This is a genomic window from Pseudomonas sp. PA-7-1E, assembly GCF_021605325.1.
Taxonomy (GTDB): Bacteria; Pseudomonadota; Gammaproteobacteria; order Pseudomonadales; family Pseudomonadaceae; genus Aquipseudomonas; species Aquipseudomonas fluorescens_BV.
Genome location: NZ_WKFA01000001.1, coordinates 57033 through 113228, shown reverse-complemented (window position 1 = coordinate 113228; position 56196 = coordinate 57033). Strand labels below are relative to the sequence as shown.

Sequence of the window (56196 nt, the reverse complement as noted above, 5' to 3'; positions counted from 1 at the left end):
GGTGGCGCCGAAGCTCTGCACAACGGCTTCGTGATAGCCAGCCTTGACCAGCTCGCTGCGCACCAGGGTAACGTCGGCCGGCTTCTCGTAGGTCAGCTCGATGAGCGTACCGCCGGTGAAGTCCAGGCCGTAGTTCAGGCCCTTATGGAACCAGCTGAACAACGCCAGAACGGTAAGGAGCACGGTGACGCCGAACGCAACGTTGCGAACGCCCATGAAGTTGATTGTACGTAACATGGCAGCCCCTTAAATCCACAACTTCTTGAAGTCACGCCCGCCAAAGATCAGGTTGACCATTGCGCGGGTCACCATGATGGCCGTGAACATCGAGGTAAAGATCCCGAGGGACATGGTCACCGCAAAGCCTTTCACCGGGCCCGTGCCCATGGCGAAGAGAATCCCGCCGACCAACAAGGTGGTCAGGTTGGAGTCGAGGATCGCGGTAAATGCCCGGCCGAAGCCTTCGTTGATTGCACGCTGTACGGTCATGCCGGCGGCGATCTCTTCACGAATCCGCGAGAAGATCAGCACGTTTGCGTCCACCGCCATACCCATGGTGAGTACGATACCGGCGATACCTGGCAGGGTCAGTGTGGCGCCCAGCAACGACATCAAGGCCAGCAGCATCACCATGTTGCCCGCGAGCGCGACAGTGGCGATCACACCAAAGAAGCGGTAGATGGCGATGATGAACAGCGACACGAACAACATACCCCACAGCGCTGCATCGACACCCTTGGTGATGTTGTCGGCACCCAGGCTCGGGCCGATGGTACGTTCTTCAGCGAAGTACATCGGTGCCGCCAGGCCACCGGCACGCAGCAGCAACGCCAGCTCGGAAGACTCGCCCTGGCCGTTCAGGCCAGTGATACGGAACTGAGCACCCAGCGGCGACTGGATGGTCGCCAGGCTGATGATCTTTTTCTCTTCCTTGAAGGTTTGCACTGGCACGTCTTTCTCGACGCCATTGACCATCTGCTTGGTGTAGGTGGTCACCGGGCGCTGCTCGATGAAGATCACCGCCATGCTGCGACCGACGTTGCTGCGCGTGGCGCGGCTCATCAGTTCGCCACCGTGGCCATCCAGACGGATGTTCACTTCAGGCGTGCCGTGCTCGCCGAAACCGGCCTTGGCGTCGGTCACCTGGTCACCGGTGATGATCAAGCCACGCTCGATCAGCGCTGGAGGGCGGTTGCCTTCGCGGAATTCGAATTCTTCGGAAGTGGCACGCGTAGCGCCTGGGTCTGCCGCGAGACGGAACTCCAGGTTGGCGGTCTTGCCGAGGATACGCTTGGCTTCAGCGGTGTCCTGTACGCCTGGCAGCTCAACCACGATGCGGTTGGCGCCCTGGCGCTGCACGATCGGCTCGGCGACACCCAGCTCGTTGACGCGGTTACGGACCGTGGTCAGGTTCTGCTTGATGGAGTATTCGCGGATTTCAGCGATCTTGGCCGGGCTCATCGCCAGACGCAGCACCGCTTGACCATTGAGGTCGGCCGGTACGATGTCGAAGTCATTGAAGTTCTTGCGGATCAGCGCACGGGCCTGTTCGCGGGATGCTTCGTCAGCAAAGCCCAGCTGGATGGCGCCGTTGAGCTGCGGCAGGCTGCGATAACGCAGCTTCTCTTTGCGCAGCAGGCTCTTCACGTCGCCTTCGTAGACCTTCAGACGTGCGTCCAGGGCCTTGTCCATGTCGACTTCCAGCAGGAAGTGCACACCACCGGACAAGTCCAGACCCAGCTTCATCGGGTGCGCGCCAATGCTGCGCAGCCATTGTGGCGTGGTCTGGGCCAGGTTGAGCGCGACAACGTAGTCGTCACCCATGGCCTTGCGTACGACATCCTTGGCCGGCAATTGGTCTTCTTGCTTGGTCAGGCGCAACAAGCCGCCTTTGGAACCAGCCGCCAAGGTTGCCGCTTTAACCTGGATGCCCGCGTCGTTGAGCGCTTTGCTCGCACGGTCCAGATCAGCCTGATTGACCTGCAGCGAAGTGCTGGCGCCAGAGATCTGGATCGCCGGGTCATCAGGATAGAGATTGGGAGCGGAATAAATAAAACCGATCGCCAGCACCGCCAGGATCAGTACGTATTTCCACAGAGGGTATTTGTTCAGCATCACGCCGCCCGCTTATAACGCGGGGCGCCTTGCGCGCCCCGTCGATTGGTAAAGGTTGTTACTTAGATCGCTTTGAGCGTGCCTTTAGGCAGCGTGGCGGCGATGGCGCCCTTCTGGAACTTCATTTCCACGGTGTCGGAGACTTCCAGTACCACGAAAGCATCGGAAACCTTGGTGATCTTGCCGGCGATACCGCCAGTGGTCACGACTTCGTCGCCTTTTTGCAGGCTGCCCAGCAGGTTTTTCTGCTCTTTGGCGCGCTTGGCCTGTGGACGCCAGATCATCAGGTAGAAAATGACCAGGAAGCCGACCAGGAAAATCCACTCGAAACCACCGCCCATAGGGCCGGCAGCAGCAGGCGCAGCGGCGTCAGCCATGGCGTTAGAGATAAAAAAGCTCATTTAGCACTCCAGTTGCAAATAGTGAATCTTAGGGTCGGAAAACTCAGTCCAAGGGCGGCACAGGGAGGCCACGCTTGGCATAAAAGGCATCGACGAAGGCGGCCAATGTACCCTGTTGAATAGCCTCGCGCAAACCAGCCATCAGGACTTGGTAATGACGCAAATTGTGGATGGTATTCAACATGCTACCCAGCATTTCCCCACACTTGTCCAGATGGTGCAGATAAGCACGGGAGAAGTTCTGGCAGGTGTAGCAGTCACAGGTAGGATCCAGCGGCGAATCATCATGGCGATGGAACGCGTTACGGATCTTCAGCACGCCTGTATCGATGAACAGATGCCCATTGCGGGCATTACGGGTTGGCATCACGCAATCGAACATGTCCACACCGCGGCGCACACCCTCTACGAGATCTTCCGGTTTGCCAACGCCCATAAGGTAACGAGGTTTGTCTGCGGGCATCAGGCCTGGCAGGTAATCGAGCACCTTGATCATTTCGTGCTTGGGCTCGCCCACCGACAGACCGCCGATGGCCAGGCCGTCGAAGCCGATCTTGTCGAGGCCTTCCAGCGAGCGTTTGCGCAGGCTTTCATGCATGCCGCCCTGGACAATACCGAACAGCGCCGCCGTGTTATCGCCATGGGCGTTCTTCGAACGCTGGGCCCAACGCAGCGACAGCTCCATGGAGATACGCGCCACGTCTTCATCGGCCGGGTACGGTGTGCACTCGTCGAAAATCATCACGATGTCCGAGCCCAGGTCACGCTGCACCTGCATCGACTCTTCCGGGCCCATGAACACCTTGGCGCCGTCGACCGGCGAGGCGAAGGTCACGCCCTCTTCCTTGATCTTGCGCATGGCACCCAGGCTGAACACCTGAAAACCACCAGAGTCGGTAAGGATCGGGCCTTGCCACTTCATGAAGTCATGCAGGTCGCCATGCTTCTTGATCACTTCCGTGCCCGGGCGCAGCCACAGGTGGAAGGTATTGCCGAGGATAATCTCGGCACCGGTGGCGACGATGTCGCGGGGCAACATGCCTTTGACGGTGCCGTAGGTGCCGACCGGCATGAAGGCCGGGGTCTCCACAGTGCCGCGCGGGAAGGTCAGGCGGCCGCGACGGGCTTTGCCGTCCGTAGCGAGCAATTCAAACGACATACGACTCATAAGTTGTCCTCAGGGCCGCGCGGCGCCGGGTTACGGGTGATAAACATCGCATCACCGTAGCTGAAAAAACGGTACTCGTTAGCAATGGCGGCCTGGTAGGCAGCCATGGTTTCCGGGTAACCGGCAAATGCCGACACCAGCATCAACAGCGTGGATTCCGGCAAATGGAAGTTGGTGACCAGGCAATCGACCACATGAAAAGGTCGCCCTGGAAAAATGAAGATATCGGTGTCGCCACTGAACGGCTTGAGCACGCCATCACGCGCTGCACTCTCCAGCGAACGCACACTGGTGGTGCCCACGGCAACCACTCGACCGCCACGCGCCTTGCACGCCGCCACCGCATCCACCACGTCCTGGCTGACTTCCAGCCACTCGCTGTGCATATGGTGGTCTTCGATGTTATCCACACGCACCGGCTGAAACGTACCGGCCCCCACGTGCAGGGTCACATAGGCCGTGTCGACGCCCTTGGCGGCAATCGCATCCAGCAATGGCTGGTCGAAATGCAGCCCGGCAGTCGGGGCGGCGACGGCGCCGAGGCGCTGTGAGTACACGGTCTGATAGCGCTCGCGGTCCGCGTCTTCATCGGGGCGGTCTATATAAGGAGGCAACGGCATATGGCCGACGCGCTCCAACAACGGCAACACTTCTTCGGCAAACTTGAGCTCGAACAAGGCATCGTGGCGCGCGACCATCTCGGCTTCGCCACCGCCCTCAATCAAGATGCTCGACCCCGGTTTGGGCGATTTGCTGGAGCGCACATGGGCGAGCACGCGGTGGCTGTCCAGCACCCGCTCCACCAGGATTTCCAGCTTGCCGCCGGATGCTTTCTGGCCAAACAGCCGCGCCGGAATCACCCGGGTATTGTTGAAAACCATCAGATCGCCTGGGCGCAAATGCTCAAGCAAATCAGTGAATTGACGGTGTGCGAGGGCACCGCTGACCCCGTCCAGGGTCAGCAGTCGACTGGCGCGACGCTCGGCCAAAGGGTGGCGAGCGATCAGCGAATCAGGGAGCTCAAAAGTAAAGTCAGCAACGCGCATGATGGGGTTCGTCTAGCAGGGCCGGGAAGTCTAGCGGAAATAGTGAAAATAGACCATGAAACGTGATTGACCAACGGTAATCTCATCTCTATACTTCGCCGCCATTGAGCCCTGATGGCGGAATTGGTAGACGCGGCGGATTCAAAATCCGTTTTCGAAAGGAGTGGGAGTTCGAGTCTCCCTCGGGGCACCATCTTAAAGAAAGACCTTGAAATTCAAGGTCTTTTTTTTCGCCTGCAAAAAAGTGCCAGGCGTGTCAGTGGAGGGAGCGGGACCATGGAGTTGACGCTTGAAGCGGTTGCGTTGTTTGCGTTGAAGCTGGTGCATGAGACTGACGACGGCAGCCCGTTGCTGCGCGATGATCCCGTGATGGAGGGCTATGATCGCGAGGTGTTTGGGTTGTTGGTGCGCCAGGGAAACCTGGCCGAGATCCAAGTGAAGCTCGATGAATGCCTGTCTCTGGCACTCGACACCCTGGGTGGCGCCGATACCGTCATGGGTCGCGAGTTGCAGCGGCTCGCAACGAACGTGCGCGAAGCACCGACCCTGGAAATACTCGACGCCCCGCTCCACGCACTCAAGGATTACCTGAAAGCCATCCTGTGACGTGGACTTACTTGCGCCCTTCCACCGCCATCCGCACCGCCAAGCCCATCAATACCGACCCCATCAGCCAGCGCTGCAGCACCTGCCAACCAGGCCGGGTGACGAAGAACACCGCGATGGAACCCGCCATGCAGGCAATCACCGCGTTGACGCTCACGCTGATAAGAATCTGCAGGGAGCCCAGCGCCAGGGATTGCACCAGCACACTGCCATGACCGTTCGGGTCGATGAACTGGGGCAGCAACGACAAATACATCACCGCCACTTTGGGATTGAGCAGGTTGGTGACCAGCCCCATGGTAACCAACTTGCGCGGGCTGTCCTTGGGCAAGTCGCGCACCTGGAATGGCGAACGCCCACCCGGCTTGACCGCCTGCCAGGCCAGGTACATCAGATACAGCGCCCCGCCGAGCCGCAGCGCGTCGTAGGCAAACGGCACCGCCATCACCAACGCCGTGATACCCAGCGCCGCGCACACCATATACACCACAAACCCCAGCGCCACCCCGCCCAGGGAAATCAACCCGGCCGTGCGCCCCTGGCAGATGGAGCGGGAAATGAGGTAGATCATGTTCGGCCCCGGTGTCAGTACCATGCCGAGTGAAATCAGGCCGTAGGCGAGCAAGCTGGACATATCAGGCATGGATTGGCTCCTGGTTTTTTAAGCTGCCAGCGTGAAATCCTTCGCCGACGCGGTCGTGTTGAGCGTCATGCTAGGGGCTTGCAGGCCCAGGCGTTAGATACAGATCCGCAAGCAAAACGTCATACACCGACGGCACCACTTACCCAGGACAGGCACATGATCGACTTCAACAACAAAGGCTTCTTCAAGCTCAAGCAAAACAACGAATACGCCGAACGCGTAGCGGCCCTGCTGCTGGACGGCGAAGAAGTGGTCGACGCGTACAAGGCCATGCGCGACGGCGTCGTGTTCACCACCAAACGCATCATCGCGGTTAACGTGCAGGGAATTACCGGCAGCAAGAAGGACTTCACCTCATTGCCGTACAAGAACATCGTGGCGTACTCGGTGGAAACGTCCGGGACGTTTGATCTTGATTCGGAGTTGGAGATTTACTTTTCGTCGTTGGGGAAGGTGAAGTTCGAATTCACTGGCAAGACCTCGATCGTGGAAATCTCGCGGCTGATTTCCAAGCACCTGCTGAGTTGATCCACAGGCATAAAAAAGACATTGGCGTTTCAAGGTCTTTTTTATTGTGGTTCAACTGACGTACACCGGGCTCATCCTGCTCACAGCATCATTTCATAAGGTCCCATTGCCTTGCTAGTCTGCACCAAGCCCTGCCGCATCAACATTTCGAGATAGCTTCCCGCCTCCATCGCGGGCTTCTTCAACGCCCTCCTCTGCCTCTGCGCTGCTCCCAACACTGCCGCCTGATCCAAATCCCAGAGATCCGAAATAAAGTCATCCGGATGCATCGGTTCAATGTCATAGGCAGCCAATACATGCGGTGGAAAGTCTTTCAAATTGAAGGTCACGATAACCTCAGCTTTACTTCGAATGGCCGCTGCCAACACATGCCGGTCATCCGGATCTGGTAAATCCAAACTCGAACACAGGTCCTCATATCCGGTCACCAGAGCGTCAGGTATCGCAATGTCCATAAGCGCCGACGTGCAGTCCACCTGAGCCGCCGTAAGATCGGGTCGGTTCTTGAGTACGTTGCGCTTCCACTCATCCTGAATCTGGGCAGTCCATCGCGCTCGATACAAACCAGACAAACCAAGCCACATGAGTAAGTCCCTAAGTGCCGCAGGATATAGAACACAAGCGTCGTATACCGCAGTAAAGGGCGAACACCTCATCCGTCATACCCCATTCCCAACTCCTGGGCCTGTTGAACCAGCGCTTCCATTGCCTCTTGGCTTTGCTCGTCACGCCGTTGCTTGAACGCCATCAAATCCGAAAAGCGGACTCGCCGATGTCGACCCGTTTTTGTAAAAGGGATAGCGCCGTCCTCGAGCATTTTGACCAAATGCGGGCGTGACACATTAAGCAGGTCGGCCGCCTCCTGCGAGGTCAACTCGGCATGAACCGGCACTACCTTGACGGCATTGCCGAGCGCCAATTCGCCCAGAATATCGACCAGCAGGCGCAGTGCGGAGGTTGGGAGTACAAGCCTGTGTGGCTTATCTTCTTTGTCGAAGATGTCGATGCGCTGGGTTTCAAATTTGGTCGACAATAGGGACGCTAATTCACGCTGGCCTTGCACTGCCGCCTCGACTTCTTTTTCCAGCGGAAGGATCGTTTTTGGAAGGTTGTTGATGGTCATGATGCAACTCCGGTCTTGCGCAATTCAGTTGAGGCCAACGCTAAACGAAACAAACGAAAATCGCAATATTCGAAACAATGCGGCGACTCACGTACCAGTCAACTTTTCCCACATCAACTGAAAATTGAGCTGATATCGGTTCCTGACTCCCCCTCATAGGCTCACTCCCTCGCGCAAGGAAGTGAATCGGTCATGTCAGAACGCTTTTATCCACCCACCGAACAAGCGTTACTCAAGCGACGAATCCTCACCCGGCAACCGTCGCGTATGCCGTATTCGCCTACTGTCGATTTTTTCGAGCCATCCCCTGCCCCGCCACCTACACCAGCCAAACCTCCCGGCTGCGTCTTCATCAAGCCATGCCAACTGCCTGACGGTATCGCCCATTACTCGAGCCCCACCGGTTTTGTTCCACTGGAACTGATCAAGGAGTACAGCCATTTAAGTCTGTTGGGCGGGCGCGAAGTGGACGCCCGAGGCGCGGTTGCCTTGCGCAAGATCAGCGGCAGTGCACTGCCAGCCGGCTTAGGGCAGTTGGCATTGCGTACAGCGTTTTTGGAATCGGCGGCCACAGTCAGCGCATCCGTCGCTGGTAGCCTGTTGACAGGGTTGGTAGCGCTGGCTTGGCCGTCGGATCTAAGTGATAGCGCGCTCTACAACGAGGAACAATTGCGTTCGCTGCAACGAGCGCGTTCGCAGATGCGGCTGCATATCGAGCAACGCGACGACGGCACGCTCAAGGGGTATGGGTTTTACACAGGTAACAATGCCGATTGGCAGATGATTGATGTGGTGCAATTTCAAAACCGCAGTGGCCAGTTAGTAGCAGATTTGAATAATGGCGTAGAGCTGATCTGGACGCCCTCCGTTGATCCAAATGACACCTTAGGTATTCCGGCATTGGAGGCTGCGCCGCAAGCACCGGTGATCTGGATCTACCCACCGACGGGAACGGCGGCGCAGATTCTGGTTAACCCTATTTACCCACCGGACTATCGGGATTTTATTCTGGTGTTTCCGGCGGAGTCGGGGGTTCGGCCGCTGTATGTGGTGGTAGGTGCCAAGGCTGGGGATCACAAGTACCACAAAGCGCCTAACACTGAACAAATAACTGGCTTTGAAAAACTGATAAAAGCAAAACCCAAGACTCCCAGACAAGGAGGCGCCGGGCTGAGAGAACGCTGGATTGAGGAAAAAGGTCGGAAGATCTATGAATGGGACTCTCAGCACGGGAAGCTGGAGGTTTATCTAGCAAGTGATGGGAGCCATATAGGTGCGTTCAACCACATAAGCGGCGAGCAGCTAAAAGGGCCGATCAAAAAACGAAACATCAAAAAATATTTGTGAGGACTACATGGGACTAAAAATAAGGTTGGAATGGTTCGACAGAACCACAGAGAGGCTAAGAGGAACGGAAAGTTCAGCGGACTGCGGAGATGACTATTCGGTGATTTCCACGCTCGGGTTGTTGAGCGCAGCGGAAGTCAATAACGGCATGTTTGAATTGCGCAGGGAATGGCTATCAGTGATACAGCCGCGCTTTTCTCATGAAATTGCTCTTTCAGAAAGTGACTACTTCATCGCATTTGATTACGAAGTTTCAAACGAGTAATGACTCAAAGAATTCAGCCTGAGCTATAGCAGATGAAAAAGCAAATGGTGCACAAGTGACCCGTTCCTCCCTCATCAAAATTGACCTTAGCCGCATCCAGAACCACAAAGAACTTCACGCCACGCTGTGCACTTCACTCAACTTTCCCAACTGGTATCGCCAAAACTGGGATGCTTTTTGGGACGCCATCACCGGCTTGGTAGAAATGCCTGATACGCTTGAGTTTTCTGATTGGGATATTTTTTCAGAGCACCTACCCCGCGATGCCAAGATGCTATGGGAGTGCTTGGCTGAACTCGCGACCCTTTTACCCGGACCTTGCGTCGCGGGTTCAGCAAGGCTTTTTTGTAGGAGCGAGCTTGCTCGCGAAAACGTCAACGATCACGCGTGCTTCCTGAATGAATGCGACGCCTGTGAGCTTTTCGCGAGCAAGCTCGCTCCTACAGAGGACAGAGGACGGTGATGCGTGCCAGCCTGGGCATCTCACTTGGGCTGGAATGTCTCCAAATACGCCAGGATATTTTCAATCTTCTCCTGGTCACTGATCCCCCAGAAGATCATCCGCGTGCCACTGACCACCGATTTCGGGTCTTCAATGTAGGCCGCCAGTTTTTCCCGCGTCCACACCACGCCCGAGTTCTTCATCGCATCCGAATACTGATAGTCCTGAGTGGTACCGGCAGGCCGGCCGATGATGCCGTTCAGTTCCGGGCCAAAACCACCCCGCGCCCCCTCACCAATGCTGTGGCAGCCGCCGCAGGTCTTGGTGAAGAGTTTGCCGCCCGCCTCGGCATCGCCCGCAGCGAACGCGGGTGCGGCGATAACGGTCAGGGCGAGGGTCAATAACACATACTTCATTCACGTCTCCCTATCGGCTGTTGCCTTGGATTATGCCTGTTCGACCGGCCTTTCTCCCAGCCGCTGCACCAGACGCACCAGATACCCGTCCGGGTCTTGCACGATGAACTGGCGCTGCCCGGCCTCCACGTCACCGGCTCGGTACCAGGCGTCCTCTACATCGCGGAACAAGGGCCAGCCGATCTGCGCCAAGCGTTGCAGGATGGGTGCTACGGCGGGCACATCGATTTGCAGGTTGATGCCGCGCCCGAATGGGGGCTGCAACGGTGCGGTAAGCCACTGGCCGGCCTCGGGGCCGTATTGTTCGAGCATGATTTGCGCGCCGTTAAGGTCGAGGTAGGCAAAGCCTTCTTCTGCGCGCTGATAGGCAATAGCGAAACCTAACTGTTCGATCCAGAACGCCAGGCTCGCGCCAAGGCGGGTGACGATCAGTTCAGGCACGAGTGGGTTACGGTCGAACATGGCATTCCTTGGATGGCAGGGTGGCGTTCACCTTAACGGATTGTCGTGCCCATGGCTCACAAGCAGCCAAATGACCACCCATCGTTTAAAAAACATCCAATCGAACCTATATACCCAACCCCTACTCCACCTTACTGAACCCCTGATGGTGGAGTAAGGATCATGGCTCAGCCATCGATTTTGGTATTGGAAGACGACGAGATCATTCGGGCGTTGATGGTGGATGTGCTGGAAGACTTTGGTGCGGTGGTGACATCGTTTGCATCGGCAGACGAAGGGATGATTTACCTGGAGCGCGGCGATGACCCGGTGGATTTGATTGTCAGTGATATTCAAATGCCCGGCTTGCTCAATGGTTATGACTTGAGCCGTGTCGTCGCCCACCGGTGGCCTGAAGTACAGGTAGTGCTGACCTCAGGTAATACGAAAATCGCCGCCGAGCTGGGCAGTTCCGTGCGGTTTCTGCCCAAGCCCTGGAGTACCGACCACTTGCTTGAGTGCGTGCAGACAGCATTGACGCACTAGGGCCAGTCCCGGGATTGATAGCAGCGCGATATCATTTCAACCGAACTTGAGGGCTAGTTCTGCGGTCATGTAAGGTGCAGGGAGCGACTTTTCTGATCCGATGGTCAGCCTTTTCGCTTCTGCGTTCAGCTGACGACAATGAGTCGTGTAGAATCGTCGCCCATTTTCACGCGTCATTCATGGCCGACAGGCCCACAGTTCGAGCTCATTGAATGCATTCACAGGCCCATGACGTTAGTGCGCCCTCCTTGTTGGAAACGTTGCGCACGGGCACGGGCCTGCTGCATGTGGCGTTGGAACAGCGCCTGCCGTTTTTTTCCGAGCGCCTGGATGCCCAGTGGTATCGGCGCTTGCTGCAGGCGTACCACGGCTTTTATCAGCCAATGGAAGCGGCGCTGTATGACAGCGGTTTGATTCCCGACGGATATGAGTCTGCGTTGCGTGTGAAAACGCCAACCCTGGTCCATGACCTGCACGCGCTCGGCCTGACTGAGCACGCCATCCATGCCCTGCCTCGCTGTACCCAGCTCCCCGTATTAGACACACCAGCTGCGTGCCTCGGCGCCCTGTATGTGCTGGAAGGCGCCACCCTGGGTGGCCAAGTGCTGCGCCGGGAAATAGCCCTGCGCCTGGATGTGAACGCCGACAACGGCGGTGCCTTTCTCAATGTATACGGCGCCGAGACCGGACGGCGCTGGAAAGATTTCCTCGATTATCTGGGCCGTCAGCCACTGGATACAGATGCCGCCGTGCGCGCGGTGATGGCGGCCCGCTCGACATTCAGCGGCTTTGAGCAATGGCTCGACAGCCAGGAGGTATTGCTATGAAACCCGAAGATTTTGAAGAGCTGCTTGCCAACTGCGCCGACGAACCCATTCGTTTTCCGGGGGCCATCCAGCCCCACGGCGTGCTGCTGACCTTGTCGGAACCTGGCCTGAACATCATTCAGGTAAGTGCCAACGTCGGTACGTTGTTCGGCCACGCCCCCGAGGCGCTGTTGGATCAACCGTTGCACAGATTGATTGGCGAGGAGTACGCCCGGGCCGTGCAAACCATGGCCGAGGACAGCGCATTCCTGGACTCGCCGCCCCTGCTGATAACCTTCAAGGGTGAGCAGTTCGAAGGCCTGTTGCATCGCCATCAGGGCGTGTTAGTGCTGGAATTCGAACCACGGCTCAAGGATTTCAAACCCCGAGCGCACAGTGGCCGCACCAGCGACCTGGGCAAGATGCTGCACCGCCTGCAATCGGCAAAGACCTTGGAGGCGCTCTACGCCATCACCGTCAACGAAATCCAGGCCATGACCGGTTATGACCGGGTGCTCATCTATCGCTTCGAAGAGGAAGGCCATGGTCAGGTGATCGCCGAGGCCTCGGCGCCGTCCATGGAATTGTTCAACGGGCTGTTCTTCCCCGCGTCCGACATCCCCGAGCAGGCTCGCGAACTGTATCGCACCAACTGGCTACGGATCATCCCGAGTGCATCCTACGAACCGGTACCGCTGGTGCCCAAATTGCGCCCGGACACCGGGCAGCCTCTGGACCTGAGCTTCGCCACCCTGCGCAGCGTGTCGCCGATTCACTGCCAGTACATGCAGAACATGGGCGTGTTGTCGTCCATGAGTATTTCACTGATGAAGGGCGACAAACTCTGGGGCCTGATCAGTTGCGGCAACCGTGAGCCGCTGCTGGTGCCCAACGACCTGCGCATGGCCTGCCAGACCATCGGCCAGGTGCTGTCATTGCAGATCAGTGCCATGGAGGCCCTGGAGCTGAGCCGCCAGCGCGACGAGAAAGTCGAAGCGCTGGCGCTGCTGGATCGGGCGATGAAAGCCTCTGCCAATAACGTATTCGACGGCTTGGCCCAGCAAGGCCGACTGCTGATGGACCTGACCCTCTCCGGCGGCGTGGCGATCATCGAAGACAAGCAATTACACCGCTACGGCAACTGCCCGGAACCGGCGCAGATACGCGCGCTGCACAAGTGGTTGCAGGGCGACGGCGCACCGGTATTTTCCAGCCATAACCTGGCCTCGGTTTATCCGCCGGCCGCCGAATACCAGAGCGTGGCCAGCGGCGTGCTCGCCATGAGCTTGCCCAAGCCTGTGGATAACGGGGTGCTGTGGTTTCGCCCGGAAGTCAAAGAGAACATCCACTGGAGTGGCGACCCGCAGAAGCCGCTGAATCTGGAAACCTGCGACGCGGGCATGCGCCTTCGCCCACGCACCTCGTTTGAAATCTGGAAAGTGGAAATGGCTGGTATCTCCACCAAGTGGAGCCATGGCGACCTGTTTGCCGCCAACGATTTGCGCCGCTCGGCCCTGGAGAATGACCTGTCCCGCCAAGTGCTGCGCGAGCAACAAGCGGTGCGTGCGCGGGACGAGCTGGTCGCGGTGGTTTCCCACGACCTGCGCAACCCCATGACCGTCATCTCCATGCTCTGCGGCATGATGCAAAAAGCCTTCAGCTCCGATGGCCCCCACACTTCACGGCGCATTTCTTCCGCCATTGACACCATGCAACAGGCTGCCGGGCGCATGAACGTGTTGCTGGAAGACTTGCTCGACACCTCGAAAATCGAAGCCGGGCGCTATGTGGTCAAGCCGGTGGCGCTGGACGTCAGCCAGATTTTTGAAGAGGCGTATTCGCTGCTGGCGCCCCTGGCCTCGGAAAAGGGCATCGACCTGTCGTTCAATGTCGAGCCTGGCCTGCAAATCAAGGCCGACCCGGAGCGCTTGTTCCAGGTGCTGTCGAACCTGATCGGCAATGCGATCAAGTTCACTCCGCGCCAGGGCAACATCGGCATCAGCGCCATGAGCGCCGGCGAGGAGATTGTATTTTCGGTGCGCGACTCCGGTGAGGGCATTGCGCCGGACGATTTGCCCCATGTGTTCGATCGCTATTGGACCCAAACTGAAAACAACCCCACCGGCAGCGGGCTGGGGCTGTATATCACTCAAGGCATCGTTAAGGCGCATGGCGGCAGGATCGAAGCCGAGAGCAAGCAGGGTCAGGGCAGCGAGTTTCGATTTACCGTGCCGAAGGTGACGATTGAGGCAAACAACTGAGCCATTTGCTGGCAGGGGCAACCATATTGCCCCTGCTGCCCCATAACCGAGAACGGAAAACCAAACATATATTCATACAACATTGCATTTCTTTAACAAAGTTTCAAAATAAAACAACCAAAATCCAACAATAAAACCAACTCACCCATCACAAACAGAAACATAGAACACCTCGCAAAAAACACCGAACCCCACTAACTTACGCCGAGCACTGTTACAGGGAAGAACATGCCATGTAAACCATGCCATTAATAGTGAGGCGTTACCGTGTTCAATTCTATCGGCTTTAATCCCGTCAATACTTACATTTCCCAATCCGCCCCCGACCAAGACACCCAAGCCAGCGAGAAGGTCAACTCACGCTCGAAACGAAGCCTCGATCAAATCGCTCCCGATAATTCGATTAATGACAATGGGGTCACCGCAGACAGAGGCGGCAGACGTAATGGTGGTGGCTTGGACAGTCTCGGCAAAGGCCATGTTCTTTGAGTAAACTTACTTAAGCGCAACTACTAAATAAGTAGCGCCCAGGGCGCTGCTTATTCATTAATAGCCACAACGTATTACTGCCTGACGTTCGTTGACGAAATGCCGACATTTTCAGCGTTATACTGAGTGCTTGTCTTATTAGTGAGCCGATCGCGTCATGCCTGAACTGCAGTCACTTCCCCCCGTACTTGCCGGCCCGTTGCTGCGCCGCCTGGAACCAAAGCGTGTGGTGCTATGGCTGGTGGCGAGCCGGGAACTGAAGCTGGTTATGAGGCTGCAGCACGCTCAGGGATCAACACTGGATATTCACCTTCATGCACATTGTCAAATCGTTCCCGTCGGGCGCCATTCGTTTATCCACTTGATCGATGTGCCCCTGACTGACGCCCTGCCTCTGGATGTAAACATCCACTATGACCTGTTTATTGACGGCTGCGGAATAGCCCAGTGGGCACCCCATCTGCTGTACGCAGGCGCCACGCTGCCCGATTTCGTCGTGCATGGGCGCATCCACCAACTGGTCCACGGCTCCTGCCGCAAGCCTCACCATCGCGCTGATGACGGGTTGCTGTGCATTGATCGTCTGCTGGCGCAAGCTCCCACCGTGGCACAACGCCCCGCCTTGCTGATGATGAGCGGCGACCAGGTCTACGCCGACGACGTCGCGGGGCCCATGCTGCGGGCAATTCATGAATTAATCGCGCGCCTGGGCCTGTTCGACGAATACCTGGAAGGGGCCGTGGTTGACGACAGTGCCGCCCTCTACGGGCATCGCGCCAGCTATTACCATCGCGCCGACCTGCTCCCCGCGCTGGACAGTAACGAGACCTTGCGTGAGCGCTTTTTCGGCGGCGTGAAGAAACCGATTTTCACCAGCAGCACCGCCGATAATCACCTGGTGACCTTTGCCGAAGTGATCGCCATGTACCTGCTGGCCTGGTCGCCCACACCGTGGACACTGATCTCCCCCCAACCGCCGCAACTGAGCGCGCAAGAACAGCAGCGCTATGCCCGCGAACAGATACAGATCGATCAATTTCGCAGTGGCCTTCCAGGGGTCGCCCGGGTATTCGCCCACCTCTCGACCCTGATGATCTTTGATGATCACGACATCACCGATGACTGGAACCTCAGCGCCCAATGGGAAGAAACTGCCTACGGCCATCCATTCTCCAAACGCATCATCGGTAATGCGTTGATGGCCTATCTTTTATGCCAGGGCTGGGGCAACCAGCCCGAGGTGTTTGGCGAACTGGTGAGCCAAACCCAGGCACTTGCCAACCAGGCGCAAGACAACCACCTGGACGCCACACAGCAGGATGAGCTAGTCACCACGCTGCTGAAATTCCAGCAGTGGCACTACGTATTGCCCACCACCCCGGCGCTGGTGGTACTCGACACCCGCACCCGACGCTGGCGCAGCGAGTTCACCCTCAAGCAACCTTCCGGGCTACTGGACTGGGAAGCCTTGAGCGAACTGCAACAAGCGCTACTGGACCACCCGTCAGCCATCATTGTCTCGCCTGCGCCGGTGTTCGGCGTCAAGCTGATCGAGACGGTGCAAAAGGTTTTCAGCTGGTGTGGCTTCCCACTGCTGGTGGACGCCGAGAACTGGATGGCCCACCGCGGCGCTGCCCAAGTGATTTTGAATATCTTCCGCCACTCGCGCACGCCGGGTAACTACGTGATCCTTTCCGGTGATGTGCATTACTCGTTTGTCTACCAAGTGCTGATCCGCCACCGCAACGGCGGCCCCAATATCTGGCAAATCACCAGCAGCGGCATCAAGAACGAGTTCCCGCCGCGCCTGCTGGAATGGTTCGACCGCCTCAACCGCTGGCTCTACTCCCCGCGTTCGCCGCTTAACTGGTTTACCCGCCGCCGCACCATGCAGGTGGTGCCCTATATTCCAGAGCACGCCGAAGCGGGTGAGCGGCTGTGGAACTCGGCGGGCATTGGCCAGGTGTTTTTCAATGAGCAGGGCCAACCGCAAGCCATTTACCAGCACAACGCGGATGGGAAGCCTCGAACAAAGATGATGGCGCCAGAAAAATAGCGTTTCGCCACTCGTCAAAAGCAGCACACCTGCCCTATTCAAAGCGCGCAAGCGCCGATGTACAGTAGCGCCAGCCACGGAGTATCGGCGTCAACCATGACTGGCCTTGGGCGCCAGCCCCCGCAGGAAGCGTGCAGATGGACGATACATCCGGCAAAGAACCGCTACGCCATGAGGTTTCCGACCTTAACGTCGACCTGTTGCACGCCATCATGGAGTTGGTCAGTGATGGCATCTGGGACTGGAATGCCAATACCGGCTTCGTCTACCGCAATCCCGGCTGGTACGAAATGCTTGGCTACTCCCACCACTCCCTGGAAAACAGCGTCTTCACCTGGGAGAACGTGATCCACCCCGAGGATTACCCTCGCGTGATGACGGTGTTCGATGACTACATCAGCCTACGCGCCGCTCATTACCGGGCCGAATACCGTTGTCGCAAAAAAGACGGTACGTACCTCTGGATCGAGGACCGCGGCTACGTCATTGCCCGCAACCCCGACGGTTCAGTGGCGCGCATGGTCGGCGCACACCGCGATATCCATACGCGCAAATGCTCCATCGAACAGTTGCAAAAGCGCAACCAGTCTCTGGAAGCGCTGGTCGCGGAGCGCACGCTTGAGTTGTCGCGCGTCAACCAGCAACTGCAATTACAACTGGACGAAAACCGCTCTTTGGCCGAGCGGGACGCCCTGACGCGCATCGCCAACCGGTACCGCCTGGAAAAAGTGCTGCTGGAGGAATGCGACCGCGCCGAACGCTTCCGCCTGCCCCTGGCACTGGTGGCCATGGATGTCGATGACTTCAAGCCGATCAATGACCAATACGGCCATGGCGTCGGCGACCAGACCCTGATACGGGTAGTGGAACATCTGGAAGCCTGCGTACGCAAAAGCGACTTGCTGGCGCGCTGGGGCGGCGATGAGTTTATGGTGGTGCTGCCCAAAAGCAGCCTGGACGAGGCCAAAGAGTTGGCCGAAAGGATTCGCCATAAAATCAAGGAGGCGGCCCCCTTGGGCGCCTTGAACGTTACCCTGAGCCTGGGCGTGGTGGAGCGGCGCATGGGCGAGTCCCCGGCTGCGCTGATGGCGCGGGCCGATCAAGCCTTGTACCGATCCAAGGCGGCGGGCAAGGATGGGGTGTCGGAATAGTCGCAGCTCCTTCCAAGGTGGAATGACACGGCGACTTTATTTCGTTTGCGGCAAGGCCGGGCGCGCGGCTTAGATAGCGCTGAGCCCACCACTGCCGAGTCCCAGAGCCATGAGTCACGCTAGCATCAGCCAGTCGATTTCCATCGTTCACCCCATCAGCCTCAGTCACGGTAAAAACGCCGAGGTCTGGGACACTGCAGGCAAGCGTTACATCGACTTTGTCGGGGGTATCGGCGTGCTCAACCTGGGCCATTGCCACCCGGCCGTGGTGGCGGCCATTTGCGAGCAAGCGGCCCGGCTCACCCATTACGCGTTCAACGCCGCACCGCATACGCCCTACATCGAGTTGATGCAACGCCTCAGCGCCTTTATCCCGGTGGGTTACCCCGTCAGCGGCATGCTCACCAACAGCGGTGCAGAAGCGGCAGAGAACGCTTTGAAGATCGCCCGTGGTGCCACTGGTCGCACGGCGGTGATCGCCTTCGACGGTGCCTTCCATGGGCGCACCCTGGCGACCCTCAACCTCAATGGCAAGGTCGCGCCCTACAAACAGAAGGTCGGCGTACTGCCCGGCCCTGTGTATCACCTGCCCTACCCCAGTACCGATAACGGCATAACCTGCGCCGACGCGCTGAAGGCCATGGAGCGTCTGTTCAGCGTGGAAATCGACATAAACGATGTTGCCTGCTTCATCATCGAGTCGGTGCAGGGCGAAGGCGGTTTTCTAGCCTTGGACACTGAGTTTGCCCAAGCCTTGCGACGCTTCTGCGACCAGCACAACATCCTGCTGATCATTGATGAAATCCAGTCGGGTTTTGGTCGCACCGGCCAGCGTTTCGCCTTCTCGCGCCTGGGCATCGAGCCGGACCTGCTGCTGCTCGGCAAAAGCATCGCCGGCGGCATGCCGCTGGGGGCAGTGGTCGGGCGCAAGGCGCTGATGGACAACCTGCCCAAAGGCGGCCTGGGCGGCACCTACTCCGGTAACCCCGTCGCCTGCGCGGCGGCGCTGGCGACCCTTGAGGTGATGAGCGACAAAAACCTGCACGCCTGGGGCGTCGCGCAGGAGGCCGCGATTGTGGGTCGCTATGAAGCCTGGCGCGCGCAGCAACTGTCGCCCTACCTGGGCCGCCTCACCGGTGTCGGCGCCATGCGGGGCATTGAACTGGCCCACGCCGACGGCACACCCGCTCCCAAGCAACTGGCGCAACTGCTGGAGCTGGCGCGAGAGGCTGGCTTGCTGCTGATGCCCAGCGGCAAGTCGCGGCACATCGTGCGCTTGCTGGCCCCGCTGACCATTGAACCTGCGGTGTTGGAGGAAGGCCTGGATATCTTCCAGGCGTGCCTCACACAGCTGGACGAATAGCGGGCTGCCTTGACCTGATCCCCTCACCCGCTGAAAATGCCCGACGTTTTTTTGTCTCTCCGCATACTACGCAGTGAAATTTTAATGTCTGATTCCTACACCGAAAAATCCGCCGAAGAATCCGTAGTCGCCCTGTACGCCAAAGCCGAATACGAAAACGCCATCAATCTTTCACAGCATGTGCCAGCCGCCAAGATCATCAGCGAGATGGTGCTGGACGCGTTTCATACCTCCAAGGAAAGCGACCAGATCCGCGAGCTACGCGTTGCCATCCGCCAGGCCCACGATGCCTTCGACGATGACAAAGCCTATGACCTGATGGGCCAGCTCAAACAATTGAAAGACGCCGAAGCCGCAGACAACGCCGCCCTGGAACACCTGAGCAGCCAGTTCTCGATCAGCCGCATCCTGTCCAGCTTCAAGGACGATCCCGAGTTCCAGGAATTGGTCTATGGCCTGGCCCTCAAAGTGCTTAACCAGTCGCACCAGGCCATCAGCAACCCGAGCGCCGGCAAGGGCAAGGCTGCACGCGCCAAGAAAGACACCGAAGTGTTTGTGATCAGCAAGGATGGCATCAGCGTCACCTTGCCGCTGCGCACGCCGCGCTCCAAGCTCAATGTGGACCGCGAAGCGCTGGAGTTCCTGGGTTTCACCTTTGTGGGCGAAGGCAGCGAGGCGGAACTTGCGAGCGAAACCTTCATCGACAACAGCGGCGCCGAGCAACCGGTCACGCGCAAGAGCATCGTGACCGCGCTGCAACAGCAAAGCGCCTTTGACGGCTACGCCATCGCCGCCCAGTAAGTAGCTGACGCAACCAGGCGCGCGCGCAAGGCGCAGCGCCGGTTGCCGTCTACGCCTCTTTATTCCACAACACCGCCGAGCTTTTCATCATCCCCACGGCGATTGCGAACAGCAACAACACACAGCCTGCCAGCAGCCACGGTGACGGCAAGGTTGGCCGGGCCAGCAACATGAACGCCAACGAGGGCGCGATCATCACGCCGATGTTGACGCCCGCCGAGTAGTAGCCAAGGTTGCGGCCCACGCTGTCGCGGCTGGAAATGCTGCTGACGTAGTGGGTGATCGCGGGGAACACAATCATCTCGCCCAGGCTCCACAACACCGTAGCAAGCACCAACAGCGCGCCGACCTGACCAAAGCCCATCAAGAAGAAACCGCAGCCTGCCAGCAACAGGCCAATGATCAGCGAGCGACTGCTCGACAAGTGCGCCATGCGCAGGTTGATCGGCACTTCAAACACAATCACTAGCAACGCATTGATAAAGAAGATGATGCCCACGTAATAGGCCGGCAATTGGGTGTAGTTGATGATGTACGCCGACAGAAAAGTCGGCGGCAATGCGTAAGCCACGTGCACCGGCAGCGCTGCCAACAGGATCACCAGCAGTCGCGAACGCTCATGAGCCGCCACCTCGGGCAAGCCCTCGCCTTTGACGGCGACAGGTACGCCTTGGGTGGCCTGCCGAGACCGACCAAACCGCAGGCAGGCGGCGAAGGCCAGCAGGGACAGCACGGCATTGATGTAGAAGACCGCATCGGCATTGCTGAGGAAGATCAAGCTGCCCAGTAGCGGCCCGATGGCCATGCCGATGTTGATCGCCAATCGGTTGCAGGAAAACGCCACTTTGCGTGACTCAAGATTACTGTGAGCCACTGTCTCGGAGAACGCGGCCGGTGTGAAGGCTTCGTAACAGGCCCCCCAGAGAAACGACAACAGGAACAGCGCGAGCAGGTTATCCACCGAGGGAATGACCAGCAGCAACACCGCGTTGAACAACAACGAACCGAGAATGACCCGGTTGGCCGAAAACCGCTTGATCACGGCGCCGATGATCAGGTCGGTACACAGGGCGCCCGCGCCATACACGCCGACCAACAGGCCTGCCGTGCCTGCCGATATCGCGTGTTGATGAATCAGGTACGCCGCGTAAAAAGGAAACGCCAGGGTGCCCGTGCGGAACACCAGCGTGATCATGAACAATGCTTGCAACCGCGCATTAAGGCCGCGCAAGGCGTGAAAAGTACCCATCAGCGCAGCACGCTGGCACAGGTGTGGAGCAAAGCTGCAGAGCGGCTCATCCGGATGTCCTTTCGCAATGGCGGCGCCGGTGTGTCCGGCGCCAAACTCCATAGCTGGGCAAACTAATGCAGCACTGTGCGGCGAACAAGCTACCCATTTGGACAGGTAGGCGGTGATTGCGGCCTCAGGCCGGGTGGCGGATATAGCCCAATTGCAGGGCCTTGCCGATTGCTGATTTGCCGTTGCTGACCTGCAATTTGCCGAAGATATTCTTCATATGAAACTTGACCGTATGGGAGGTCATCGACGTCAGGAGTGCCACTTCGTTGTAGGTCTTGCCCAGGCTGACCCAGGACAATACTTCGGTTTCCCTTGGGGTCAGCACCGTCTGTTGTTCGACAGGCGCCGCGTGATCTTCCAGGGCCTCGTCGTACATCGAGACCAACAGCATCTGCAGTTCACTTTGATGGGCCAGCACGGTCTCGCGAAATTGCCGATGTTCGCCGAAGCTGCACAGATTGAGCACCGAGTAGAAGCCGCGATTGCCATGCACGATAAAACTGGCGCCCTCGCCAACGGGTTTGTAGGGGCCCGGCACCGGCACCGCCTCATCGGCCACGGCCAGCAGGTGTTCATCACTCCAGAAAAATGGTTTGATCCGCGTACGGGTCAATGAAACCAGCTCGCCACGCCGGTAGAAATCGTCGGCCGTGTCGGAAGGCTCCATGGCCTCGGGGTAATTGGACACAATCTGCGCTTGGTCCAGCGTCGGCCCACACTGGTAGACCTCGAAGTGTCCCAGGCCACGGCGGCTCAGTTCGGTATCGAGCAAGCGGCGCATATCCTCGGGCAGCATGGGCGATTTTTTATCGGGTTGGCCATTAGGTCGCACGGGTGTCTTCCTTGATCATTCAACCCGGTCGAGCATGCAGCATGCCTGGCTTACCTGTCCAGGCAACGGATGCAAACCCAGGGGCTAGACCTGCGCCGCGAACGCCTCGCGAAAGCGCTCCATCTCCTGCTCATTGCCCACCGTCACCCGCACCCACTGCGGCCAGTCCTGCCACACCCGCCCGACCAGTACATTCCGTGCCGCCAACTGCTCAATCACCTGCTCTGCCGGGCGCTTCACGTCGATCATGAAGCAGTTGCTGTGGGAAACGGTGCAGGTAAAGCCCCGGCCCTTGAGCCAGGCGATCGTCTCATCGCGCAATCTGGCATTGAGCGCTCTGCGTTGGCCCACCAGTTGCGCGTCTTCCAGGCTCGCACGGGCGGCCAGCAAGCTGGCGCCGGCCGGGACGTTGTCGCCGCCGAACACGGCCAACCGCTCCAGTAGCGCCGGGTGGCCGATCGCCAGGCCCAGGCGCGCACCGGCCATGCCATAGATCTTCGAGAAGGTACGCAGTACCAGCAGGTCGTGGTGTTCCTTGACCCAACTTACGCAACTGGGGGCGTCGCAGAAGTCGATATAAGCCTCGTCCACAACCAGCACGCTGCCCTTGGGTTTATTCACCAGAGCGTGGCGGATAGCCTCGGTCGAGGTGAGCGTACCGGTCGGGTTGTTGGGGTTGCACAGGTACAGCATGCCGGCCTGTGGGTCCGCGGCGAGCATGGCGTGCACATCGTGGGCATGCTGGGCGTCGAGGTTAACTTCATGCACCGGCGCCTTGATCGATTCGGCCGCCTGGCGCGGTACTTCGTAGGACGGCGTGGCCATCACCAGGCCGCGGGTCTGGCTGGCGAACGCCAGCACCGCGTAACGCAGGGCAGCCATCGAGCCGGCAAATACCCCGATGTTTTCTTCGGCGATGCCCTGTTGCTCGGCAAACAACGCGGCCAATGCATACATGTCCGGGTAAGGGTAACGCCCGGAGGCTGCAATCGCGCGCTGCATCGCCTGGCGAGCCGCGTCTGAAGGGCCGTAGGGGCTTTCGTTGTAATTGAGTAGTACCTTGTCAGATTTCGTCGGCGCCGGGCTGGCAAGCGCCCAATTGAGCTGCCCCAACACAGGCAGGGCCGCGCCCAGGGCGAGAAGGGATCGACGACTGACACGCACCATGGTGACTACTCCTTGTAGAGGCGCGAGGGATTCGCGCTGGCCGTTCAGAAGAGTATGACGAGAAAGCCGTTGCCTGATTTACCACCGAGGCGTATCCCTGCACTCAGTACTTTATTGTTGTAGCGGGCGCATGCAACACTTTCACTGCCGCGAGCCGTCAAGAACGGGTTCTGCCGGCATGGACTGATGACTAAATGGAAGTGGTGAGCACTTGATACACAGACGGGAAAAAACCGAGCACTTGAAGAGCAACATCAAGTACTTGATCAAGAGTCGTGGCGAAACCCAGCTTTCGTTAAGCAGTGCCGCCGGCCTGACCAGGACCACCATCTATAACATCCTGGAAGGCAAGGTCGTTAACGTACAGCAGTCGACGATACGCAAGATCTCTGACTTCTTTGGCGTCTCCTACGAAGAAATCGAGACGATCAGTTTTGAAGCCAAGGAAGTCATCGAGAGCAATGTTTCCCCACTGGGTAACAAGAACCCGGCGGCAGTGCCTGTGCTCAAGGAAAGCCTGCTCATGCAAAGCCTGGGCAAGCGCATTGGTGAGCTGGCCACACTTCATCCGCTGACCTACTACTTTGGCAGCGCCTGCAACCTGATCGGCGTGCGCCTGGAGCACGGGATTCCCGGCCTCAATGAACCGGGGGACTTGCTGATCGTGCAGAAAGGCTCGTCGAGCGACGATAAAGAAAAACTGGTGTACGACCGCGCCACCAAGAAGCTGTTCATCACCCTCGAACCCTGCGGGAACTCAGAGCGTTTGTGTGTCATCGGCGACATCCTTGAGGAGCGCTTCAATGACAACGTCTGAGGGCGCCGTGGAAAACAGCAAATACAAGTTGCTGGGCTTTGAAAACGACAAGCGCCTGGCGGTGATCATGGTGATCGCCACGGGCAAGGTCCTCAAGATCAAGCTGAGTGAAGTGCTCAGCAGTGAAATGATGGACAACTTCAACAAGATGGAAATCAAGAACCTGTACAAGAAGTTCTACTCCCAAGGCGGAACGCTGACCGCCTACGATATAAACGACCGCAATGAAAACTCCTGGATGATCTACATCATCCTGAACTTGCTGCTGTTCACCTTCTATATCTTCACCAGCATTGCCGCGACCAAACCGATTTACCTGGAGTCGTTGGGCATCATCGTCACGCCGGGCACGTTCCTGTACCCGCTGACCTTCTTGATCGTGGACTTGCTCAACGAGAATTTTGGCTTGCGCCTGGCCAGGCGAGCCATTCTGTTTGCGTTTGCCAGCAACGCGATGATCATCATCCTGCTGTATGGCTCCACGTTCCTGCCGGGGCTACCGGGCTGGAAGCTGGATGGGCCTTATACCGACGTGATCCTGCAAGTGTCGTCGGTGCTGGTGGCCTCTTCGGTCTCGTTCCTGGTGTCGGAGAATATAAATTCCTACTTGCTGTGCAAGATCAAGGAGCTGACCAACTCCAGGTATCTATACCTGCGGATATTCCTCAGTTCGTTCTTTGCGGTGATTATCGACAGCTTCCTGTTCTGCTTTATCGCCTTCTACGGGGCGATGCAGACCAGCGACATCCTCAGCATGATCTATGTACAGATCGCGATCAAAGTCGGCTTTGCGTTCTTCAACATCCTGCCGGCCTACGGGGCACGTTCATTGTTCAAGCGCTATCAATAATCCTGTAGGAGCGAGCTTGCTCGCGAAGAACGTCAACGATCACGCAGCGCATCTGGTGGAACGCGGCGCTCTCAGGTTTTTCGCGAGCAAGCTCGCTCCTACAAGGGTTATTTGAGTTGCAACTTGTGCTTGAGGCTCTGCATGACAGGTGTCTTGTTCTGCAGGTAGTCATTCAAGCCCCGAGCGCGCAGGTTGCACGCGTCACACTCGCCACAGCCGGTACCGATGATGCCGTTGTAGCAAGTCAGCGTCTGCTCGCGCACCAGCTCCAGTTGCCCGTGGTAATCGGCCAGGGCCCAGGTCTCGGCCTTGTTCAGCCACATCAACGGCGTGTCCAGGCGCACGTCGTACTCCATGCCCAGCTTGAGAGCCTGGTTGAGTGCTTTGACAAACTCATCCCGGCAATCGGGGTAGCCTGAGAAGTCGGTTTCGCACACGCCGGTGATGACAGTCTCGGCCTTCACTTGGTAGGCGTAGATCGCAGCCAGGGTCAGGAACAGGATGTTGCGCCCCGGCACAAAGGTGCTCGGCAGGCTTTCGCCCGAGCTGTTCACGGTCGGCACCGGAATGTTGTCGCGTGTCAGGCTGCTGATCGCCAGTTCATTGAGCAGGGACACATCCATCACTTTGTGCACGGTGGCGCCCAACTGTTTGGCCAATTTCTGGGCCACTTCGATTTCTGCCACATGGCGCTGGCCGTAATCAAAGGTAATGCAGTGCACTTCGTCATACAGCGGCAGGGCCTGGATCAGACAGGTGGTCGAATCCTGCCCGCCACTGAAGACCATCACGGCTTTTTTACTCATTGCATTGCTTCCTGCATTTGTAGAATGGGGGGTAGGAGCGAGCTCGCTCGCGAAAAACGTCAACGATAACGCAGCGTATCCGGTTTAGCGCAGCGCTCAATAAAAAACCCCGCGCGACTTTCGAAGGCGGGGCTTTTTTACTGCAAGACCACTCAGTGTGCGTAGGTCAGCAACAGCTCTTTCGGTACCTGGAAATCCAGGGACATCATCACGCTGAGCGCGGTGATGGTGAAGATCGAGAACACGAACAGCTTGCGCGCCCAGACGGTGTCGTCCACCGCCTTGTAGCCGGTCCAGGCCATGTACAACCAGTACATGCCCATGGCGGCGGCGACGGCAAGGTAGCTCATGCCGGCGTAGCCACTGAAGGTCAACATCAAGGTCGCCACGAGGAAGGCCAGGATGTAGAGCAGGATGTGTTTCTTGGCCACCTGGATGCCACGCTTGACCGGCAATACCGGAATCGACGCAGCCAGGTAGTCATTGAAGCGGAAAATCGCGATGGCGTAGGAGTGCGGCATCTGCCATAGGCTGAACATCACCAGCAGCACCAGCGCGGCCATGTCGAAGCTATTGGTTACAGCCACATAACCAATCACCGGCGGCATCGCCCCCGACAGGCTGCCCACCAGCGTGCCGTGAACCGACTTGCGCTTGAGGTACAGGCTGTAGAGGCCGACGTAGATGACAAAACCGATCACGGCAAACAGCGCCGCCAACGGGTTGGCCACCTTGTACAACAACACCACGCCCGCAACACCCAGGATGGTCGCGAAGATCAGTGCCAGTTTCAGGGAAATAAGCCCCTGCACCAGCACGCGATTCTTGGTGCGCTCCATCTTGATGTCGATGTCACGGTCGATGCAGTTGTTGAACACGCATCCGGAAGCAACCACCAGGGACGTACCGATCATTGCAGCCAGGAAGATGGCCAGATCGACATGTCCCTTGGAGGCCAGGAAGAAACCGCCCGCCACAGAAAGCACGTTACCGAAAATGATCCCCGGTTTGGTGATTTGGATAAAGTGCTTAAGCGACATCGGGTCTTACCTCACTTCGCCATCATGTAGGTGTGGATGCTGAACATGATCCACAGCGACAGACCAACCAGCAGAACGATCACCAGGCCTGCGAACACAAACGCGATCACGTTCTCGCGCTGCTCTTTGGAGCGGTCCAGGTGCAGGAAGTACACCAGGTGAACCAGAACCTGAATCACCGCGAACGCCAGGACGATCATCAAGGTGATCGACTTCGGCAAGGTTGGGTACATCACCAGGCCGAACGGGATCAGGGTCAGGATGACCGACAGGATGAAGCCGATGGCGTAAGACTTTACGCTGCCGTGGCTCGAATCGTGGCTGTCATGGGAGTGTGCATTAGCCATTACAGAGTCCCCATCAAGTAAACGACGGTGAATACGCAGATCCAGACCACGTCCAGGAAGTGCCAGAACAGGCTCAGGCAGCTCAGGCGGGTCTTGTTGGTGTTGGTCAGGCCGTGCTTATTGACCTGATACATCATCACCGCCATCCACAGCAGGCCAGCGGATACGTGCAGACCGTGGGTGCCGACCAGCGTGAAGAACGCCGACAGGAAACCGGAACGGTGCGGGCCGTAGCCTTCGGAGATCAGCAGGTGGAACTCGTTGATCTCCATGCCGATGAAGCCCAGGCCGAACAGGAAGGTCAGGCCCAGCCAGCTCAGTACGCCCTTCTTGTTGCCCTTGTAGAAGGCCAACATGGCGAAGCCGTAGGTGATCGAACTGAACAACAGCAAGGCGGTTTCGCCGAGCACGTAAGGCAGTTCGAAGATGTCGTGGCCCGACGGGCCACCCGCTACGTTGTTTACCAGTACCGCGTACACCGCGAAGATCGACGCAAACAAGATGCAGTCGGTCATCAGGTAGAGCCAGAAACCGTAGACGGTTATCGGCCCCGAGTCGTGGTGGTGGTCATCGTGCCCATGGTCATCGACATGGGCGTGTCCAGCATTGGTCACTAAGTTCGACATGGTTTAAGCCTGTTCCAACGAGGTTTCTACACGGTTGGCCGGGATCTTCTTCTCGGCTACCAGGCGAGCGTGTTGCTCGGCTTCGATGCGTTCGATCGTTTCGACCGGCACCATGTAGCCTTGATCATCACGGGCAGCGTGAATGATGAAGTAACCGATAGTGCCCACCAGGCTCGCGATTGCCAGCCACCAGATGTGCCAGATCATCGCGAAACCGAACACGGTCAACAGCGCACCCATCACCACGCCAGTGGCGGTGTTGTTTGGCATGTGGATCGGCTCGTAGTGCTTGGGCTTCTGGTACGCAGTACCGTCTTCCTTGGCTTCGGTGAACGCATCAATGGTGTTCGCAGTAGGGATCACGGCGAAGTTGTAGAACGGTGGTGGCGACGAGGTCGACCATTCCAGGGTGTGGCCGTTCCATGGGTCGCCGGATTCGCACATGTTCTGCTTGCGATCACGCACGCTGACGTACAGCTGGATCAGCTGGCAGGCGATACCCACAGCGATCATCACCGCACCGAACATGGCAACGTACAGGTACGGTACCCACTCAGGGTTGGTGGTGGCGTTCAGACGACGGGTCATGCCCATGAAGCCCAGTGCATAGAGCGGCATGAACGCGACGAAGAAGCCCGAGATCCAGAACCAGAACGCAGCCTTGCCCCAGCCTTCGTGCAGCTTGAAGCCGAACGCTTTCGGGAAGTAGAAGCTGAAACCAGCGATGTAGCCGAATACCGCACCACCGATGATCACGTTGTGGAAGTGGGCGATCACGAACAGGCTGTTGTGCAGCACGAAGTCAGCACCCGGGATGGCCAACAGTACGCCGGTCATGCCGCCGATGGCGAAGGTCACCATGAAGCCCAGGGTCCACAGGACCTGGCTGGTCATGCGCAGACGACCGTGGTAGATGGTGAACAGCCAGTTGAATAGCTTCACACCCGTCGGGATGGAAATCAGCATCGTCGCCAGGCCGAAGAAGGCGTTGACGCTGGCCCCCGAACCCATGGTGAAGAAGTGGTGCAGCCACACCATGAAGCCCAGTACGGAGATCGCGCCAGAGGCGTAGACCATCGAGTGGTGACCGAACAGGCGCTTGCCGGTAAAGGTCGAGATCACTTCGGAGAAAATACCGAACGCTGGCAGGATCAGGATGTACACCTCAGGGTGACCCCATGCCCAGAACAGGTTCACGTACATCATTGGATTGCCACCAAGTTCATTGGTGAAAATGTGGAAATCCAGGTAACGGTCAAGCGATAGCAGCGCCATGGTAGCGGCCAGGATCGGGAACGAAGCCACGATCAGCACGTTTGCCCAGGTGCAGGTCCAGGTGAAGATCGGCATGTCCATCAGTTTCATGCCAGGGGCGCGCATTTTCAGGACGGTGGCCAGGAAGTTGACCCCCGTCAATGTCGTTCCGAGCCCTGATAACTGTAGCGCCCAGATGTAGTAGTCCACACCCACGCCCGGACTGTATTGCAGCCCCGACAATGGCGGATACGCAACCCAACCGGTCTTGGCGAATTCGCCGACGCCCAGGGAAACGTTGATCAGCACCACGCCGGACACCAGCAGCCAGAAGCTCAGGGAGTTCAGGAACGGGTAGGCAACGTCACGCGCACCAATCTGCAGCGGCAAGGCAAGGTTCATCAAGCCGGTGAAGAAAGGCATCGCCATGAAGATGATCATGATCACACCGTGGGCGGTGAAGATCTGGTCATAGTGTTCAGGTGGCAGGTAGCCAGGCGAACCCTCGGTGGCCATGGCCAACTGGGTACGCATCATGATGGCGTCGGCAAAACCACGCAGCAGCATGACCATGGCAACGATGACGTACATGACGCCGATTTTCTTGTGGTCGACCGAGGTCAACCACTCGGTCCACAGGTAGGACCACTTCTTGAAATAGGTGATACCCGCAACCAGCGCCAAACCACCCAGCGCGATCATGGCGATAGTCACCATTACGATCGGCTCGTGGAATGGGACCGCGTCCCAACTTAATTTACCAAACATCGTTTACTCCTCTGCCCCAGCAGTTGAATGCGCGCCTGTATCAGAACCTTCAACCGCGGCCACTTCTTTCTTCTCGTGCTTGACCGGCTTGCCTGGCTTCATACCTTCGTACTTGTCGACGATTTTCTGAAACAGGTCCGGCTCATACGCGGAGTACAAGGCGACAGGGTTGTTCTGGCTCGGTTTGGTCAGAGCGTCGTATTCAGCTTGATCAAGCTGTTTAGGTGCGGCCTTGACTGCAGCTACCCAGGCGTCGAAATCTTCCTGGCTTGTCGAGATCGCTTTGAATTTCATGCCGGTGAAGCCAGCGCCGCTGTAGTTGGCGGAGATGCCTTCCATTTCAGCTTTCTGGTTGGCGATCAGGTGCAGGCGGGTCTGCATGCCTGCCATCGCGTAGATCTGGCCACCCAGTGCAGGGATGAAGAACGAGTTCATCACGGCGTCGGAGGTGATCCGGAAATTAAGCGGGGTGTGCTCCGGGAAGCGGATCTCGTTGACAGTGGCGATACCCAGGTCCGGGTAGATGAACAGCCACTTCCAATCCAGCGCGACCACCTGGATGTTCACAGGTTTGACGTCGGACTCCAGCGGACGATACGGGTCCAGCGCGTGGGTCGACTTATAGGTGACGTAACCCAGGGCGATGATGATGAGGATCGGAACCAACCACACCGCGATCTCGATCTTGGTGGAGTGCGACCACTTCGGCGCATAGGTGGCGCTGGTGTTGGACGCGCGGTATTTCCAGGCGAAGGCGAAGGTCATCACGATCACAGGCACCACAACCAGCAGCATCAGCAGGGTAGCGGTGATGATCAGGTTTCGTTCATCCAGACCGACCTGTCCTTTTGGGTCGAGCAAGGTCCACTTGCAGCCTCCCAGCATTAACATCATGCCAAGCAGCGGCAAAAAGCCTAGTAATCGGGGGTACCTGTTTTTACTCATCTCACGACCTCTAAAGCAGCTTGCGCAATGCAGTTGGGTTTTGATCGCCAACACTTCACCCTGCCAAGGGTTGGCATTTCTCTTCGATTGAATAAGAGCCTGCCCGACACGTCATGACTGTACGTTTCACGGACCTGCAGTGAGTTCTTATTCGATTTCGTGGCTAAAGGCCTTGTTACAGACCAATTCCATTTGGTGCGGATAGTTGAAAGGCTGCCGGAACCTGGGGTCGCATTGAGCCTTCCATCTGCTCCTCGACCGCTCCAATGCTCAAATATTGAACAGCACCGGACATTCAGTGCGGGCGATTGTAGTTAGCTAGCGATGTATAAACCATGTCTTATAGAGAAATAATTTTTATCGATTCCAGCAACAATCCTTCACCAAAGTTGCAAAGATTCGCGATCTTATCGCGTTCGATTCTCAACAAAAACCACAAAAATTGCCGTGTTATTGGGCACAGTGCCACTTCCCTTACGGCCTGTAAGGGCATGCCAAGGGTATCCAAGTGCCCATAAAACAAGGCATTCATAGATGCTTCAGGGATTGGGGCCGCACACGAATCGGGCCGCCGTGGGAACCACGAACTGACAGCACAATTTGTACGTGGGGTGCAAATCCAAGGGCCGATTTGGCGGGTCAGAAACGTCCTGCGACAACGTTCATGTGACAACATGTCGCACGCTGCGCGCACCTTCCGTTGCCCCTCGTCACGGTGCTTTCACAAATCCCTACAAACAAAAACGCTCCGCCTTCATTCAGAAGCAACGGAGCGTTCGGCAGGCGCGGCGGTTCAGGCTTTGGGATGACGGTTGCGATAGATGCACAGGGGCACCAGGATCGCCGTCAGCACGAATGCAACCAGCGCCCATTGGGCCAGGGACAGGCCGAGGACCGGTGGGTAGGGGGTGCTGCAAAAGCCGTCGACCTGAAAGCCCAGGGGAAACACCTTGGCCAGGGGCAGGTCGTCAACGATCGGCTGCAACACATCGATGCCGCAACTGACCTGGGGAAAGAACTGGGTGTACACATGGTGGCCGGCCGCAGCCACGCCACCCAAGGCGCTGAGCACCACCAACCCTTCGAAGAACGTCAGCGCGCCCTTGGTGCGCATGGCCGCGCCGATGAACGCGAAGAGCGCAATCAGCAGCAAGGCGTAGCGTTGCAGAATGCACAGCGGGCACGGTGCTTCGCCCAGTACCACTTGCATGTACAGCGCCCCGCCAATCAGCGCCAGGCAGATGATGCCCAGCAACACCAGAAAGCGCCGCTCCCTGCCTAAACGCATGTCGTCAATCATCCCCGTCTTTCCCTTTCTCTGATTATGGTTGTGCCTGATGGCAACAAGTTTACACACAGGCAGTGGTTAAAACAGAGGGGGGTTAACAGCGGATTAATCGTGGCAAATGTAGTGATTGTGCGGACGCCATCGCGGGCAAGCCCGGCTCCCACATTGGAATGCGATCCTCTGTGGGAGCCGGGCTTGCCCGCGATAATGCCGATAGGGTCAATTGGCCAAATTCTATTCCAGCGCCGCCGCCGGGCCAAAGAACTCATAGCGCGCCTGCTTCTCCGGCACACCCAGCGCCTTGAGATGCCGCTTGATCGCCGCCATGAAGCCCTTGGGGCCCAAGAAGTAAGCATCAATATCACGCTGCTCAGGCAACCAGGCCGCCAGTTGCTCCTGGTTGAGCATCCCGACCTTGTCTGCCGCCGGGCTGATGCCGTCATCCTCGGCGTAGCAGTAGAAACGCTTGAGCTGCGGATGCTTGGCCGCCAGGGTGTCCACCCAGTCACGGAACGCATGCACCCCGCCGTTACGGGCACAATGGATGAAATGCACCGGGCGCTCGGTTGCCAGGGCGGCTTCGAGCATTGGCAGCGTGGGCGTAATGCCTACCCCGCCGCTGATCAGCACCAGCGGTTTATCACTGGCGGCCAGGGTGAACTCGCCCGACGGCGGGAACAGGTCAATGGTCGCGCCGACATGCATCTGGTCGTGCAGGTAATTGGAGACCCGCCCGCCCGCTTCGCGCTTGACGCTGATGCGGTACAGCCCGGTGTCGGTGAGGGCCGACAGGGAATAGTTGCGACGCACTTCCTCGCCATCGAGCACCAGTTTCAGGCCGATGTACTGGCCGGGCGCTGCGGCCAGGATCGGGCCGTTGTCCACCGGCGCGAAGTAGAAGGAGATGATCTCGTCGCTCTCCTCCACGCGCTTGACCAACAGGAACGCCCGCGCCCCCCGCCAGCCGCCGGGCGCCTGGGCTTTTTCGTCGTAGATGGCCGCTTCGGCGCCGATCAGAATGTCCGCCAACTGGCCGTAGGCCGCGCCCCAGGCGCTCATGACCTCGGGGGTGGCAATCTCGCTGCCCAGCACTTCGGAAATAGCCCGCAGCAGGCAGGCGCCAACAATGGGGTAATGCTCCGGCAGAATCTGCAACGCCACGTGTTTGTTGATGATCTTGGCCACCAGGTCGCCCAGTTGGTCCAACTGGTCGATATGCCGCGCGTACATCAGCACGCCATTGGCCAGGGCGCGAGGCTGGTCACCACTGGCCTGGTGGGCCTGGTTGAACAGCGGGCGGACTTCCGGGTACTCGGACAGCATCATGCGATAGAAATGGGTGATCAGCGCTTCGCCGCCGCTTTCCAGCAGGGGCACAGTGGATTTGATGATGGCACGGTCTTGGGCACTAAGCATGGGAGACTCCTGGGTCTTCTTACTGATTGCTTTTAGGCAGTCAGTAATCGTGCCAACTTAAAAATCATTTATTTTCAATAACTTAAATATTGTGTAGTCAGTATGACTTCCTACACTTTATAGTCATAAGGACTACAGGGAGTCATTATGACTGCACAACCACTGCTCACCACCTTACTGCCGCTGGTCGCTGACCTGTCCCGGGACTTGCCCGAAGGCGAGCGCTACCGGCGCCTGCTGCAAGCCATGCGTGCACTGCTGCCCTGCGACGCCGCCGCGTTGTTACGCCTGGACGGCGAGTGGTTGGTGCCGCTGGCCGTGGACGGCTTGAGCGCCGATACCTTGGGGCGACGCTTCAAGGTCAGCGAACATCCGCGCTTCGAGATCCTGCTGAGCAGCCCCGGCCCTACCCGCTTCGACAGTGACAGCCAATTGCCCGACCCCTATGACGGCTTGGTCGCCGGTTTGCACGGCCAGTTGGAAGTCCACGACTGCATGGGCTGCCCGCTGTTTATCGACGACCAGCCCTGGGGGCTGCTGACCCTGGACGCCCTCGATACCGAGCGCTTTGAACGGGTCGAGCTGGACGCCCTGCAAGCCTTCGCCAGCCTCGCCGCGGCCACCGTCAACGTGGCTGAACGCATCGAGCGCCTGGCGCTGCGGGCCGAAGACGAGCACCAGCGCGCCGAGATCTATCGCCAGGCCAGTGGCCAGCAGCCCAAGGAAATGATCGGCCAGAGCAAAGCGCACAAGCGCCTGGTCGAGGAAATCAACCTGGTCGGCGGCAGTGACTTGACCGTGCTGATTACCGGCGAAACCGGGGTCGGCAAGGAATTGGTGGCCCAGGCGATCCACGCCGCCTCCTCCCGCGCCGACAAAACGCTGATCAGCCTCAACTGCGCCGCCCTGCCCGAGACCTTGGTAGAGAGCGAACTGTTCGGGCATGTGCGCGGCGCCTTTACCGGCGCGTTGAACGAGCGCCGGGGCAAGTTCGAACTGGCCAATGGCGGTACCTTGTTCCTGGATGAAGTGGGTGAGTTGTCGTTGACCGTGCAGGCCAAGTTGCTGCGCGTGCTGCAAAGCGGCCAGTTGCAGCGCCTGGGGTCGGACAAGGAGCACCAGGTGGATGTGCGCCTGGTTGCTGCCACCAACCGCGACCTTGCCGAAGAGGTGCGCAATGGCCGCTACCGTGCCGACTTCTACCACCGTTTGAGCGTCTACCCACTGCAAGTGCCAGCGCTGCGCGAGCGCGGGCGTGATGTGCTGCTATTGGCGGGGTTCTTCCTCGAACAGAACCGCTCACGCATGGGCCTGGGCAGCCTGCGCCTGACCGGAGATGCCCAGGCGGCCCTAACGGCCTACAACTGGCCCGGCAATGTGCGCGAGCTGGAGCACTTGATCGGACGCAGCGCGTTGAAAGCCCTGGGCAACTGCCGCGAGCGCCCCAAGATTCTCAGCCTGAGCGCCCTGGACCTGGACTTGCCCGACGTGACTGCGGCTGCGGCCGAAGAGGCACCGGCCCCTGCCCTCCCGGTGGTCAGCGGCGACCTGCGCCAGGCCACCGAGCATTACCAGCGCCAACTCATCAGCGCCTGCCTGGAACGCCATCAGCACAATTGGGCCAGCGCCGCCCGCGAACTGGGCCTGGACCGCGCCAACCTGGGGCGCATGGCCAAGCGGCTAGGCCTCAAGTGATCGGTGATCGTTCCCACGCTCCGCGTGGGAATGCCTCACCCGACGCTCCGCATCATGGCCTCGAGAGCGGACGCGGAGCGTCCCGAGCGGTATTCCCACGCAGAGCGTGGGAACAATCGCGCGCACGGGCCTTACGAAACACCAGCACATTCCCCAGCATCACCAGCACCAGCCCCATCAACGCCGGCGCCGTCCACTGGTAACCCTCGGCCACGGCCGACACATTCAGCGCCACCACCGGAAACAGCACCGTGCAATACGCCGCTTTCTCCGGCCCCATGCGGCCCACCAGGGTGAGGTAAGCGGTAAAACCAATCACCGAGCCTGGGATCACCAGGTACCACAGCGCGCCGATATACCGCGCGCTCCAGTCCATCTCGAAGGGAATACCACGCACTGCGCAATAGGTCGCCAGCATCGCTGCCCCATAGGCCATGCCCCAGGCATTGGTGGTCAGCGGCTTGAGCCCGGCCTTCTGCTGCAGGCTCGATAGCAGGTTGCCCGCCGAGAAGCACAGGGTGCCCAGCAGGGCCAAGCCCAGGCCCAACAAGGTTTGCGGGCTGGCGGTATGCCCAACCAGCTCCGGCCAGAACAAAAAGCCCAGCCCCAGCAACCCAAGCGCCCCGCCCATCAGCACGTTACGCGCCACCCGCTGGCCGAAAAACACCCGGGCATTGAGCGCGTTCCACAAGGTCGCCGTGGAGAACACCACCGCCACCAGGCCACTGGGGATCCATTGGCTGGCGGTGAGAAAGCACATGAAGTTGACGCAGAACAGGCACAGCCCCTGCGCCAGGCAGATCATGTGCCCGCGCCGGTTCATCACCTGCAACTTGCGGCTGAGCAGCAACAGCACGAACAGCACCAGAGCGGCCAGGCCGAAGCGATAGACAATCGACACAGGAATCGCGACCACGCCCAACTGCCATTTGAGGGCGATCCAAGTGGTGCCCCAGATGAGCACCGTGAGTAGATACAGGAAAAGATTCATAGCCGGCTCCGTCGATTGAGCCACAGTGTGGCCTTCAACCCCGTGCAGGCTCTTGCACATTCTTGCGCTTTTGTCGGGCGATGGGCTCACAGCGCCAGCCGTGGAGCGTAGGATGCGGGGTGTCGGAGACCACACCATGCCAGAGCTGCAATCGCTGCACGTCTTCCAAGCCCTCAACCGCTCGCCCCACGCACGCCTGCAAGCCTGCGCCGAGCTCGGTGACGGGTTGGCTGCGGCCGTGTGGAGCAACCACCATGACGCCCAGGATTACCAAGCCCCCAGCCATCACACCTTGTCCTGCTACATCGGGGGTGGCACGGGCACCTTTCGGCGTGATCAGCCGGGCCTCAAGGGCGGCCCCGACAAACTGTGCATCCTGCCGGCCGAGCATCAGTCGGCCTGGGTGATCAATGGCGATATTCGCCTGGCCCACCTGTATTTCAGCCCGGAACAATTTGCCCTCGGCTGCGTCACCCTGCTGGACCGGGAGCCACGGGAGTTGCACTTGCGCGAGGGCACCTTCCTTGAAGACCCATTCCAGGCCCAGCGTTTTCGCCAGTTGGTCAGCCTCAACTGGCACGAGCCCGGCGAGCGCCTGCTGACCAGCAGCCTGGCCCACGAACTGCTCAGCCATACCTTGCTCAACCAGGTCGGCGCCCGCGAAGGCTTGCGCTTGAAAGGCGGGTTGGCCGCGCACCAACGGCGGCGGTTGGTGGAGTACATCGATCAACATATGGAAGACGCCATCAGCCTCGGCCAGTTGGCCGCCATGTGCGCGCTGTCCGAATACCATTTCGCCCGAATGTTCCGCCAAAGCTTCGGCGTGCCGCCCCATCAATACCTGCTGGCACGGCGTCTGGCGCGAGCGAAAAACCTGCTGCGCAGCAGCGTTTTGCCGATCAGTGAGCTGGCCTTGCTGTGCGGTTTTTCCAGCGCCAGTCATTTCAACCAGCGCTTTCGCCACGCCATGGGCGCCACGCCGGGCCAATACCGCCAGGCATTCTGCGCCTAGACCATCAAGCCCAACGTCTTCGCCTTGGCCACCGCCTGGGTGCGTCGCTCTACCCCGAGTTTGCTGTGGATACGCCGCGCATGCGTCTTGACGGTATGCAGGGAGATATACAGGCGATCAGCGATTTCCAGGTTGGAGTTGCCCAGGGCGATCAGTTGCAGCACCTCCAACTCACGCTGGCTCAGCGGGTTCTGCGCCGCCCCGGCAGGCGCGGCCTGGGGCTCCAGGCCCAGCTCACTCAAAAGTCCCGGGGCGCGTAAACGCAACTCGCGGACCGCCTGCTGCACCTGGCAACGCTCTGCCAGCGCCAAGCCAGCTTGCAGCGACCGACGCGCCAACGCCGGGTCGCCAAGCTGCCAGGTCACTTCACCCAGCACCAGGTGCAATTCGGTTTCCAGGCAAAGCATGCCGCGTTGCCGTGAGGTGTCGAGCAAGGCATTGAGCCGTGCGATAGGTTGCTCGGCACAGCCCAGCTTGACCTCGGCCAGTACCAGCAAATATTCCAGGCGCGGGATCAGCTCCAAGGTGGCCGGCGGTGCCTGCTTGGCGCAAGGCCCGCGAAAGTGGCGCAACACCCGGCGCACGGCTTGCACCGTCAATTCGGCGCGGCCTTGCTGCAACCAGAAGTGCCCACTGACCAACAGCAGTACCGCACGGTACACCGTGTCGGGCACATGGCGCTGCTGCATCAGGCGTTCGGCGTCGCGTAATTGAATGAAGGCCTGCGCGTAGTCGCCACGATTGGCCGCCAATAGCGACAGGCCCAGAAAGCCGTACAGAACGCGCTTGTCCTGGCTCTGCAGGCACATGCTCAAGCCGGCCTCGAAACATTCGGCGGCCAGGCCGTCCTGGCCCTGACGCAAGGCCAGATGCCCGCGGCGCAGAACAATACGCCCCACCAACGGCCCGGCGTTGAGCCGTTGCCCGGCCAACATCGCTTGCACCGTTTCCAACAGGCTTTGCGCCCGGTACGGCGCGCCACGCTGCTCCAGCAATTGGGCGTGGTCCAACTCCAGCAGGGCCTCCAATACCAGCGAACCGTGGACCCGGGCCAGGCACAGCGCTTCACGGTTCAAGCGTTGGGCGGCCTCCAACTCACCGCGCAGCAAGGCTTGCTGGGTCAGGCCCGAGAGGCACATCAGGCGCGATGTCCAGGCGCTGTCGGGCAACGCTTGCAGGGCTTCGAGAAAGTGCTCGCGGGAGCGTTCGGCGTCGCCGCTCAAATGCAGCAACCAGCCCCACTGCGCCTGCCAGCGCGCCAGCAGATAGCGCTGCGCGGCGGGCGTCGGTTGCGGGGCGAACCGGGCCAGTTGGTCGATGCACAAGGCCGCCTGTTCGAAGCGCCCGGCAAACAACAACGCGGCCGTGAGCAGCCCCACCAGTTGCGCCGACCCCAACATCAATTCATCGCCCTGCTGTTCATGCAGGCGCAACAGCAACACGGCGTTCTGCTGGCGAAACAAATCCTCGAAACTGAAGTGCTGCAACAGGCTCACCGCCACTTCATATTCCTGCGCCAGCAACGCCTGCTCGAACGCGGCCTGGCAGTCACCCTCGGCGCTGAACCATTGGCACGCGCGTCGGTGCCAGGAGCGTTTGGCCGGCCAGGGTTCGTCGCGCAGCAGTCGCGCCAACGGTGGGAAAATGTGGAGCCAGTCGCTAGTGTCTTCCCAGGGCTGGATAAACGCACCCAGTGCCTGCAATTCGCGCAAATGCTCAGCGCCGTCACCACCACCGAACAAGTACTCACACAGGTTCAGGTTGAAGCGCGGCAGATGGGCCAACACGCGCCAGGCCTCAGCCAATGGTGCCGACAAGGTGTTGAACAGCTCATGCTGCAGGTAATCGAGCAGGGTCTTGTCGGGGTGGCCGTCGCCCAACAAGGCGATACGCACACCGGCGCACCAACCGGCGCTGAACTGCATCACGCTGTCGACGCTATGCCCCGGGGCGAGCAGTTGCTCGACTTCCTCAGCGCTGAAAAACAACTCGCTGCACTCCAGCAACTCATCGTCGAGCAACAGGCGTGGCCAATTGCACAACGGGCGCCGTCGCGCGCCCAGCCACCAGGTCAACTGCGGGCTGCCAGCGGCGAGCAAACGGTCCAGCAGCGCATCCAGCTCAGGCGCAGGCGAGCGACAGAAATCATCCAGAAACAACCACGTGGTGTGTGGCCAACGGCCCAAGTCGAGCAATAACGTGGCTTCATCCACAAACGGCAAGCCAAGCTGCTGCGCCAGCCGTGCGCAGAATTCCAAGGGGCTGAGCGCGGCACCGTTGAGTGGCATCCACACCACCTGACAGCCCTTCGGCGCCTGCAGCGCACACTCGGCGAGCAACGCGCTCTTGCCACTGCCTCCCGGTGCGCACAGCAACCTTACCCGCGCCTGCGCCGTCAGCAGAGGCACAGTCAGCCGCGCACGCAACGCATGGTGGGCGGACAGCCGTGGCATAAATCCAGGACGGTCCAGGCAGCGGGTCATGGCGGTCATTGCTGCATCCTGCTGTTTTTATTGTTGCGTCACCCTAGACCTGTGGTTGGCGGTTGTTGAAGAAGTATTCAGCGGGTTGATTGAAGACCATAAAAACCAAGGTATACGCCCTTCAGTGTGGGAGCTGGCTTGCCTGCGATGGCGGTGCAACAGCAATCGATGAGCGGCCTGGCCCACCGCTATCGCAGGCAAGCCAGCTCCCACATTTTCAACCTCATTTCAGTGTGGAATCAGCGAACGCCCTCCGATCTCAGTGCAGCCGGGGTGTAGTCCGCCGCCTTGGCCGCGAAGCCGAACACGAAGCTGCTCTTCTCCTCGTTCTTCATGCCCAGCGCGATGTAGCGCCCTGCAATCAGGTCGTACAGGGTTTCCACGGTGTAGGCCGGCACCTGGTGGTCGTAATAGAACTGCGCATGGCCTTCGGCAACGCGCCACAGTTGGCCGCGGCCGTCGTAGTGGTCCACCAGGGCGACTTGCCAGCTGTCTTCGTCGATGAACATATGGCGTTTGGCATAGATGTGCCGCTCGCTGGGCTTGACGGTGCCGACCACTTCCCACACGCGGTGCAACTCGTAACGGGTCAGGTCCTGGTTGATATGGCCGGCCTTGATGATGTCGTCGTACTTGAGGCTCGGCGAATCGAGCTTGTAGCTGTTGTAAGGGATGTACATCTCCTTCTTGCCCACCAGTTTCCAGTCATAACGGTCGGGTGCGCCGGAGAACATGTCGAAGTTGTCGGTAGTGCGCAGGCCGTCGGAGGCGGTACCCGGGCCGTCGTAAGACACCTGCGGTGCACGCCGCACACGGCGCTGGCCGGCGTTGTAGATCCAGGCCAGGCGCGGTTCCTTCACCTGGTCGAGGGTTTCATGCACCAGCAGCACGTTGCCCGCCAGCCGCGCCGGCGCGGTGACCGACTGCTTGAAATAGCTGAGCACGTTGGCGGCCTTGGCCGGGTCGATATCCGGGATGGCTTGCGGCACCGCTACTTCTTCTTCGAAACGGATCGGCGTGTAGCTGCCATTGGTCTGGGGCGTGGCCTGGGTGATGATGCGCCGCAGGTTGCCGCCGTGGTAACGGGTGATGTGATTCCACAGCACCTCGACGCCATTCTTGGGGATAGGGAACGCGTAGTAACGGTTGCCGGTGAAATTCTCCAGGCCGTTGCCATCGTTGATCGCCTTCACATTCAGGGCGCTTCGCTTGATCGACTCGTAAATGTCCGCCGGCAAGTTGACCGTGCGGTGGCTGGGGTACACCGGGATCTTGTAGGTCTCGGGGTAGCGCTTGAACATCGCCACCTGGCCGTCGGAGAGTTTGTCCTTGTACTTGTCCACCGTGGCGGCGGTGATCACGAACAGCGGTTTTTCGTTAGCGAAGGGGTCGGAGAGGAAGCCCTTGCTGTCCACCGTGCCGGCGTTTTTGGGGATGCCACCGGTCCAGGCGGGGATCGAGCCATCGGCATTGCCGGCTTTTTCGGCGCCGACCGGGGTCAGGGAAGTGCCGAGCTTGGCTGCTTCTTCGGGCGATACCGCCGCCATTACGTTGGCGGCCAATACGCTCAGGGCCAACACTGCAATCATCTTACGCATAGGGTCTTGTCCTTCTTTTAAGCCAGATCAGAAGTTCACGCCGAAGCTGAGGGCGAGGAAGTCGCGGTCGGTCAGGGTGTTGTAGTCACCGCCAAAAAAGTCGGTGTAGCTCAGGCTTGCGGTGTAGGTGCTGCGATAGTCCGCATCCACGCCGACGCTGATGGCCTTGGCGCCTTTGTTGAACAGGCCGTTGGGGCCGTAGCCCGCGACGTCATGGGACCAGGACAGGTTGGGCTTGAGGTTCACACCGGCAATGGCGTTGTTGTAGTCAAGGATCGCCCGCGCCCGGTAGCCCCAGGAGGTGGAGGTGACAAAACCGTCGGTGTCACCTTGAAAACCGTAGGCGCCGTACACCGAGTCTCGGCCGTAACGCAGTTTGGTTTTGTCTTCCAGGCCGGCGACGTGCACCACCGCGGCTTCGCCCACCAGGGTCAGGCGCTCGGCGCCCAGTACCTGGTCGAAGAACTGGGTCATGGTGCTCTGAATCTGGGTGATTTCCTTGCGGCGATAGCCTTTGTTGTCATCGCCGAAATTGCTGCGGATGGGTGAGGCGAGTTGGCCCGCAATGGGGTTGACCAGGGCCAGGGTCAGGTCGGTGGTGTTGAGCTGCACCGGCGCATTGGGCCGATAGCTGATTTCGCCGGTCCACGCCGTGCCCGTGGGCAAGGTGGTGGAGAAACTGGCGCCGAACAGGCGGATGTCTTCCGGGTAATCCAGGTAGTACTGGCCGCGGCCGAGCATGGTGCTTTGCGCCAAACCGCCCCCGGAACCGGGCGCCAGGGCGTTGGCGGTGTTGATGATGCGCCCGATGGTGGCCAGGTTGGTATTGGCGGTCAGGGTGCCGACGGTCGGTGTGCGACTGTGGTAGTTCATGAAGTACAGGCCGTATTCAGTGTCATCACCCAGCCAACGCAGGGCCGCGCCGAACTGGCCGGAGTCACGCGCATCGCGGTCACCGGCACGCCGCACGATCACGCCTTCATTGGTCACGCCAAACCCTTGGCCAAAGGCAGCCGCCACCGGTTGTAGCGGTCGGATCGCCGGGCTGCCCACGGTGTAGTTATTGGTGCAGCCATCCGCCGCCACGTCCCCGCCGAAGAAGGTGCCGCAGTTGTCGAGCACCGTCTGGTCCCATTCCAGTTGATAGAAACCTTCCACGGTCAGTTGATTGGTCAGGCTCTGGGAGGCAAACAGCATGTTCACCGGGATCAAGCCTTCCTTGATCTCGGCACCGGGCCTGCGGAACGCCGACACGTCGATCGGGTTGATGCTGTTGATGGAGTTACCGATGAAGGTACTTTCGCCCCAACTGACCACCTGCTTGCCGGCGCGCACGGTGCCGGGCAGGTCGCCCAGGGAGTAGTTGTGGTAGACGAAGGCATCGAGGATCTGCGCACCGCTGGACTTGGCGCCTTCCTTGCGGTTGTGGTCGCTGATGGGCTTGAACTCGCGGTCTTCGTCCTTGAGCTCGAAGTCGTACCAATACTTGCCACGCACGAATACCCCGGTGTCGCCGTACTTCAACTCAAGGTCGTGCAGCCCCTTGAAGATCTTGGAGAAGGTCTCGCCCTTCTTGAAGTTGAGGCGCCCGTCATCTCCGGTGGACGCCTGGCCCGTCCCGCCATTGACCGTGCCGACCAGGCTTTTGTCGGCATCGCGCATGCCCCAGCTGGCGCCGACCGACAGCGAGGAGTCGAACTGCCCTTCGATCTCGCCGATGTTGAACGAAACAGCCTGCGCCTGGGCACAGCAGCCCAGCGCAACCGCAGTGGCCAGCGCCTGTGGCGTGAAGATGGCGCGCATTATTGTTTTTGTCATGCGTCTTCCCCGGTGAGTGACAGAAGGCTCCACCCTACTGCCGCCCTTGAGGGGCGATAAGCGCACCAAGGAGGTATTCGTGTTGTCGCTCGAAAGGATGACGGGGTTCTCTGGCCGGCGCTGGACCGGGCCATGCATGCGATGGATGAAGGCTTATCAGAGGCATCGATGGTGCCGGGCAATTATTGTCGATTTGGTAACAGTCCTTGTCCCGAACTGCTATTACTCATTCTGTTACAACCGATTATTCTTGCCTGGCTTTCAGGGCAAACGGCCCGCTCCCGCATTGGGGAGAAAAGCTGATTTATAACGGATTGATCCTGTAATCAGTCTGTTCCCGGTGTTCACTGACGTTGATTTGTCGCTCCTTGATCCAACGTCTTACTTCGGCCGCTGCCTATGCAGCGGCCTTTTTTATGCCTGCAATAAAACGGGGCGTCATCGACGCCCCGTGGGATTCATTGATTTACCGGCAATGATCAGAGGCTGAACTTCTGCAAGTTGGCCATCATTTCCTTCAGCGCCTCAATATTGTCCTTGGGGTGCGCAGCCCCTTCGAAATCGCAGATCTGCTGCCAGTGCGCGGCCACATCCTCCGGCGAAAAACCGGCCTCGGGATCAAAACCCACACCCAGGCTGCGCTCCCAACGGGTCTTGCCGATCCAGCCGCCACCCACTTCAAACAAGCCTGCGGTTTCCTCACAGGCGTCACTGCCCAGGTACACCACCAGTGGGCTGACCAGTTCCGGCTTGAGGCGCTCGAACACCTGCGGCGGGATCAGCCCTTCGGTCATGCGTGTGCCACCGGTGGGGGCAATCGCGTTGACCAGGATGTTGTTCTTGCGCCCTTCCAGCGCCAGGGTACGCGTCAAGCCATACAGGCCCAACTTGGCCATGCCGTAGTTGGACTGGCCGAAGTTGCCGTAGATACCGGACGTCGACGCCGTGAAGATCACCCGGCCATAACCCTGCTCGCGCAAATGCGGCCAGGCGGCGCGGGTGACTTTGTAGGCGCCTTCGACGTGCACCCGGTAAACCAGGTCCCAGTCGCTGTCATCCATTTTATGGAAGGTCTTGTCGCGCAGGATGCCGGCGTTGTTGACCACCACGTCGACCCGGCCGAAGACATCCAGTGCGTTCTGTACGATCTTGTCGCCGTCGGTGACGGAGTCATGGTTGGCTTCCGCAATGCCGCCCGCCGCGCGGATCTGCGCCACCACCCGGTCGGCCGCCGAGGCGTTGGCGCCCTCGCCTTGGGTTGACCCCCCCAGGTCGTTGACCAGCACTTTGGCCCCGTGCCTGGCGAACAGCAGCGCATGGGCCTGGCCCAAGCCACCACCGGCGCCGGTGACGATCACCACCTTATCCTGGAACTGCACTGACTCACTCATACCGAACTCCGCTGGCGACAATGGGAATAGGCAGAGTGTCACGCAAGCAGCCTTTGGTCACAATAAAGACGGCCAGGGCTGAATGGTGCTTGATAAGGCAGCGGGATGATGCGCAGGCTCAGGAATAGGCCGCGCGCGGTGAAGGCTGGCTGATGCGCTCACGAAACGCCTGGTAATGCTTGAGCACCTGGACCGGCGCCTCGATCTGCGGGTAATGGCCGATATTGGCCAGTCTTATCGTGTCGGGCTGGGGCACCAGTTGGCGATAGCGCTCGACCATATGAGCCCCGGAAATCGGGTCCACCTCGCCGTCGATCACCCGTAAAGGTACTTCGCCTCGCTGCATGGCCGTGAGCCAGCGCTCGCGCAGACGACGGCGCTGGGGGATGTAGGCGATCAGTTTGTGCAGGATACGCGGGCCGTCGTTGCAACTGATCAAACTCCAGAAATCATCCAGCACGCTTTCACTGGGCCGCGTCTGGGGGCCGAAGATCTGGTTGAAACTGCTGGCCAAGGCATTGCGCCCAAAGGCCCGACCGATCATCCAGCCCAACGGGCTGAGCAGCAGCTTTTGCACCAGCGCCGGCCGATGGGTTTCCGGAAACAGCCCGCCGTTGAGAAATACACAACTCGCCATCTGGAACCGGCCCTCGTAATGCCGAGCCAATAATTCCTGGGCGACACTGTCGCCGTAGTCATGAGCCAACACATGCACCGGCTGCTCTACGCGCAGGTGCTCAAGCAACGCCTGTTGCAGATCGGCCTGTTCCAACAGGCAATAGTCGTGGTCCAAAGGTTTGGCCGAGTCGCCAAAGCCGAGCATGTCGCAGGCAATCACCAGGTTGCGCTGGGCCAGGGGTTGCCACAGGTAGTGCCAGTCCCAACTGGCCGTGGGGAAACCATGAATCAGCAGCAACGGCTCGCCCTGCCCGGCCACCCAATACCGCACGGTGTGGCCACGAAAGACGAAGTCCTGGCCGCGCTTGCGCCAGGCTCTGAGCGGTATCTCGGCGAGTGGCATCAGCTTTTATACCCGGGGTCCTGATTATCCAATTTGCGCAGCAGTGCCGGCCAGGCCAGAGCACCGCCCATACCTTGGGCGCTTTTTGTGACAGCTGCCACCATCGCCTTGGCACCGGCGAGAATCTGCGGCTCGATGGCGATCAACTCAGTGCCGCCGCTTTGGGCCAGTACCTGAATCTCGCAGGCGCGCTGGAAGGTAAACATCATCAGGAAGGTGTCGGCGATGGTGCCGGCGCAGGTCAGCAGGCCGTGGTTGTGCAGCATCAGGAAATTGTTCGGACCCAGATCCGCTTGCAACCGGGCCTTTTCCTCATGATTGAGCGCCACACCTTCATAGGCGTGATAGCCCAGGCTGGAGAGCACAAACAGCGATTGCTGGCTGATGGGCAATACACCCTGCTTTTGCGCACACACCGCCACGCCGGCAGCGGTGTGGGTGTGCAGCACGCAGGTCACGTCGTGGCGCACTTCGTGGATGGCGCTGTGGATGGTGTAGCCCGCAGGGTTGATCTCGTAGGGGCTGTCCATTTGCTTATTGCCGGCCTGGTCAACCTTGACCAGGCTCGACGCGGTGATCTCATGGAACATCAGCCCATAGGGGTTGATCAGGAAATCTTCAGTGCCCGGCACCTTGGCCGAAATATGCGTGAAGATCAGGTCATCCCAGCCGTGCATGGCCACCAGGCGATAGCAGGCCGCGAGGTCCACGCGGGTTTGCCATTCGGCGGCGCTGACCTGGGCTTTGACGTTTTGTGGCGATGGTGCAGGGGCTAGGCTCATGGCAATGACCTTCTTGGCGCACTTCTTATGGTGTCTAAAGTGAGAGCCAGTCTAGTCAGACGCCGAGGTGCGAGGAGTTTCCTTGGCAGCCAGCTTGATGACTGAGCGAGTCAGTCAAGAGAATAGTACAAATACGTGTCAAACAAGCGCCGTCAATAACGGCGCTCCCTGGGGTTCAACCGCGCAGCGCGGTGATCAAATCGGCCAGCCAAGGCTCGGCGTCAGCTTCCGGAGTGACGCTTTCGCTGGCGTCCAGGCGCAGCATCGGCTGCACTTCGCGGATGCCCAGTTCGGCGAACAATTCGCGCATTTGTTCACCGCCGCCACAGAAAGTATCGCCATAGCTGGCGTCGCCCAGGCCGATGACCGCTCCCGGCAGGCCGCGCCAGGCGGCGGGCAGTTGGTCGCGGATGGTTGAGTACAGAGGCTGCAGATTGTCGGGCAGCTCGCCCATGCCGGTGGTCGAGGTCACTGCCAGGAATGCATCGGGAGCAAAGGCCTGCACGTCTGCCAGCGTGGCACGTGCGTTATGCCAGGCGTTGAAACCTGCGTCCTTGAGGATTTCTTCCGCGTGGCGAGCGACTTCTTCAGCCGTACCGTAGACCGAGCCGGAGAGGATGGCGACTTTCATCAATCTGATCCTGTAGTTGAGTGAAAGCGTGGGATATTAGCAGCCCGTGCCAATATTTCAGTGCGCACCGTGCAACATTCCAGACTTGCCATAAACTGGCAAGGTCAAAACCAGGCCATGGACCGCTCTATGATTAACGCCAAACTGCTGCAAATGGTCGTCAATGCGTCCAACGACGGAATCGTTGTTGCCGAGCGCGAAGGCCGGGAAAAACCACTGATCTACGTCAACCCGGCCTTCGAAAGGATGACTGGCTACACGCTGGACGAAATCCTCTATCAGGACTGCCGCTTCCTGCAGGCGGGCGACCGCGACCAACCGGCCTTGATCGCCATTCGTGATGCGCTCGACAGCGGCGGCACCTGCCGAGAGATCCTGCGTAACTACCGCAAGGACGGCACGCCTTTCTGGAACGAGCTATCGCTTTCGACCGTGTACAACGAGGTCGACAAGCAAACCTACTTCGTCGGTGTGCAGAAAGACGTCACCACTCAAGTCAAGGCACAACAGCGTGTCGCCCAACTGGAAGCCCAGTTGGCCGAGCTCAAGAGCGAGCTCGCCGCACTCAAGGCGACGAGTGGATTTAACAAACTGTAAAAAATGCGGTCTTTAGAGCGATAATGGCTTTTTAATGCCTCAGCCTTGAGCCAGATCAATGCAACGCGACACGCTATTGACGCAGGACGAGCTGGATTTTATCCAGGACATGACGCACAACCCGCAGCTCAACCTGCGGGATGCATGGTCGAGCCTGACGGTTAATGGCGGGGCACAGATTCGCGATCTGCTCACGCGGCTAGCGGCTCACGACCAGGTCACCATCCAGGCGCAGTTCGACAACCAGCAACTCACCTTCCCGTTGCACCTGGTGGAAGATGAGTTTCATGCCGTGCATTTGCGCCTGGGCGTACCGAGCATTTTTGAAGATGGGCCGATGATCCGCCCGTGGCGCCTGGCACTTGAAACGCCGGTGGCGCTGGAAAACATCAAGGGCTACTCCAGCGCGCTGTGGGTGCACGAAGTGTCATTCAAAGGGGTGCTGGTAGAAGTGCGTGGCCGGGTCAAACCGCCCAAGACGTTTTCCCTGTGGTTCAGCCCTTCCGGCTACGAACGCATCGCCCTGCGCGGTACGCTGGAGCGGGTAACCGCCCGCGGCCTGTTCGCCTACCGCCTGAGCCAAAGCAATGCTGATGAGATCGAACGGTTACGCCAGTTCATCCTGCACCAGCATCGCCTGGTGCATCCTCACGTTCATGCCTGAGACGCCAGGTGCCGCTGAGCAGTTGCTGTAAGCGGCGCGGCATCCAGCGTCCGTCATTGCCCAGGCAACCAATCGACGAACCTGCCAGGCTGTGTCCCGCCAGGTCCGACGCCTCTCCAGCCAGCAACAACGGGCAATCGAGGGTGAAGGCCAGGCGATTGAGCCGTGACGCCAACTCTGCGCCAGGGGCATGGTTGGAAAACAGCACCAGGGCTTGCGGTCGAGTGCGCTCGCAGATCAGCGTCAACTCATCCAGTGGCTGGCCAACGCCCAGGACCTTGACCGCCAGTTTCTCGCTCGACATCAACAAGCCCGCCACCAGCAACTCCAGCTCACGGCACTCTCCGGCAATGGCTGAGAGCAACACCCTGGGCACTGGCGAGGCACAGGCCATTTGCAGGCACCGTGCGACGCGCGAGCGCAGGAAATTGTCGAAGAACAGCCACTCGCTGGCTTGGCCAAAGCGGCCTTGGTGACGTAACAACTGCTGCCACAGCGGGACCAAAATGTCCTGGAACACCACGGTCGTCGAATAGACGCTGAAGATCTGGCCGTACAACCGGTCGAGCTCACGATCATCAAAGGCACTGATGGCCTGCCGCAGTTGCGCCTGCCATTGGCGCCACTCCAGCTCGGTATCGCTGCGTGACGCTGTAGCCGGCTCGTTGGGCTGTGGGTCGCGCGCCAAAAGCTTGCCGACTTTGCTCACCGCTACGCCACGCTCGATCCAGTCGAGGATGCGGTGCACGGTTTCGATATCGGTGCTTGAGTAAAGCCTGTGCCCACTTTCGGTGCGTACAGGCTGGATCAAACCGTAGCGACGCTCCCAGGCACGTAGCGTTACCGGGTTCACGCCTGTGAGTCTTGCCACTTCACGAATCGGAAACAGGCCCTCGCAGTCAGTGTGGCTGTCGGGTGTCGTTTCGCGAAGAGGCGCAGTGATTTCAGGCATCAGCAGTCAAAAAACTTGTATGAATTTGGATCCTATTTAACGCCGATTGAACTGCATGATTCAAGATCTACGGCGATCCATCCGAAGTTTCTGGCGTATTTGGGCAAAACCGGAATAATCCTTGCCTGTTCTTTTGCGTCGCTGCACCACCCCGCAGCTTCGTTCGTGCGCCGCCTACCCGGCTCGGCGCACTTGCTGATTTGGAGATATACGATGTCTACCTCACCCGTCACCCTGATGGTTGCGCGCCGCGTGGCCAAAGGTCGCTACGAAGAACTGATGGCCTGGCTGCGCGAAGGCGAGCAATTGGCGACTGACTTCCCCGGTTACCTGGGCTCCGGCGTGCTGGCGCCACCACCCCATGATGATGAATTCCAGATCATCTTCCGCTTCGCCGATGAAAAAACCCTGCACGCATGGGAGTTCTCCGCTTCGCGCAGCGCGTGGCTGAGCCGTGGCAGCGAGCTATTTGCCAACCCGTCGGAACACCGTGTCAGCGGTATCGATGGCTGGTTCGGCGCAGCGGGTGCCCGCCCGCCACGCTGGAAACAGGCGGTGGCCATCTGGTTGGCTTTTTTCCCGGTATCGTTGCTGTTCAACTTCGGCCTGGGGCCGCTGCTCAGCGAGTTGGACCTGTTCAGCCGCGTACTGGTGAGCACCGCAGCCCTGACCCCGTTGATGGTTTATTTCTTTATACCGCTGTCGACCCATCTGCTGGCGAACTGGCTGCACCCTTCGCCCCCTCGCAAAGTCACTGAAGCCGCCGCTTGAGTACAGGGAGGCCGGCGCGCTGGTATAGTTTGAGCCTGCCAGCGACTTGAGCCTCCCATGAATGCAACCAACGCTCCGATCCTGATCACCGGTGCCGGCCAGCGTGTCGGCCTGCATTGTGCCGAGCGCCTGTTGGATGAAGGCCAATCGGTGATTTTCAGCTACCGCAGTGAACGTCCCGGCGTGCAGGCACTGCGTGAGCGGGGCGCCATCGGCGTGTTTGCCGACTTCTCCAGCGAAGCCGGCGTACTGGCTTTCATCGCCGCAGTGAAAACCCATACTCAAAGCCTGCGAGCGATCATCCACAACGCTTCAGCCTGGGTCGCCGAAACCCTGGGCGACGAAAGCCGTGCCTTTATCGACATGTTCAGCGTGCACATGCTTGCGCCGTATCTGATCAACCTGCATTGTTCACCTTTGCTGCAACGCTCGACACCCGCCGATATCGTGCATATCAGCGATGACGTGGTGCGCAAGGGCAGCCAGCAGCACATCGCCTATTGCGCCACCAAGGCCGGGCTCGACAGCCTCACGTTATCGTTTGCCGCACAGTTCGCGCCGCTGATCAAGGTCAACGGTATCGCACCGGCGATGGTGATGTTCAACGAAGGCGATGACGCGGCCTATCGCGCCAAGGTCCTGGCCAAGTCGGCCCTGGGCATCGAACCCGGGCCCGAGGTGATCTACCAGAGCGTGCGTTACCTGCTGGACAATCCCTATGTCACCGGTACCACCCTGACCGTCAACGGTGGGCGGCATATCAAGTAAGCCGTTTACGAGGATGTTGTATGACCTTATCCCTGCCCCACCACTACCGCGAGATCCTCAAGGGCCTGGGCGAAGACCCGCAGCGCGAGGGCCTGCTCGATACGCCCAAGCGTGCCGCCAAGGCCATGCAGTACCTGTGTCATGGTTATGAGCAGAATCTGGAGGAAATCGTCAACGGCGCGCTGTTCGCGTCAGACAATGACGAGATGGTGATCCTCAAGGACATCGAGTTGTACTCGTTGTGCGAGCATCACCTGCTGCCCTTCATCGGCAAGGCCCATGTGGCCTATATTCCGACCGGCAAGGTGCTGGGCCTGTCAAAACTGGCGCGCATTGTCGACATGTTCGCCCGGCGCCTGCAGATCCAGGAAAACCTCACGCGGCAAATCGCCGACGCCATCCAGGACGTGACCCAGGCCGCCGGCGTGGCGGTGGTGATCGAAGCCAAGCACATGTGCATGATGATGCGCGGCGTGGAGAAACAGAATTCAACCATGAACACCTCGGTGATGCTCGGCGCCTTTCGCGAGTCGAACACCACCCGCATGGAGTTCCTGCAACTGATTGGACGGAGCAAGTAGCAATGCCACAACTTCAACCAGGCATGGCGCGTATCCGGGTCAAGGACCTGTGCCTGCGCACCTTTATCGGCATCAACGAGGACGAAATCCTCAACAAGCAGGATGTGCTGATCAACCTGACCATCCTGTATGCCGCCCAGGAAGCCGTGCGTGACAACGACATCGACCACGCCCTGAACTACCGCACCATCACCAAGGCCATCATCGCTCACGTCGAAGGCAATCGCTTTGCCCTGCTGGAGCGCCTGACCCAGGAATTGCTGGACCTGGTGATGAGCAACGAATCGGTGCTGTACGCCGAAGTCGAAGTGGACAAGCCCCACGCGCTGCGCTTTGCCGAGTCGGTTTCGATCACTCTGGCCGCCAGCCGCTGATACTAAGTGAGCCCTATGAACGACCAACAACGCCTCGAACTCGAAGCCGCCGCCTTTCGCCGATTGGTGGCCCACCTGGACAGCCGCAAGGATGTGCAGAATATCGACCTGATGAACCTCGCCGGCTTCTGCCGTAACTGCCTGTCCAAGTGGTACAAGGCCGAGGCCGACGAACGCCAGATCGAGGTCAGCCTCGATGACGCCCGTGAAGTGGTGTACGGCATGCCGTACGCCGAGTGGAAAGCCCAATACCAGCAAGAAGCCAACGTAGACCAACAGGCCGCGTTCGCCAAAGGAAAGCCTCATGACTGATTTGAACACCCTGCGCGCCAGCCTCAACAGCGGCGAACACGCCTTTGCCGATACCTTGGCGTTCGTCGCGGCGGGTTACGACTACCAGCCGCAAGCCTTCATCAACGGCGGTGTGGAAAATGCCGCTGGGCAGAATGAAGGGTCGTGCAAGACCCTGGGTTTGGCGCTGCTGGAAGGGTTGAGTGATAAGGAAGCACTGCTGGCGTTTGGTGAGCATTACCGGTCGGTGGTGGCGACGCCTGAGGGCAGTGACCATGGCAATATCCGGGCGTTGATTGCCCATGGACTGGCCGCAGTGAAGTTTGCTGAACAGCCTCTGACTCGCCGCTGATTTAATAACCAACTCCGCTCAATGTGGGAGCCGGGCTTGCCCGCGATGGCGGTGGTGACTATCACACCGCTATCGCAGGCAAGCCAGCTCCCACATTTGTTTAGTGGTGTAGGTTAGATCGCAGGCATAAAAAAACCGGCTTTCGCCGGTTTTTTTGAGTCAACGGGTTTAGAACGAAGCGTCCTTCAAACCGTCGAGGTAACGCTCGGCATCCAGGGCCGCCATGCAACCGGCGCCGGCCGAGGTGATGGCCTGGCGGTAAACGTGGTCTGCCACGTCGCCGGCAGCGAAGATACCTTCGATGTTGGTCGCAGTTGCATTGCCTTCGCGGCCGCCCTGCACCACCAGGTACCCGTCTTTGGCTTCCAGCACGCCTTCGAACAGTGAGGTGTTCGGAGTGTGGCCGATAGCGATGAACACGCCGTCGACTTTCAGCTCGTCGAAACTGCCGTCGTTGTTTTTCAGACGGGCACCGGTCACACCCATGTTGTCGCCCAGGACTTCATCCAGGGTGGCGTTGAGCTTGAGGATGATCTTGCCTTCAGCGACACGGGCGTGCAGCTTGTCGATCAGGATCTTCTCGGCGCGGAAGGTCTCGCGGCGGTGAACCAGGGTCACGGTGCTGGCGATGTTGGCCAGGTACAGCGCCTCTTCCACGGCAGTGTTGCCACCGCCGACCACGGCAACCGGCTTGTTGCGGTAGAAGAAACCATCGCAAGTGGCGCAGGCGGAAACACCCTTGCCCATGAACGCTTCTTCCGACGGCAGGCCCAGGTAACGCGCACTGGCACCAGTGGCAATGATCAGTGCATCGCAGGTGTACACACCGCTGTCACCGGTCAGGCTGTAAGGCTTTTTCGAGAAGTCGACCTGGTTGATATGGTCGAAGACGATCTCGGTTTCAAAGCGCTCGGCATGCTCTTTCATGCGTTCCATGAGCACCGGGCCAGTCAAGCCATGGACATCGCCCGGCCAGTTGTCGACTTCAGTAGTGGTGGTCAACTGACCGCCCGCCTGCATGCCGGTGATCAGCAACGGCTTGAGATTGGCCCGGGCAGCGTAGACAGCGGCGCTGTAACCGGCAGGGCCGGAACCGAGAATAATCACTCGGGAATGACGGGTATCAGACATGACTCACTCCTACCGACCGCCCGGACCACAGGGCGGCGGGAATAAAAAAGGACCGCGAAGCACTTGGGGAAGGCTTTGACTCGCCAGGTCCTGAAAAATAATGGGTGCAGCGTATCGAGGGGGGCAAGATTAAGGAAATACGCAATAACAATCCAGCTCATAGGTGTTCTCTATGCGTGCAATCAAGCTAATCGACACCTTTGTAACCCTGGATGTCGCCTACCTGCCCGCGCTTTCACATCAGATGCAAAGCCGGTAAGGTCGGCGCGTTCGCCATTTTGCTCGGAGTACCCCATGCCCGCCCCTGCTCTTTCCGGCCCGCAATACCTGCGTGAAGGCCTCAAACTGGTGTTGAGCCCAGGCCTGCGCCTGTTTGTGCTGTTGCCGTTGGCGATCAACCTGGTGCTGTTCGTCGGATTGATCTATTTCGCCGGCCATCAGTTCAGCCTGTGGGTCGACAGCTTGATGCCGACGCTGCCCCACTGGCTAGGCTTTTTGAATTACCTGTTGTGGCCGCTGTTTGTCGTGCTGGTGGTGCTGATGGTGTTTTTCACCTTCACCATGCTCGCCAATATTATCGCCGCGCCGTTCAACGGGTTTCTCGCCGAGAAGGTCGAGGTCGTGGTACGTGGCACCGACGACTTCCCGCCGTTCAGTTGGGGTGAGCTGGCTGCCATGGTCCCGCGCACCCTGGCGCGGGAGATGCGCAAGCTGGGTTACTTCCTGCCACGTGCCATCGGCCTGTTCATCCTGTCGTTCATCCCGGTGGTCAACCTGATCGCGGCGCCGTTGTGGCTGCTGTTTGGCGTGTGGATGATGGCGATCCAGTACATCGACTACCCGGCCGACAACCACAAGCTGGGCTGGAACGAAATGCTCGCGTGGCTGCGCCAGAAACGCTGGCAGAGCATGAGTTTTGGCGGCATTGTCTACCTGGTACTGCTGGTGCCGGTGGTCAACCTGTTGATGATGCCAGCGGCGGTGGCCGGGGCGACGTTGTTCTGGGTGCGGGAGCAAGGCGCCGAGGCGATGACGCAGCCGGCGGTGGCCAAGTCATAAATCCATCATCGCCCTGACACAATGACGACATGGCCCACGCAGACACTGTGGGTCATGACGACAGCCTCGCTTCACATCACCCTCATTACCGAAACCTTCCCGCCGGAAATCAACGGGGTGGCCAATACCCTTGGCCGCCTGTGCGAGGGTTTGCGTTCACGCGGCCATCAGGTCGAGCTGGTACGCCCACGCCAGAGTGCCGACCAAAACCGCTCCAGCGACGATGAACTGCTGCTGTGCCGCGGCTGGCCGCTGCCGGGCTATCCAGGCTTGCAATGGGGCCAATCGTCAATGCGCAAGTTGCTGCGCCGCTGGACGCGGCAACGCCCGGATGTGCTGTATATCGCCACGGAAGGGCCGCTGGGGCTCTCGGCGCTGCGCGCTGCGCGGCGCCTGGGGATCGGCGTAGTCAGCGGCTTTCATACCAACTTTCAGCAGTATTCGAACCAGTATGGCTTGAGCCTGTTGAGCCGCGTGGTCACCCATTACCTGCGCTGGTTTCATAACCGCTCGAGCCTGACCCTGGTACCGAGCGCCAGCCAGCGCCTGGAGCTGGAGCGCCGGCATTTTGAGCGTCTGGATATGTTATCCCGGGGTGTCGACAGCCAATTGTTCCACCCGGCCAAACGCGATAACGCCATGCGTGAAAATTGGGGGTTGGAGAACCACGATATTGCCGTGCTGCATGTGGGACGCCTGGCCCAAGAGAAGAACCTGAGGCTGCTCAAGCGCTGCTTTGATGCCTTGCAGGCTGCCTATCCAATGCGGCGGATGAAGCTGATTGTGGTCGGTGATGGCCCCCAGCGCTCGTCGATGGAACACGATTTGCCCGATGCAGTGTTCTGCGGAACGCAGCGCGGCGAAGAGCTGGCAAGGCATTACGCCTCAGGGGATTTGTTCCTGTTCCCCAGCCTGACCGAAACCTTCGGCAATGTGGTGCTTGAAGCGATGGCGTCTGGCCTGGGCGTGGTGGCTTACGACCAGGCCGCCGCGAGCCAGCATCTGCGCCATGGCTATAGCGGCGCACTGTCGATGCCTGGGGATGAAGACGCATTTTGCGACGCGGCCATCTGGCTGCTGGAGGAGCGCGAAACGTTGCGCAGAGTGCGCTTGAATGCCCGACAACATGCCAGCCGTCAGGGCTGGCCGGCGATTATCGAGCAGTTCGAGCGCCAGTTGCGCGGGGTATGCGAGGACGGCCAACCGGTGCCCGCCCTCTTACCGCTCACACCAGAGTCATCAACGCCTCACGACTGAAGGGCAAGATGTCACTCTCGCGCCCTTCGCGCACCTTCACCGCCCAATCCGGGTCCACCAGCAAGGCACGGCCCACTGCCACGAGGTCGAACTCATCGTTGTTCAGGCGCTCCAGCAGTTTCTCCAGGCTGGCAGGCTGGGCAACTTTGTCGGTGTTGACCATGAACTGCAGGAACTCGCCATCCAGGCCCACGCTGCCTACCGTGATGGTTGGCTTACCGGTTAGCTGACGCGTCCAACCGGCGAGGTTAAGGTCGGAGCCTTCAAATTCCGGCTCCCAGAAACGACGGGTGGAGCAGTGGAAAATATCCACGCCAGCGTCAGACAGTGGCTTGAGAAACTCACCCAACGCCTCAGGGGTTTGCACCAGGCGCGCGGTGTAGTCCTGCTGCTTCCACTGGGAGAAACGCAAGATGATCGGAAAGTCCGGGCCGACAGCGGCGCGGGTGGCCTGGATCAGCTCAATGGCGAAGCGCGAACGGTTGGCCAGGCTGCCACCGTATTCGT

The 56196-nt window shown here is 59.4% G+C and carries 59 protein-coding genes and 1 tRNA gene (2 of these 60 running past the window's edge); 28 read left to right on the top strand and 32 right to left on the bottom strand.

Annotated features, from left to right (window positions below; all coding sequences use genetic code 11):
- The 5 genes from secF to queA all read right to left on the bottom strand — a co-directional run.
- Positions 1-237 carry the 5' portion of a protein translocase subunit SecF gene (gene secF, locus GIW79_RS00565; protein ID WP_003194024.1) on the bottom strand. The gene continues 678 nt to the left of window position 1, outside the view, so the window shows 237 of its 915 coding nt (coding positions 1-237); the start codon lies at positions 235-237; its stop codon lies beyond the left edge, outside the window.
- Positions 238-246: 9 nt separating this feature from the next.
- Complete coding sequence (gene secD, locus GIW79_RS00560) at positions 247-2115, bottom strand: protein translocase subunit SecD (protein ID WP_003194025.1); 1869 nt, start codon at positions 2113-2115, stop codon at positions 247-249.
- 62 nt (positions 2116-2177) lie between these two features.
- Positions 2178-2516, bottom strand: a complete 339-nt coding sequence (gene yajC / locus GIW79_RS00555; RefSeq protein WP_003175975.1) for a preprotein translocase subunit YajC — start codon at positions 2514-2516, stop codon at positions 2178-2180.
- A gap of 43 nt (positions 2517-2559) precedes the next feature.
- Entirely contained in the window at positions 2560-3675 is a 1116-nt protein-coding gene (gene tgt / locus GIW79_RS00550; protein WP_032803964.1) for a tRNA guanosine(34) transglycosylase Tgt, read from the bottom strand.
- 5 nt (positions 3676-3680) lie between these two features.
- Positions 3681-4730, bottom strand: coding sequence for a tRNA preQ1(34) S-adenosylmethionine ribosyltransferase-isomerase QueA (gene queA / locus GIW79_RS00545; RefSeq protein WP_034128030.1), 1050 nt, complete (start codon positions 4728-4730; stop codon positions 3681-3683).
- Positions 4731-4838: 108 nt separating this feature from the next.
- Between queA and GIW79_RS00540 the strand changes: the two genes are divergently transcribed.
- Both GIW79_RS00540 and GIW79_RS00535 read left to right on the top strand, forming a co-directional pair.
- Positions 4839-4923: transfer RNA gene (locus GIW79_RS00540), tRNA-Leu, on the top strand.
- Positions 4924-5006: 83 nt separating this feature from the next.
- Positions 5007-5336, top strand: a complete 330-nt coding sequence (locus GIW79_RS00535) for a hypothetical protein (protein ID WP_054897815.1) — start codon at positions 5007-5009, stop codon at positions 5334-5336.
- Between the two features lie 7 nt (positions 5337-5343).
- Here GIW79_RS00535 and GIW79_RS00530 read toward each other — a convergent pair whose 3' ends face one another.
- On the bottom strand, positions 5344-5979 hold the full coding sequence (locus GIW79_RS00530; protein WP_054897816.1) for a LysE family translocator: 636 nt from the start codon (positions 5977-5979) through the stop codon (positions 5344-5346).
- A 156-nt stretch (positions 5980-6135) separates the two neighbouring features.
- Here GIW79_RS00530 and GIW79_RS00525 point away from each other — a divergent pair, with 156 nt between their 5' ends.
- A complete protein-coding gene (locus GIW79_RS00525; RefSeq protein WP_014719840.1) occupies positions 6136-6507 on the top strand; it encodes a PH domain-containing protein in 372 nt (123 codons plus the stop codon).
- 80 nt (positions 6508-6587) lie between these two features.
- On the opposite strand, the gene GIW79_RS00520 is transcribed toward GIW79_RS00525, so the two are convergent.
- Positions 6588-7163 (bottom strand): PIN domain-containing protein, encoded by a 576-nt coding sequence (locus GIW79_RS00520; RefSeq protein WP_236453775.1) that lies wholly within the window; start codon positions 7161-7163, stop codon positions 6588-6590.
- Positions 7160-7630 (bottom strand): helix-turn-helix domain-containing protein, encoded by a 471-nt coding sequence (locus tag GIW79_RS00515; protein WP_054922011.1) that lies wholly within the window; start codon positions 7628-7630, stop codon positions 7160-7162. Before GIW79_RS00515 ends, GIW79_RS00520 begins: the two co-directional genes overlap by 4 nt.
- Before the next feature lie 192 nt (positions 7631-7822).
- On the opposite strand from GIW79_RS00515, the gene GIW79_RS00510 reads away from it, so the two are divergent.
- The 3 genes from GIW79_RS00510 to GIW79_RS00500 are packed head-to-tail and all read left to right on the top strand — an operon-like array spanning position 7823 to position 9705.
- Positions 7823-8977 carry an S-type pyocin domain-containing protein gene (locus GIW79_RS00510; RefSeq protein ID WP_054922009.1) on the top strand — a complete coding sequence of 385 codons (1155 nt, stop codon included), beginning with the start codon at positions 7823-7825 and terminating at the stop codon, positions 8975-8977.
- A gap of 7 nt (positions 8978-8984) precedes the next feature.
- Positions 8985-9242, top strand: coding sequence for a colicin E3-like toxin immunity protein (locus GIW79_RS00505; protein WP_082430498.1), 258 nt, complete (start codon positions 8985-8987; stop codon positions 9240-9242).
- Positions 9243-9297: 55 nt separating this feature from the next.
- Positions 9298-9705 (top strand): barstar family protein, encoded by a 408-nt coding sequence (locus GIW79_RS00500; protein ID WP_309595830.1) that lies wholly within the window; start codon positions 9298-9300, stop codon positions 9703-9705.
- Positions 9706-9725: 20 nt separating this feature from the next.
- Here the strand turns inward: GIW79_RS00500 and GIW79_RS00495 are convergent, their stop codons facing one another.
- Positions 9726-10100, bottom strand: coding sequence for a c-type cytochrome (locus GIW79_RS00495; protein WP_034128041.1), 375 nt, complete (start codon positions 10098-10100; stop codon positions 9726-9728).
- Positions 10101-10130: 30 nt separating this feature from the next.
- The gene (locus GIW79_RS00490) at positions 10131-10562 is read right to left on the bottom strand and encodes a bleomycin resistance protein (protein ID WP_054897818.1); all 432 of its coding nucleotides are present in this window, start codon (positions 10560-10562) and stop codon (positions 10131-10133) included.
- 162 nt (positions 10563-10724) lie between these two features.
- Here GIW79_RS00490 and GIW79_RS00485 point away from each other — a divergent pair, with 162 nt between their 5' ends.
- From GIW79_RS00485 to GIW79_RS00450, 8 genes are all read left to right on the top strand, one after another.
- A complete protein-coding gene (locus tag GIW79_RS00485; RefSeq protein ID WP_003194033.1) occupies positions 10725-11087 on the top strand; it encodes a response regulator in 363 nt (120 codons plus the stop codon).
- A 212-nt stretch (positions 11088-11299) separates the two neighbouring features.
- Positions 11300-11914 carry a biliverdin-producing heme oxygenase gene (locus GIW79_RS00480; protein ID WP_054922006.1) on the top strand — a complete coding sequence of 205 codons (615 nt, stop codon included), beginning with the start codon at positions 11300-11302 and terminating at the stop codon, positions 11912-11914.
- The gene (locus GIW79_RS00475; protein ID WP_236453772.1) at positions 11911-14154 is read left to right on the top strand and encodes an ATP-binding protein; all 2244 of its coding nucleotides are present in this window, start codon (positions 11911-11913) and stop codon (positions 14152-14154) included. Before GIW79_RS00480 ends, GIW79_RS00475 begins: the two co-directional genes overlap by 4 nt.
- A gap of 267 nt (positions 14155-14421) precedes the next feature.
- Positions 14422-14643: a hypothetical protein gene (locus GIW79_RS00470; RefSeq protein ID WP_127881017.1), complete on the top strand. Its 222-nt coding sequence runs from the start codon at positions 14422-14424 to the stop codon at positions 14641-14643.
- 157 nt (positions 14644-14800) lie between these two features.
- Positions 14801-16699, top strand: a complete 1899-nt coding sequence (locus GIW79_RS00465) for an alkaline phosphatase D family protein (RefSeq protein ID WP_034128045.1) — start codon at positions 14801-14803, stop codon at positions 16697-16699.
- Between the two features lie 137 nt (positions 16700-16836).
- Positions 16837-17850: a sensor domain-containing diguanylate cyclase gene (locus GIW79_RS00460; RefSeq protein WP_236453804.1), complete on the top strand. Its 1014-nt coding sequence runs from the start codon at positions 16837-16839 to the stop codon at positions 17848-17850.
- Positions 17851-17959: 109 nt separating this feature from the next.
- A complete protein-coding gene (locus GIW79_RS00455; RefSeq protein WP_236453806.1) occupies positions 17960-19213 on the top strand; it encodes a 2-aminoadipate transaminase in 1254 nt (417 codons plus the stop codon).
- Between the two features lie 84 nt (positions 19214-19297).
- Positions 19298-20014, top strand: a complete 717-nt coding sequence (locus GIW79_RS00450) for a hypothetical protein (protein WP_034128720.1) — start codon at positions 19298-19300, stop codon at positions 20012-20014.
- 49 nt (positions 20015-20063) lie between these two features.
- Here GIW79_RS00450 and GIW79_RS00445 read toward each other — a convergent pair whose 3' ends face one another.
- The 3 genes from GIW79_RS00445 to ptaA form a co-directional block, all read right to left on the bottom strand.
- The gene (locus tag GIW79_RS00445) at positions 20064-21263 is read right to left on the bottom strand and encodes an MFS transporter (protein ID WP_169918863.1); all 1200 of its coding nucleotides are present in this window, start codon (positions 21261-21263) and stop codon (positions 20064-20066) included.
- Between the two features lie 175 nt (positions 21264-21438).
- Positions 21439-22146, bottom strand: coding sequence for a helix-turn-helix transcriptional regulator (locus GIW79_RS00440; RefSeq protein ID WP_054896959.1), 708 nt, complete (start codon positions 22144-22146; stop codon positions 21439-21441).
- Positions 22147-22230: 84 nt separating this feature from the next.
- Entirely contained in the window at positions 22231-23313 is a 1083-nt protein-coding gene (gene ptaA / locus GIW79_RS00435) for a pyoverdine biosynthesis transaminase PtaA (RefSeq protein WP_236453809.1), read from the bottom strand.
- A 211-nt stretch (positions 23314-23524) separates the two neighbouring features.
- Between ptaA and GIW79_RS00430 the strand changes: the two genes are divergently transcribed.
- Positions 23525-24130: a helix-turn-helix transcriptional regulator gene (locus tag GIW79_RS00430; RefSeq protein WP_080757657.1), complete on the top strand. Its 606-nt coding sequence runs from the start codon at positions 23525-23527 to the stop codon at positions 24128-24130.
- Complete coding sequence (locus GIW79_RS00425) at positions 24117-24980, top strand: queuosine precursor transporter (RefSeq protein WP_236453812.1); 864 nt, start codon at positions 24117-24119, stop codon at positions 24978-24980. Before GIW79_RS00430 ends, GIW79_RS00425 begins: the two co-directional genes overlap by 14 nt.
- Before the next feature lie 107 nt (positions 24981-25087).
- Here GIW79_RS00425 and queC read toward each other — a convergent pair whose 3' ends face one another.
- The 8 genes from queC to hmpA form a co-directional block, all read right to left on the bottom strand.
- Positions 25088-25786, bottom strand: a complete 699-nt coding sequence (gene queC / locus GIW79_RS00415; RefSeq protein ID WP_044268318.1) for a 7-cyano-7-deazaguanine synthase QueC — start codon at positions 25784-25786, stop codon at positions 25088-25090.
- Between the two features lie 152 nt (positions 25787-25938).
- Positions 25939-26826, bottom strand: a complete 888-nt coding sequence (gene cyoE, locus GIW79_RS00410; protein WP_005791249.1) for a heme o synthase — start codon at positions 26824-26826, stop codon at positions 25939-25941.
- Positions 26827-26837: 11 nt separating this feature from the next.
- Positions 26838-27173, bottom strand: coding sequence for a cytochrome o ubiquinol oxidase subunit IV (cyoD, locus tag GIW79_RS00405; RefSeq protein WP_003194051.1), 336 nt, complete (start codon positions 27171-27173; stop codon positions 26838-26840).
- Positions 27173-27799, bottom strand: coding sequence for a cytochrome o ubiquinol oxidase subunit III (locus tag GIW79_RS00400; RefSeq protein ID WP_003194052.1), 627 nt, complete (start codon positions 27797-27799; stop codon positions 27173-27175). The genes cyoD and GIW79_RS00400 overlap by 1 nt, the downstream gene beginning before the upstream one ends.
- A 3-nt stretch (positions 27800-27802) precedes the next feature.
- Entirely contained in the window at positions 27803-29821 is a 2019-nt protein-coding gene (cyoB, locus tag GIW79_RS00395; protein ID WP_003194053.1) for a cytochrome o ubiquinol oxidase subunit I, read from the bottom strand.
- A gap of 3 nt (positions 29822-29824) precedes the next feature.
- Positions 29825-30766, bottom strand: a complete 942-nt coding sequence (gene cyoA / locus GIW79_RS00390; protein WP_034128724.1) for a ubiquinol oxidase subunit II — start codon at positions 30764-30766, stop codon at positions 29825-29827.
- A 793-nt stretch (positions 30767-31559) separates the two neighbouring features.
- Positions 31560-32066: a disulfide bond formation protein B gene (locus GIW79_RS00385; RefSeq protein WP_047711744.1), complete on the bottom strand. Its 507-nt coding sequence runs from the start codon at positions 32064-32066 to the stop codon at positions 31560-31562.
- Between the two features lie 222 nt (positions 32067-32288).
- Complete coding sequence (gene hmpA, locus GIW79_RS00380) at positions 32289-33470, bottom strand: NO-inducible flavohemoprotein (protein ID WP_054896963.1); 1182 nt, start codon at positions 33468-33470, stop codon at positions 32289-32291.
- A gap of 147 nt (positions 33471-33617) precedes the next feature.
- Between hmpA and norR the strand changes: the two genes are divergently transcribed.
- Positions 33618-35165 carry a nitric oxide reductase transcriptional regulator NorR gene (gene norR, locus GIW79_RS00375; RefSeq protein ID WP_236453815.1) on the top strand — a complete coding sequence of 516 codons (1548 nt, stop codon included), beginning with the start codon at positions 33618-33620 and terminating at the stop codon, positions 35163-35165.
- 52 nt (positions 35166-35217) lie between these two features.
- Here the strand turns inward: norR and GIW79_RS00370 are convergent, their stop codons facing one another.
- Positions 35218-36156, bottom strand: a complete 939-nt coding sequence (locus GIW79_RS00370; protein WP_236453818.1) for a DMT family transporter — start codon at positions 36154-36156, stop codon at positions 35218-35220.
- A gap of 136 nt (positions 36157-36292) precedes the next feature.
- Between GIW79_RS00370 and GIW79_RS00365 the strand changes: the two genes are divergently transcribed.
- On the top strand, positions 36293-37168 hold the full coding sequence (locus tag GIW79_RS00365; RefSeq protein WP_054896966.1) for a helix-turn-helix domain-containing protein: 876 nt from the start codon (positions 36293-36295) through the stop codon (positions 37166-37168).
- Here the strand turns inward: GIW79_RS00365 and GIW79_RS00360 are convergent.
- The 7 genes from GIW79_RS00360 to GIW79_RS00330 form a co-directional block, all read right to left on the bottom strand.
- On the bottom strand, positions 37165-39660 hold the full coding sequence (locus tag GIW79_RS00360; RefSeq protein ID WP_236453821.1) for a LuxR C-terminal-related transcriptional regulator: 2496 nt from the start codon (positions 39658-39660) through the stop codon (positions 37165-37167). The two genes, GIW79_RS00365 and GIW79_RS00360, sit on opposite strands and share 4 nt — an antisense overlap.
- Positions 39661-39890: 230 nt before the next feature.
- A complete protein-coding gene (locus GIW79_RS00355) occupies positions 39891-41249 on the bottom strand; it encodes a DUF1329 domain-containing protein (RefSeq protein WP_054896968.1) in 1359 nt (452 codons plus the stop codon).
- A 27-nt stretch (positions 41250-41276) separates the two neighbouring features.
- Entirely contained in the window at positions 41277-43067 is a 1791-nt protein-coding gene (locus tag GIW79_RS00350; protein ID WP_014719872.1) for a DUF1302 domain-containing protein, read from the bottom strand.
- Positions 43068-43546: 479 nt separating this feature from the next.
- Complete coding sequence (locus GIW79_RS00345; protein WP_034128734.1) at positions 43547-44458, bottom strand: SDR family oxidoreductase; 912 nt, start codon at positions 44456-44458, stop codon at positions 43547-43549.
- 118 nt (positions 44459-44576) lie between these two features.
- Positions 44577-45479 (bottom strand): alpha/beta fold hydrolase, encoded by a 903-nt coding sequence (locus tag GIW79_RS00340; RefSeq protein ID WP_054921550.1) that lies wholly within the window; start codon positions 45477-45479, stop codon positions 44577-44579.
- The gene (locus GIW79_RS00335) at positions 45479-46261 is read right to left on the bottom strand and encodes a class II aldolase/adducin family protein (RefSeq protein WP_054896970.1); all 783 of its coding nucleotides are present in this window, start codon (positions 46259-46261) and stop codon (positions 45479-45481) included. The genes GIW79_RS00340 and GIW79_RS00335 overlap by 1 nt, the downstream gene beginning before the upstream one ends.
- A 175-nt stretch (positions 46262-46436) precedes the next feature.
- Entirely contained in the window at positions 46437-46892 is a 456-nt protein-coding gene (locus tag GIW79_RS00330) for a flavodoxin (RefSeq protein WP_014719876.1), read from the bottom strand.
- Positions 46893-47021: 129 nt separating this feature from the next.
- Between GIW79_RS00330 and GIW79_RS00325 the strand changes: the two genes are divergently transcribed.
- Both GIW79_RS00325 and GIW79_RS00320 read left to right on the top strand, forming a co-directional pair.
- The gene (locus tag GIW79_RS00325; RefSeq protein ID WP_054896971.1) at positions 47022-47489 is read left to right on the top strand and encodes a PAS domain-containing protein; all 468 of its coding nucleotides are present in this window, start codon (positions 47022-47024) and stop codon (positions 47487-47489) included.
- Positions 47490-47547: 58 nt separating this feature from the next.
- Positions 47548-48153 carry a hypothetical protein gene (locus tag GIW79_RS00320; protein WP_198791551.1) on the top strand — a complete coding sequence of 202 codons (606 nt, stop codon included), beginning with the start codon at positions 47548-47550 and terminating at the stop codon, positions 48151-48153.
- Here the strand turns inward: GIW79_RS00320 and GIW79_RS00315 are convergent.
- A complete protein-coding gene (locus GIW79_RS00315; RefSeq protein WP_127881027.1) occupies positions 48107-49105 on the bottom strand; it encodes a MerR family transcriptional regulator in 999 nt (332 codons plus the stop codon). The two genes, GIW79_RS00320 and GIW79_RS00315, sit on opposite strands and share 47 nt — an antisense overlap.
- A gap of 213 nt (positions 49106-49318) precedes the next feature.
- On the opposite strand from GIW79_RS00315, the gene GIW79_RS00310 reads away from it, so the two are divergent.
- From GIW79_RS00310 to GIW79_RS00285, 6 genes are read left to right on the top strand one after another with little or no spacing between them, the layout of a single operon-like run.
- Positions 49319-49876: a hypothetical protein gene (locus GIW79_RS00310; RefSeq protein WP_054896973.1), complete on the top strand. Its 558-nt coding sequence runs from the start codon at positions 49319-49321 to the stop codon at positions 49874-49876.
- A gap of 57 nt (positions 49877-49933) precedes the next feature.
- Positions 49934-50644, top strand: a complete 711-nt coding sequence (gene folM / locus GIW79_RS00305; RefSeq protein ID WP_236453824.1) for a dihydromonapterin reductase — start codon at positions 49934-49936, stop codon at positions 50642-50644.
- Positions 50645-50664: 20 nt separating this feature from the next.
- Positions 50665-51225 (top strand): GTP cyclohydrolase I FolE, encoded by a 561-nt coding sequence (folE, locus tag GIW79_RS00300; protein ID WP_003194072.1) that lies wholly within the window; start codon positions 50665-50667, stop codon positions 51223-51225.
- Positions 51226-51227: 2 nt separating this feature from the next.
- A complete protein-coding gene (folX, locus tag GIW79_RS00295) occupies positions 51228-51599 on the top strand; it encodes a dihydroneopterin triphosphate 2'-epimerase (protein WP_003194073.1) in 372 nt (123 codons plus the stop codon).
- Positions 51600-51614: 15 nt separating this feature from the next.
- On the top strand, positions 51615-51911 hold the full coding sequence (locus GIW79_RS00290; RefSeq protein WP_057975046.1) for a DUF1244 domain-containing protein: 297 nt from the start codon (positions 51615-51617) through the stop codon (positions 51909-51911).
- Positions 51904-52242, top strand: a complete 339-nt coding sequence (locus GIW79_RS00285; RefSeq protein WP_054896975.1) for a HopJ type III effector protein — start codon at positions 51904-51906, stop codon at positions 52240-52242. The genes GIW79_RS00290 and GIW79_RS00285 overlap by 8 nt, the downstream gene beginning before the upstream one ends.
- A 168-nt stretch (positions 52243-52410) precedes the next feature.
- Here the strand turns inward: GIW79_RS00285 and trxB are convergent, their stop codons facing one another.
- Positions 52411-53373: a thioredoxin-disulfide reductase gene (gene trxB, locus GIW79_RS00280; RefSeq protein WP_010206474.1), complete on the bottom strand. Its 963-nt coding sequence runs from the start codon at positions 53371-53373 to the stop codon at positions 52411-52413.
- 294 nt (positions 53374-53667) lie between these two features.
- Here trxB and cysZ point away from each other — a divergent pair, with 294 nt between their 5' ends.
- Together cysZ and GIW79_RS00270 are read left to right on the top strand one after the other, a co-directional pair.
- On the top strand, positions 53668-54432 hold the full coding sequence (gene cysZ, locus GIW79_RS00275; RefSeq protein ID WP_236453827.1) for a sulfate transporter CysZ: 765 nt from the start codon (positions 53668-53670) through the stop codon (positions 54430-54432).
- A gap of 54 nt (positions 54433-54486) precedes the next feature.
- The gene (locus GIW79_RS00270; protein WP_034128746.1) at positions 54487-55689 is read left to right on the top strand and encodes a glycosyltransferase family 4 protein; all 1203 of its coding nucleotides are present in this window, start codon (positions 54487-54489) and stop codon (positions 55687-55689) included.
- On the opposite strand, the gene GIW79_RS00265 is transcribed toward GIW79_RS00270, so the two are convergent.
- Positions 55658-56196, bottom strand: partial view of an NADH:flavin oxidoreductase gene (locus GIW79_RS00265; RefSeq protein WP_034128747.1) — the end only. 565 nt of this gene lie beyond the right edge of the window; only the last 539 of its 1104 coding nucleotides appear in the window; the start codon falls outside the window, past its right edge; its stop codon occupies positions 55658-55660. The genes GIW79_RS00270 and GIW79_RS00265 overlap by 32 nt on opposite strands.

Bases quoted from the DNA above. Each gene is read 5' to 3' on its own strand.
- folE (WP_003194072.1), top strand. From the start codon at position 50,665: ATGACCTTATCCCTGCCCCACCACTACCGCGAGATCCTCAAGGGCCTG.
- GIW79_RS00355 (WP_054896968.1), bottom strand. From the start codon at position 41,249: ATGCGTAAGATGATTGCAGTGTTGGCCCTGAGCGTATTGGCCGCCAAC.
- GIW79_RS00320 (WP_198791551.1), top strand. From the start codon at position 47,548: ATGCAACGCGACACGCTATTGACGCAGGACGAGCTGGATTTTATCCAG.
- queA (WP_034128030.1), bottom strand. From the start codon at position 4,730: ATGCGCGTTGCTGACTTTACTTTTGAGCTCCCTGATTCGCTGATCGCT.
- yajC (WP_003175975.1), bottom strand. From the start codon at position 2,516: ATGAGCTTTTTTATCTCTAACGCCATGGCTGACGCCGCTGCGCCTGCT.
- GIW79_RS00490 (WP_054897818.1), bottom strand. From the start codon at position 10,562: ATGTTCGACCGTAACCCACTCGTGCCTGAACTGATCGTCACCCGCCTT.
- GIW79_RS00345 (WP_034128734.1), bottom strand. From the start codon at position 44,458: ATGAGTGAGTCAGTGCAGTTCCAGGATAAGGTGGTGATCGTCACCGGC.
- queC (WP_044268318.1), bottom strand. From the start codon at position 25,786: ATGAGTAAAAAAGCCGTGATGGTCTTCAGTGGCGGGCAGGATTCGACC.
- GIW79_RS00530 (WP_054897816.1), bottom strand. From the start codon at position 5,979: ATGCCTGATATGTCCAGCTTGCTCGCCTACGGCCTGATTTCACTCGGC.
- GIW79_RS00310 (WP_054896973.1), top strand. From the start codon at position 49,319: ATGTCTACCTCACCCGTCACCCTGATGGTTGCGCGCCGCGTGGCCAAA.
- GIW79_RS00485 (WP_003194033.1), top strand. From the start codon at position 10,725: ATGGCTCAGCCATCGATTTTGGTATTGGAAGACGACGAGATCATTCGG.
- GIW79_RS00515 (WP_054922011.1), bottom strand. From the start codon at position 7,630: ATGACCATCAACAACCTTCCAAAAACGATCCTTCCGCTGGAAAAAGAA.
- GIW79_RS00460 (WP_236453804.1), top strand. From the start codon at position 16,837: ATGGACGATACATCCGGCAAAGAACCGCTACGCCATGAGGTTTCCGAC.
- GIW79_RS00385 (WP_047711744.1), bottom strand. From the start codon at position 32,066: ATGATTGACGACATGCGTTTAGGCAGGGAGCGGCGCTTTCTGGTGTTG.
- GIW79_RS00535 (WP_054897815.1), top strand. From the start codon at position 5,007: ATGGAGTTGACGCTTGAAGCGGTTGCGTTGTTTGCGTTGAAGCTGGTG.
- GIW79_RS00480 (WP_054922006.1), top strand. From the start codon at position 11,300: ATGCATTCACAGGCCCATGACGTTAGTGCGCCCTCCTTGTTGGAAACG.
- ptaA (WP_236453809.1), bottom strand. From the start codon at position 23,313: ATGGTGCGTGTCAGTCGTCGATCCCTTCTCGCCCTGGGCGCGGCCCTG.
- GIW79_RS00505 (WP_082430498.1), top strand. From the start codon at position 8,985: ATGGGACTAAAAATAAGGTTGGAATGGTTCGACAGAACCACAGAGAGG.
- trxB (WP_010206474.1), bottom strand. From the start codon at position 53,373: ATGTCTGATACCCGTCATTCCCGAGTGATTATTCTCGGTTCCGGCCCT.
- GIW79_RS00510 (WP_054922009.1), top strand. From the start codon at position 7,823: ATGTCAGAACGCTTTTATCCACCCACCGAACAAGCGTTACTCAAGCGA.
- cyoD (WP_003194051.1), bottom strand. From the start codon at position 27,173: ATGGCTAATGCACACTCCCATGACAGCCACGATTCGAGCCACGGCAGC.
- GIW79_RS00270 (WP_034128746.1), top strand. From the start codon at position 54,487: ATGACGACAGCCTCGCTTCACATCACCCTCATTACCGAAACCTTCCCG.
- GIW79_RS00445 (WP_169918863.1), bottom strand. From the start codon at position 21,263: ATGGGTACTTTTCACGCCTTGCGCGGCCTTAATGCGCGGTTGCAAGCA.
- GIW79_RS00475 (WP_236453772.1), top strand. From the start codon at position 11,911: ATGAAACCCGAAGATTTTGAAGAGCTGCTTGCCAACTGCGCCGACGAA.
- GIW79_RS00370 (WP_236453818.1), bottom strand. From the start codon at position 36,156: ATGAATCTTTTCCTGTATCTACTCACGGTGCTCATCTGGGGCACCACT.
- GIW79_RS00290 (WP_057975046.1), top strand. From the start codon at position 51,615: ATGAACGACCAACAACGCCTCGAACTCGAAGCCGCCGCCTTTCGCCGA.
- GIW79_RS00520 (WP_236453775.1), bottom strand. From the start codon at position 7,163: ATGAGGTGTTCGCCCTTTACTGCGGTATACGACGCTTGTGTTCTATAT.
- GIW79_RS00525 (WP_014719840.1), top strand. From the start codon at position 6,136: ATGATCGACTTCAACAACAAAGGCTTCTTCAAGCTCAAGCAAAACAAC.
- GIW79_RS00425 (WP_236453812.1), top strand. From the start codon at position 24,117: ATGACAACGTCTGAGGGCGCCGTGGAAAACAGCAAATACAAGTTGCTG.
- GIW79_RS00330 (WP_014719876.1), bottom strand. From the start codon at position 46,892: ATGAAAGTCGCCATCCTCTCCGGCTCGGTCTACGGTACGGCTGAAGAA.
- cyoB (WP_003194053.1), bottom strand. From the start codon at position 29,821: ATGTTTGGTAAATTAAGTTGGGACGCGGTCCCATTCCACGAGCCGATC.
- GIW79_RS00455 (WP_236453806.1), top strand. From the start codon at position 17,960: ATGAGTCACGCTAGCATCAGCCAGTCGATTTCCATCGTTCACCCCATC.
- GIW79_RS00495 (WP_034128041.1), bottom strand. From the start codon at position 10,100: ATGAAGTATGTGTTATTGACCCTCGCCCTGACCGTTATCGCCGCACCC.
- GIW79_RS00360 (WP_236453821.1), bottom strand. From the start codon at position 39,660: ATGACCGCCATGACCCGCTGCCTGGACCGTCCTGGATTTATGCCACGG.
- hmpA (WP_054896963.1), bottom strand. From the start codon at position 33,470: ATGCTTAGTGCCCAAGACCGTGCCATCATCAAATCCACTGTGCCCCTG.
- GIW79_RS00315 (WP_127881027.1), bottom strand. From the start codon at position 49,105: ATGCCTGAAATCACTGCGCCTCTTCGCGAAACGACACCCGACAGCCAC.
- GIW79_RS00325 (WP_054896971.1), top strand. From the start codon at position 47,022: ATGATTAACGCCAAACTGCTGCAAATGGTCGTCAATGCGTCCAACGAC.
- GIW79_RS00465 (WP_034128045.1), top strand. From the start codon at position 14,801: ATGCCTGAACTGCAGTCACTTCCCCCCGTACTTGCCGGCCCGTTGCTG.
- GIW79_RS00340 (WP_054921550.1), bottom strand. From the start codon at position 45,479: ATGCCACTCGCCGAGATACCGCTCAGAGCCTGGCGCAAGCGCGGCCAG.
- GIW79_RS00285 (WP_054896975.1), top strand. From the start codon at position 51,904: ATGACTGATTTGAACACCCTGCGCGCCAGCCTCAACAGCGGCGAACAC.
- GIW79_RS00365 (WP_054896966.1), top strand. From the start codon at position 36,293: ATGCCAGAGCTGCAATCGCTGCACGTCTTCCAAGCCCTCAACCGCTCG.
- GIW79_RS00350 (WP_014719872.1), bottom strand. From the start codon at position 43,067: ATGACAAAAACAATAATGCGCGCCATCTTCACGCCACAGGCGCTGGCC.
- secD (WP_003194025.1), bottom strand. From the start codon at position 2,115: ATGCTGAACAAATACCCTCTGTGGAAATACGTACTGATCCTGGCGGTG.
- cysZ (WP_236453827.1), top strand. From the start codon at position 53,668: ATGCCCGCCCCTGCTCTTTCCGGCCCGCAATACCTGCGTGAAGGCCTC.
- cyoA (WP_034128724.1), bottom strand. From the start codon at position 30,766: ATGAGTAAAAACAGGTACCCCCGATTACTAGGCTTTTTGCCGCTGCTT.
- GIW79_RS00450 (WP_034128720.1), top strand. From the start codon at position 19,298: ATGTCTGATTCCTACACCGAAAAATCCGCCGAAGAATCCGTAGTCGCC.
- GIW79_RS00335 (WP_054896970.1), bottom strand. From the start codon at position 46,261: ATGAGCCTAGCCCCTGCACCATCGCCACAAAACGTCAAAGCCCAGGTC.
- tgt (WP_032803964.1), bottom strand. From the start codon at position 3,675: ATGTCGTTTGAATTGCTCGCTACGGACGGCAAAGCCCGTCGCGGCCGC.
- cyoE (WP_005791249.1), bottom strand. From the start codon at position 26,826: ATGTCGCTTAAGCACTTTATCCAAATCACCAAACCGGGGATCATTTTC.
- GIW79_RS00400 (WP_003194052.1), bottom strand. From the start codon at position 27,799: ATGTCGAACTTAGTGACCAATGCTGGACACGCCCATGTCGATGACCAT.
- folM (WP_236453824.1), top strand. From the start codon at position 49,934: ATGAATGCAACCAACGCTCCGATCCTGATCACCGGTGCCGGCCAGCGT.
- folX (WP_003194073.1), top strand. From the start codon at position 51,228: ATGCCACAACTTCAACCAGGCATGGCGCGTATCCGGGTCAAGGACCTG.
- norR (WP_236453815.1), top strand. From the start codon at position 33,618: ATGACTGCACAACCACTGCTCACCACCTTACTGCCGCTGGTCGCTGAC.